This is a genomic window from Lichenihabitans sp. Uapishka_5 (assembly GCF_033947565.1).
Taxonomy (GTDB): Bacteria; Pseudomonadota; Alphaproteobacteria; order Rhizobiales; family Beijerinckiaceae; genus Lichenihabitans.
In genome coordinates, this window is the sequence record NZ_JARPVX010000017.1 from 1 (window position 1) to 57,671 (window position 57,671).

At 67.2% G+C, this 57,671-nt stretch carries 51 protein-coding genes and 2 pseudogenes (1 of these 53 running past the window's edge); 18 read left to right on the plus strand and 35 right to left on the minus strand.

Features of this window, described 5'->3' with window-relative positions; all coding sequences use genetic code 11:
- Positions 1-170 precede the first annotated feature (170 nt).
- A complete protein-coding gene (locus P7D22_RS09135; protein ID WP_319933917.1) occupies positions 171-554 on the minus strand; it encodes a helix-turn-helix domain-containing protein in 384 nt (127 codons plus the stop codon).
- A gap of 10 nt (positions 555-564) precedes the next feature.
- Positions 565-1,233 (minus strand): SOS response-associated peptidase, encoded by a 669-nt coding sequence (locus P7D22_RS09140; protein ID WP_319933918.1) that lies wholly within the window; start codon positions 1,231-1,233, stop codon positions 565-567.
- Between the two features lie 92 nt (positions 1,234-1,325).
- On the opposite strand from P7D22_RS09140, the gene P7D22_RS09145 reads away from it, so the two are divergent.
- A complete protein-coding gene (locus P7D22_RS09145; protein ID WP_319933919.1) occupies positions 1,326-2,252 on the plus strand; it encodes an ATP-dependent DNA ligase in 927 nt (308 codons plus the stop codon).
- Between the two features lie 393 nt (positions 2,253-2,645).
- On the opposite strand, the gene P7D22_RS09150 is transcribed toward P7D22_RS09145, so the two are convergent.
- From P7D22_RS09150 to P7D22_RS09160, 3 genes and pseudogenes are all read right to left on the minus strand, one after another.
- Positions 2,646-4,940, minus strand: a complete 2,295-nt coding sequence (locus P7D22_RS09150; protein WP_319933920.1) for a hypothetical protein — start codon at positions 4,938-4,940, stop codon at positions 2,646-2,648.
- Positions 4,930-6,066, minus strand: a complete 1,137-nt coding sequence (locus P7D22_RS09155; protein WP_319933921.1) for a hypothetical protein — start codon at positions 6,064-6,066, stop codon at positions 4,930-4,932. The genes P7D22_RS09150 and P7D22_RS09155 overlap by 11 nt, the downstream gene beginning before the upstream one ends.
- Positions 6,067-6,205: 139 nt before the next feature.
- Positions 6,206-7,318, minus strand: a pseudogene (locus P7D22_RS09160) (S-(hydroxymethyl)glutathione dehydrogenase/class III alcohol dehydrogenase).
- 97 nt (positions 7,319-7,415) lie between these two features.
- Between P7D22_RS09160 and P7D22_RS09165 the strand changes: the two are divergent.
- On the plus strand, positions 7,416-7,673 hold the full coding sequence (locus P7D22_RS09165; RefSeq protein ID WP_319933922.1) for a hypothetical protein: 258 nt from the start codon (positions 7,416-7,418) through the stop codon (positions 7,671-7,673).
- Positions 7,674-8,154: 481 nt separating this feature from the next.
- On the opposite strand, the gene P7D22_RS09170 is transcribed toward P7D22_RS09165, so the two are convergent.
- The 4 genes from P7D22_RS09170 to P7D22_RS09185 form a co-directional block, all read right to left on the minus strand.
- Complete coding sequence (locus P7D22_RS09170; protein WP_319933923.1) at positions 8,155-8,325, minus strand: hypothetical protein; 171 nt, start codon at positions 8,323-8,325, stop codon at positions 8,155-8,157.
- Between the two features lie 33 nt (positions 8,326-8,358).
- On the minus strand, positions 8,359-8,991 hold the full coding sequence (locus P7D22_RS09175; protein WP_319933924.1) for an ABC transporter permease subunit: 633 nt from the start codon (positions 8,989-8,991) through the stop codon (positions 8,359-8,361).
- Positions 8,988-9,872, minus strand: coding sequence for a carbohydrate ABC transporter permease (locus tag P7D22_RS09180; protein ID WP_319933925.1), 885 nt, complete (start codon positions 9,870-9,872; stop codon positions 8,988-8,990). Before P7D22_RS09180 ends, P7D22_RS09175 begins: the two co-directional genes overlap by 4 nt.
- Positions 9,873-10,003: 131 nt before the next feature.
- Positions 10,004-11,326 carry an extracellular solute-binding protein gene (locus P7D22_RS09185; RefSeq protein WP_319933967.1) on the minus strand — a complete coding sequence of 441 codons (1,323 nt, stop codon included), beginning with the start codon at positions 11,324-11,326 and terminating at the stop codon, positions 10,004-10,006.
- Positions 11,327-11,412: 86 nt separating this feature from the next.
- Between P7D22_RS09185 and P7D22_RS09190 the strand changes: the two genes are divergently transcribed.
- From P7D22_RS09190 to nagA, 11 genes are all read left to right on the plus strand, one after another.
- A complete protein-coding gene (locus tag P7D22_RS09190; RefSeq protein WP_319933926.1) occupies positions 11,413-12,612 on the plus strand; it encodes a GNAT family N-acetyltransferase in 1,200 nt (399 codons plus the stop codon).
- A 27-nt stretch (positions 12,613-12,639) separates the two neighbouring features.
- Positions 12,640-13,467, plus strand: a complete 828-nt coding sequence (locus P7D22_RS09195; protein ID WP_319933927.1) for a MurR/RpiR family transcriptional regulator — start codon at positions 12,640-12,642, stop codon at positions 13,465-13,467.
- Positions 13,451-14,335 carry an N-acetylmannosamine kinase gene (locus P7D22_RS09200; protein WP_319933928.1) on the plus strand — a complete coding sequence of 295 codons (885 nt, stop codon included), beginning with the start codon at positions 13,451-13,453 and terminating at the stop codon, positions 14,333-14,335. The genes P7D22_RS09195 and P7D22_RS09200 overlap by 17 nt, the downstream gene beginning before the upstream one ends.
- Before the next feature lie 101 nt (positions 14,336-14,436).
- Positions 14,437-15,144 carry an N-acetylmannosamine-6-phosphate 2-epimerase gene (locus P7D22_RS09205; protein ID WP_319933929.1) on the plus strand — a complete coding sequence of 236 codons (708 nt, stop codon included), beginning with the start codon at positions 14,437-14,439 and terminating at the stop codon, positions 15,142-15,144.
- The gene (locus tag P7D22_RS09210; RefSeq protein ID WP_319933930.1) at positions 15,141-16,154 is read left to right on the plus strand and encodes a Gfo/Idh/MocA family protein; all 1,014 of its coding nucleotides are present in this window, start codon (positions 15,141-15,143) and stop codon (positions 16,152-16,154) included. Before P7D22_RS09205 ends, P7D22_RS09210 begins: the two co-directional genes overlap by 4 nt.
- Before the next feature lie 111 nt (positions 16,155-16,265).
- Positions 16,266-17,498, plus strand: a complete 1,233-nt coding sequence (locus tag P7D22_RS09215; RefSeq protein WP_442916068.1) for an ABC transporter substrate-binding protein — start codon at positions 16,266-16,268, stop codon at positions 17,496-17,498.
- A 64-nt stretch (positions 17,499-17,562) separates the two neighbouring features.
- Positions 17,563-18,435: a carbohydrate ABC transporter permease gene (locus tag P7D22_RS09220; RefSeq protein ID WP_319933931.1), complete on the plus strand. Its 873-nt coding sequence runs from the start codon at positions 17,563-17,565 to the stop codon at positions 18,433-18,435.
- A complete protein-coding gene (locus P7D22_RS09225; RefSeq protein ID WP_319933932.1) occupies positions 18,435-19,247 on the plus strand; it encodes a carbohydrate ABC transporter permease in 813 nt (270 codons plus the stop codon). Before P7D22_RS09220 ends, P7D22_RS09225 begins: the two co-directional genes overlap by 1 nt.
- 10 nt (positions 19,248-19,257) lie before the next feature.
- Positions 19,258-20,343, plus strand: a complete 1,086-nt coding sequence (locus tag P7D22_RS09230) for an ABC transporter ATP-binding protein (RefSeq protein WP_319933933.1) — start codon at positions 19,258-19,260, stop codon at positions 20,341-20,343.
- A 171-nt stretch (positions 20,344-20,514) separates the two neighbouring features.
- Positions 20,515-21,540 carry an SIS domain-containing protein gene (locus P7D22_RS09235; protein WP_319933934.1) on the plus strand — a complete coding sequence of 342 codons (1,026 nt, stop codon included), beginning with the start codon at positions 20,515-20,517 and terminating at the stop codon, positions 21,538-21,540.
- Positions 21,540-22,679 carry an N-acetylglucosamine-6-phosphate deacetylase gene (nagA, locus tag P7D22_RS09240; protein WP_319933935.1) on the plus strand — a complete coding sequence of 380 codons (1,140 nt, stop codon included), beginning with the start codon at positions 21,540-21,542 and terminating at the stop codon, positions 22,677-22,679. Before P7D22_RS09235 ends, nagA begins: the two co-directional genes overlap by 1 nt.
- Before the next feature lie 533 nt (positions 22,680-23,212).
- Here nagA and P7D22_RS09245 read toward each other — a convergent pair.
- Entirely contained in the window at positions 23,213-25,159 is a 1,947-nt protein-coding gene (locus P7D22_RS09245; RefSeq protein WP_319933936.1) for an AI-2E family transporter, read from the minus strand.
- 22 nt (positions 25,160-25,181) lie between these two features.
- On the minus strand, positions 25,182-25,526 hold the full coding sequence (locus tag P7D22_RS09250; protein WP_319933937.1) for a CsbD family protein: 345 nt from the start codon (positions 25,524-25,526) through the stop codon (positions 25,182-25,184).
- Between the two features lie 151 nt (positions 25,527-25,677).
- On the opposite strand from P7D22_RS09250, the gene P7D22_RS09255 reads away from it, so the two are divergent.
- The gene (locus P7D22_RS09255) at positions 25,678-27,813 is read left to right on the plus strand and encodes an ATP-binding protein (RefSeq protein ID WP_319933938.1); all 2,136 of its coding nucleotides are present in this window, start codon (positions 25,678-25,680) and stop codon (positions 27,811-27,813) included.
- Here the strand turns inward: P7D22_RS09255 and P7D22_RS23400 are convergent.
- Both P7D22_RS23400 and P7D22_RS09260 read right to left on the minus strand, forming a co-directional pair.
- A complete protein-coding gene (locus tag P7D22_RS23400; RefSeq protein WP_336624810.1) occupies positions 27,810-28,040 on the minus strand; it encodes an ATP-binding protein in 231 nt (76 codons plus the stop codon). The two genes, P7D22_RS09255 and P7D22_RS23400, sit on opposite strands and share 4 nt — an antisense overlap.
- A complete protein-coding gene (locus P7D22_RS09260) occupies positions 28,034-29,353 on the minus strand; it encodes a sensor histidine kinase (protein ID WP_319933939.1) in 1,320 nt (439 codons plus the stop codon). Before P7D22_RS09260 ends, P7D22_RS23400 begins: the two co-directional genes overlap by 7 nt.
- 17 nt (positions 29,354-29,370) lie before the next feature.
- On the opposite strand from P7D22_RS09260, the gene P7D22_RS09265 reads away from it, so the two are divergent.
- On the plus strand, positions 29,371-31,482 hold the full coding sequence (locus tag P7D22_RS09265) for a PAS domain S-box protein (RefSeq protein WP_319933940.1): 2,112 nt from the start codon (positions 29,371-29,373) through the stop codon (positions 31,480-31,482).
- A gap of 9 nt (positions 31,483-31,491) precedes the next feature.
- Here the strand turns inward: P7D22_RS09265 and P7D22_RS09270 are convergent, their stop codons facing one another.
- The 12 genes from P7D22_RS09270 to P7D22_RS09325 form a co-directional block, all read right to left on the minus strand.
- Positions 31,492-32,169 (minus strand): DUF1345 domain-containing protein, encoded by a 678-nt coding sequence (locus tag P7D22_RS09270; RefSeq protein ID WP_319933941.1) that lies wholly within the window; start codon positions 32,167-32,169, stop codon positions 31,492-31,494.
- An 87-nt stretch (positions 32,170-32,256) separates the two neighbouring features.
- Positions 32,257-32,922 (minus strand): HAD family hydrolase, encoded by a 666-nt coding sequence (locus P7D22_RS09275; RefSeq protein WP_319933942.1) that lies wholly within the window; start codon positions 32,920-32,922, stop codon positions 32,257-32,259.
- A 66-nt stretch (positions 32,923-32,988) separates the two neighbouring features.
- Positions 32,989-33,486, minus strand: coding sequence for a DUF1003 domain-containing protein (locus P7D22_RS09280; protein WP_319933943.1), 498 nt, complete (start codon positions 33,484-33,486; stop codon positions 32,989-32,991).
- Positions 33,487-33,577: 91 nt separating this feature from the next.
- A complete protein-coding gene (locus P7D22_RS09285; RefSeq protein ID WP_319933944.1) occupies positions 33,578-33,829 on the minus strand; it encodes a hypothetical protein in 252 nt (83 codons plus the stop codon).
- A gap of 32 nt (positions 33,830-33,861) precedes the next feature.
- Positions 33,862-34,437: a PDZ domain-containing protein gene (locus tag P7D22_RS09290; protein ID WP_319933945.1), complete on the minus strand. Its 576-nt coding sequence runs from the start codon at positions 34,435-34,437 to the stop codon at positions 33,862-33,864.
- Positions 34,438-34,477: 40 nt separating this feature from the next.
- Entirely contained in the window at positions 34,478-34,897 is a 420-nt protein-coding gene (locus P7D22_RS09295) for a YidB family protein (RefSeq protein WP_319933946.1), read from the minus strand.
- Complete coding sequence (locus P7D22_RS09300; RefSeq protein ID WP_319933947.1) at positions 34,884-35,405, minus strand: YsnF/AvaK domain-containing protein; 522 nt, start codon at positions 35,403-35,405, stop codon at positions 34,884-34,886. The genes P7D22_RS09295 and P7D22_RS09300 overlap by 14 nt, the downstream gene beginning before the upstream one ends.
- 51 nt (positions 35,406-35,456) lie before the next feature.
- On the minus strand, positions 35,457-36,365 hold the full coding sequence (locus P7D22_RS09305; protein ID WP_319933948.1) for a PhnA-like protein: 909 nt from the start codon (positions 36,363-36,365) through the stop codon (positions 35,457-35,459).
- 28 nt (positions 36,366-36,393) lie between these two features.
- On the minus strand, positions 36,394-37,566 hold the full coding sequence (locus P7D22_RS09310; RefSeq protein WP_319933949.1) for a DUF2171 domain-containing protein: 1,173 nt from the start codon (positions 37,564-37,566) through the stop codon (positions 36,394-36,396).
- A 393-nt stretch (positions 37,567-37,959) separates the two neighbouring features.
- Positions 37,960-38,331, minus strand: a complete 372-nt coding sequence (locus tag P7D22_RS09315; RefSeq protein ID WP_319933950.1) for a response regulator — start codon at positions 38,329-38,331, stop codon at positions 37,960-37,962.
- 8 nt (positions 38,332-38,339) lie between these two features.
- Complete coding sequence (locus P7D22_RS09320) at positions 38,340-40,580, minus strand: GAF domain-containing sensor histidine kinase (protein WP_319933951.1); 2,241 nt, start codon at positions 40,578-40,580, stop codon at positions 38,340-38,342.
- A gap of 152 nt (positions 40,581-40,732) precedes the next feature.
- The gene (locus P7D22_RS09325) at positions 40,733-42,625 is read right to left on the minus strand and encodes an ATP-binding response regulator (RefSeq protein ID WP_319933952.1); all 1,893 of its coding nucleotides are present in this window, start codon (positions 42,623-42,625) and stop codon (positions 40,733-40,735) included.
- A 288-nt stretch (positions 42,626-42,913) separates the two neighbouring features.
- On the opposite strand from P7D22_RS09325, the gene P7D22_RS09330 reads away from it, so the two are divergent.
- On the plus strand, positions 42,914-43,234 hold the full coding sequence (locus P7D22_RS09330; protein WP_319933953.1) for a hypothetical protein: 321 nt from the start codon (positions 42,914-42,916) through the stop codon (positions 43,232-43,234).
- Here the strand turns inward: P7D22_RS09330 and P7D22_RS09335 are convergent.
- The gene (locus P7D22_RS09335) at positions 43,219-44,133 is read right to left on the minus strand and encodes a LysR family transcriptional regulator (RefSeq protein ID WP_319933954.1); all 915 of its coding nucleotides are present in this window, start codon (positions 44,131-44,133) and stop codon (positions 43,219-43,221) included. The genes P7D22_RS09330 and P7D22_RS09335 overlap by 16 nt on opposite strands.
- 109 nt (positions 44,134-44,242) lie before the next feature.
- Between P7D22_RS09335 and P7D22_RS09340 the strand changes: the two genes are divergently transcribed.
- Complete coding sequence (locus P7D22_RS09340; protein ID WP_319933955.1) at positions 44,243-44,551, plus strand: DUF1127 domain-containing protein; 309 nt, start codon at positions 44,243-44,245, stop codon at positions 44,549-44,551.
- A 433-nt stretch (positions 44,552-44,984) separates the two neighbouring features.
- Here P7D22_RS09340 and P7D22_RS09345 read toward each other — a convergent pair.
- The 9 genes and pseudogenes from P7D22_RS09345 to P7D22_RS09385 all read right to left on the minus strand — a co-directional run.
- Positions 44,985-45,680: pseudogene (locus P7D22_RS09345) on the minus strand (ISL3 family transposase); the annotation flags it as partial.
- Between the two features lie 440 nt (positions 45,681-46,120).
- The gene (locus P7D22_RS09350; RefSeq protein ID WP_319933956.1) at positions 46,121-47,647 is read right to left on the minus strand and encodes an amino acid permease; all 1,527 of its coding nucleotides are present in this window, start codon (positions 47,645-47,647) and stop codon (positions 46,121-46,123) included.
- A 255-nt stretch (positions 47,648-47,902) separates the two neighbouring features.
- Complete coding sequence (locus tag P7D22_RS09355) at positions 47,903-48,262, minus strand: DUF1937 family protein (protein WP_319933957.1); 360 nt, start codon at positions 48,260-48,262, stop codon at positions 47,903-47,905.
- Between the two features lie 44 nt (positions 48,263-48,306).
- Entirely contained in the window at positions 48,307-49,701 is a 1,395-nt protein-coding gene (locus tag P7D22_RS09360; protein WP_319933958.1) for an FGGY family carbohydrate kinase, read from the minus strand.
- Positions 49,702-49,726: 25 nt separating this feature from the next.
- A complete protein-coding gene (locus P7D22_RS09365; protein ID WP_319933959.1) occupies positions 49,727-51,247 on the minus strand; it encodes a M81 family metallopeptidase in 1,521 nt (506 codons plus the stop codon).
- A complete protein-coding gene (locus P7D22_RS09370) occupies positions 51,244-52,749 on the minus strand; it encodes a xylulokinase (RefSeq protein ID WP_319933960.1) in 1,506 nt (501 codons plus the stop codon). Before P7D22_RS09370 ends, P7D22_RS09365 begins: the two co-directional genes overlap by 4 nt.
- A gap of 386 nt (positions 52,750-53,135) precedes the next feature.
- The gene (locus P7D22_RS09375; protein WP_319933961.1) at positions 53,136-54,017 is read right to left on the minus strand and encodes an ABC transporter permease; all 882 of its coding nucleotides are present in this window, start codon (positions 54,015-54,017) and stop codon (positions 53,136-53,138) included.
- Positions 54,018-54,136: 119 nt separating this feature from the next.
- Positions 54,137-55,663: a sugar ABC transporter ATP-binding protein gene (locus P7D22_RS09380; protein ID WP_319933962.1), complete on the minus strand. Its 1,527-nt coding sequence runs from the start codon at positions 55,661-55,663 to the stop codon at positions 54,137-54,139.
- A 5-nt stretch (positions 55,664-55,668) separates the two neighbouring features.
- Positions 55,669-56,646: a sugar ABC transporter substrate-binding protein gene (locus P7D22_RS09385; RefSeq protein WP_319933963.1), complete on the minus strand. Its 978-nt coding sequence runs from the start codon at positions 56,644-56,646 to the stop codon at positions 55,669-55,671.
- Between the two features lie 874 nt (positions 56,647-57,520).
- On the opposite strand from P7D22_RS09385, the gene P7D22_RS09390 reads away from it, so the two are divergent.
- Positions 57,521-57,671: the 5' portion of an NAD(P)/FAD-dependent oxidoreductase gene (locus P7D22_RS09390; RefSeq protein ID WP_319933964.1), read on the plus strand. Its footprint extends 1,217 nt past the window's final position; only the first 151 of its 1,368 coding nucleotides appear in the window; its start codon is at positions 57,521-57,523; its stop codon lies off the right edge, out of view.

Genomic DNA, 57,671 nt, shown 5'->3' on the forward strand with positions numbered 1-57,671 from the left:
GCATTGGCCGCGAAATTACCCCCTCAGGGGGTCACTATTGCGAGCGATTTTACAGTATGATGGTTGGGATCGTGCCCCGCGGATGAGGCTCGGGAACGTGGCGACCGGAACCGCCTCGGCCATCGACGAACCGACCACGGTCAAGTTTTGGCAGGTTCAATCATGGCCGATTAGCGCTCCCGATCTCCGTCGACCCTGGCGCGGCCGAGGGCATCCATGACGGCCGCCACCGTCTTGGCGTGCGGGCTGGTGCGACCGCTCTCCATCCGACTGACGGCCTCATGTGAGACCGCCGCGCGGGCGGCCAACTCGGTGATGCTGAGCCCCAGGGCCTCACGTGCCGCGCGGACGTCGGCGCCCCTGACGCGCAGGGCACCGAGCGCCGTCGGCTTGAGGCGCAAGCGCTCGGCGCCTTCGCGTGGGCGCACCACGAACCCGTGTCCGGCTAAGTGCTCGATGAACGCGCCGGCCATCGCGTCACCGGACACCCCGCCGCCCTCGCGCAAGCCTTCGAGGAAGCTGAGCGCGTGCGCGACGGCCTCTGGCGCATCCACCCGCGCGCGCCTAGGCCGCCTCGACCATCGTCGGGTCATCATCCCCTTGGCCCGTCCGGTTCACCCGGTCGGACACGACCCATTCCCGCAAGGCGCCCTCGGCGGCCGGCCGCAGCACCTCGGGTCCCGTCTCGCCCTTCAGCCAGGCGTCGAACAACTCCGGCACGAGCAGCACCGGCATGCGGTCGTGGTACGGGGTCATCCAGTCGCTCGCGCCCGACACGATGATGGTGGCGGACAGGACCTCATCGCCGGTCGCGTTGTCGCGCCAGCGGTCCCACAGGCCAGCGAAGGCCAGCACGGGGCTGCCGTCCGCGGCCGAGAACAGATGCGGCACCTTCGAGCCCTTCTCGCCCGTCCATTCGTAGAACCCCGAGGCAGGGATGATGCAGCGGCGCTGCTTGAAGGCGCTGCGGAACATCGGCTTCTCGGCCACGGTCTCGGCCCTTGCGTTGAAGGTGGCCGGCACCTCCTTGAGGCCCTTCGACCACCAGCCCGGCACGAGGCCCCATCGCATGCGGACGAGCTCGCGCCGGCCTTCGCCATCGAGCCGAACCACGTGGATCTCCGTCGTGGGCGCGATGTTGTAGCGGGGCCGTAGGTTCAGCGGCGCGCCGAGGACCGACAGGAACTCGTTGACCTGCTGCCAAGTGTAATGCTGGGTGAAGCGTCCGCACATGTCGCCACGCTATGCGGCTCCTCATCCTTCTTCAACCGATCTCGGCCAGGGTCACGGACCTTCGCTGGATCTGTCGCCCCATGCCTCGCCCCTTGCCGCCGGTCGGCTTCGTCGATCCGATGCTGCCGACCCTGGTCGATGAGGCGCCCAGGGGTGGCGAGTGGATTCACGAGATCAAGTTCGACGGCTACCGAACCGTGCTCACGATCCGCGGCAAGGACGTGCACGCCTACACGCGCAACGGCTTCGACTGGATAGGGAGGTACGCGCCGGTGATCGCGGCGGCTCGCGGGCTGCGCTGCCGCTCGGCGATCCTCGATGGCGAGATGTGCGTGCAGAACGCGTCGGGAATCACGGACTTCCCAGCCCTACGTGGTGCGATCAAGTCGGCACCGGAGCGCCTCGTCCTGTTCGCCTTCGACCTGATTGCGCTCGACGGGCGGGATCTCCGCGGCGAGGCCCTGCGGGAGCGCAGGAGGCGGTTGCGGGATCTCGTCGGCGGAGACGCCGCCTCTCGAGTTCAGCTCAGCCACGAGCATGTCGGTGACGGCCCCGCGTTCTTTCGGGCGGCGGACCAGCATGGCCTGGAGGGCATCGTCTCCAAGCGGGCCGACAGCCTTTACACGAGCGGCCGGACCAAGGCCTGGGTGAAGGTGAAGAGCTACACGGTCGCGGATTACGCCGTGCTCGGCGTCGAGCGTAGCCGCACCGGGCTGCCGGTGGCGCTGCTCGCCCGGCTCGGTCGGTCTCCGGCTTATGTCGGCGATGCGGTCGTTACCCTGAAGGCCAGGGAGCGCGAGCGGTTCTGGGCGACGGTCGAAGAGCTCGGGGCGCCGCGCGCCCGGCTGGCGGGCACGATCGCGAAGCGCAAGGCGGCCTGGATGAGGGAAGGCATGGTGGCGCGCGTTCGCCACCTTCGCGGTGAGGACAAGCTGCGCCACGCGTCGATACAAGCCATCGGCGCGGAGGGTGAGCTCCCCGGAGACGTCGACGACGCGCGTCATCCTGACGACGCATAGGCGCCCTCGACCATTCGTCACCTGCGACGTCCGTACTACCGTGTAGCGGTGTGCGCATGACCCGCGTACGACCTCATGAACCGGGACGGCGGCTTGGCCGGGCTCCTCGACGCCTGCGTCGAAGCCGCCAAGTGGAGATCGCGCGAGCTCGGACAGGCCTGACCCACGGGGGAACGCGACTTCCGAGGGCGCGCCATCCATCGAACGCCCGCCCGCTTCGCGCGCCCGATTGGTTTCCGTTGGTTGGGGTTCGAACCTCGAGGAGGGTAACCCTGGGCGAGATGCGCGAGTGTCGCCTTGAGGAACCCCGAGCATCTTCCCGTGTCCTACTGACGACCATGCTCACCGTGCATCCGGACCTTGGGCATGACGTCCGGCTGCCCGCCCCGCCCATCAATCCTCCTCCTCGGGGTCGATCACGTGGAGTTCGTAGGCGACCGCGTCGGCCCACTCGAAGTGTTGCGCGAACTTCACGAGGAGCTTGCCGGTCTCGTCGTCGACGGCCTCGTATCGGAGGGACAGGAGGTCGGCGGAGGCGTCGATGGTGGCGTAGCGAACGCCCCCCAATGCCCGGCCCGAGAACAGCCACGCGACACCGACCGGGAATTGGGCTGCGTGCACGTCCACGCCGTTGACGGTAACGACGTAGGTTCCCGCCTTTCCAAGGTTCTCGATCCTGAGGGCGGGATCCTCACCACCTTGCAGGCGCATCATGCGACGCAGGGTGCGCGCCTCGGCCTGACGGGATACGACCAGGATCGGATCCGATCCCAGAATTCCGATCAGGCCGGCGATGGCGTTCCAGAAGTCCGCCGTCTCGACGGTGGCAACGACATCCATCTTGACGTGAGATCGCGCGACGAAGGCATGCCAGACCTGCCATCCGGCATGGTCCTGCACGCTCGACGCGACCACCTCGTCGAAGTTCGACGATCTCGGCTGCATCGGCGGTTCGACGAAGGAGGCCTTGGCGATGTTGGTTAAGGTAATCGTGTGAGGCTCCGCAGCTTCTCCCTCGGCGGCCCCACGAACCTGAACGTCGGAGAAGAACGGAACATGCTCCGCTCCATCGAGCAGCGCGGCCTGCAGGGACGCCCGCAGCCGCTCGAGCTTGCCGGCGTCCAATGGCAGGGCACGAAGGCGACGGCTTCGCTCCGCCTCGATGGTCACGATGGCGGCTCCTGCCAGCGCTTCCAGCTTGGATAGTGCGTCCGCCGCGTCCACGTCTGGTTCGATGATCCTGATCACCTCGTGCGTCCGCACCGTGGCATGCCCGCATGCGTTCTGGATCGCACGCAGCTCGTGGAGGATGCTTCGCAGCGTCTGGTCGACGTCCGGCAGGAGGTCGACCCGGGAGGCGAGGTCCGCGACCATACGTTCAACCTCTGCGGCGTCGGCTCCCGGAGCCGCAGCCGCCAGGATGGCGATGCTCGCGGGGAGGAGGTCGTCCCTGCCGTGGGACGTCGAGGGCGTGAAGACGCGGCCGGGAACGATGTCCCGTTCGGTCATGCCGTCGAGCCTCTGAACGAGGGCGTCCAAGTCTCCCGGGTAGGAGGCGTCGGAAAGGCGCTCGCCTGCGAGATGCAGGCGGAGGTGAGAGAGCAGACGGGAGGTGAAGCTCCGATCGACGTCGACATGACCGTACGCCTCGTGTTCCCCGCCCTCCATGAGGAGCAGGGATCGCGCGGTGGAGGCGCCGATCGTGGAAGCCTGCTTGCGCTCGGTCGTCCATAGTGAGAGGAGCGCCGCGGTCACGTACAGCACGTCGCGATGCACGGCGGCCGCGACGAGCGAGAACACACGTTCCGGATTAGCGGCAGGTGCCCGGTCGTAGGACAGCGCGGCGACTCGCTGCCTTGCCTCGGGCCAGCCCATTCGCATGAGGTCGGGCAGGAGGAGGTGCGGACGACGGATGTCGAGCGAAGCCTCCCGGCCTCGGTCGACTTCACTCGACCAGCGGACGAACGCCTCCCGGAACAAGTCAGTCCCGGCTTGGTCGTCATTCCATGCCGCGGCTGCGAGTCGATTCGCCGTGTTGATGAGGTGGCGCCACACGGCTGGCCAAGCCGCCGCGAGCGCCTCCCACCGCATCTCCTCGGGGACGGAACGGCTTGGCAGCCTCTGCCCCGACGGCGTGAGGTGAACCAGCGTTCCCTCCCAGGCACCCACCGGCTCCGGCAGCACCGCCTTGTAGGCCCGCGCGTCCGAGCCACCGAGCGCATGCCGGTCGCCACCGGACAATACCGCACCGTCGGATGAACGCTTGGTGACCCATGTCTCGAGCCGATGGATCAACATGGACCCGAGGTCGAGGATCGATGCCACGACTGCGGGGGGCAGTTCGGGATCATCCGGTCCGGACAGGAGCCGTCTTGGCGCGTAGGCCATGACGCGGAGGAAGCGGTCATCGTCCGGCAAGCGCTCGATCGCCCGCTTGAATAGCCTGTCGTAGACCCGCGTCCAGACTTGGTGCGGTGCCGTCCAGCTGTATCCGGCAACCTCTGCATAGCTGAATGGCGATCCCGCGTCCGTCCGCGACGCATTCGCGTGGAGGAGGAAGCGGTGATAGCGGGTCATCTCCTTCCATGCCGAATCGAACGAGACCGTCGCGAGCCGATCGATCTGCGAGACCGCACGGTCCGCGAGCTCCTCGAGGATCTCCTCTGGCGTGGGCAGGTCATCGTTCACGGGAGACCTTCCTGAAGCGGAATGCCAGTCGCAGGATCACACGCTCCAGCGGGAGCAGCGGGACGCCACCTCGACGCATGCACCATGGCGTGTCACCCCGGAGCGGCACTTCGGGCATCGGGGTGAACCAGATCGCCGGCCTGGCGGCGAAGACGTCGCCGTCCCGTGCTGCCCCGCGCACATCCGCGACGCAGCGCTGATGCCACCTGCGGACGACGAAGGCCACCCAAGTCAGGCGCACGTCGCGCAGCGTCACCGGCACGTCGAAGCTGGACCTGACCTCGATCGCGGCGGGATCGCCGAAATCGGCGCCGAAGGTCAACCGCCCGCCCGAAGCGAGCCCAAGGTGATCTGAGATGACGGGGCCGGCCGAGCCATAGATCTGCTCCATCAACCGCGGCATCATCGTGCGCGGATGGACGACGTTCGCGGTGTATCGCCTCCTCAGTGCCTCGCGCCGCGACTGCTGCACGAAGCCGAAGGTTGTGACCGTGAAATGGGCCAGGCCTCCGAGGTTGGCCGACAGCCAGGCCAGGTGGACGCAGAGAAGGAAAAGCTTGAAGACCTGGGAGGCCGTTCCAAACCCCATCACGTGCAGCAGGAACTGCGAGGGCCATATCAATTGCACGCACAGGATCGCGATCAGGGCGACGCAACTCGCGACCAGTTCGAATGCGAGCGACTCGTGGTAGTAGATCCTCACGTCGGTCGACGCGTCGTCGCGTTGCGCGATGAGGGTGACGAGGGCGAGGGCGAGCGATATGACGCTCAGCGCCCCGACCTGGGCTCCAATGAGGTAACTCCCGACGTTCAGGAGGATGGCCTTGACGTCGGGAGGGGGCGGACCGGAGGTCGCGGCCTCCGCGGGGAAGGTCCACCTGGGCAGAGCGTCCGGAGCGATCACGCTCACCATTGCCTCTGTGACGAGCATCGCGAGGTCGACGCAGGCGTAGGCGGCCATGAAGCGTCCGAAGGTCCCTATGGAGAGGAACCGGCGCAGGATTCGATTAAGGGGGCGCCGACGCAGTCCGCGCAGGGTGTCGTTCTCACGCAACTGGTCGGCGACCAGTCGGCGTGCCCAGACCTGGATGCTCCCGAACCATCCACCCCGGTGCCAGTCGGCCATTCACGATCGCGCCCTTCGTCGGATTCCGTCGACACGGTAACGCATATGGACGTTTGGCGCGCTCCCAATGGGGGCCACCGTCGGCATGTTCCCAGAGGAATTCCTAGTGGATACCCGTGACGGAGCCGTTCGAACCCGGTCAGTAAACCACCACCGAGCGGATCGACTCGCCCGCGTGCATCAGGTCGAAGCCCTTGTTGATGTCGTCGAGCGGCATGGTGTGGGTGATCAGGTCGTCGATGTTAATTTTGCCCTCCATGTACCAGTCGACGATCTTCGGCACGTCGCTGCGTCCGCGCGCGCCGCCGAAGGCCGAGCCGCGCCAGTTGCGGCCGGTGACGAGCTGGAACGGCCGCGTCGCGATCTCGGCACCCGATGGCGCCACGCCGATCACGATCGAGGTGCCCCAGCCGCGATGGCAGCATTCGAGCGCCTGGCGCAAGGTGTGGACGTTGCCGATGCACTCGAAGGAGAAGTCGGCGTCGCCGCCCGTCAGGTCGACGATGGCCTGCACGACCTTGTCGCGGCCGACCCCGTCCGGGTTGACGTAGTCGGTCATGCCGAACTTGCGGGCAATGTCGGCCTTGGCGGGGTTGAGGTCGACGCCGATGATCTTGTTGGCCCCAACCATGCGGGTGCCCTGGATGACGTGAGGCCAATGCCGCCGAGGCCGAACACCACCACGTTGGCGCCCGGCCACACCTTGCCGGTGTAGACCACCGCGCCGATGCCGGTCGTCACGCCGCAGCCGATGTAGCAGATCTTGTCGAAGGGCGCGTCCTCGCGCACCTTGGCCACCGCGATCTCGGGCAGCACGGTGAAGTTCGAAAAGGTCGAGGTGCCCATATAGTGAAACACCTCGCCGCCGTCGCAGCTGAACCGGGTGGTGCCGTCGGGCATCACGCCCTGCCCTTGCGTCGACCGGATCGCGGTGCAGAGGTTGGTGCGCTGGCTGAGGCAGCTTTTGCACTGCCGGCACTCGGGCGTGTAGAGCGGGATCACGTGGTTGCCGACCTTCACCGACGTGACGCCCGCGCCGACCTCGCGCACGATGCCGGCAACCCTCGTGGCCCAGGATGGCCGGGAACTTGCCCTCAGGCTCGATGCCCAAAAGGGTGTAGGCGTCCGTGTGGCAGAGGCCGGTGGCCATGTTCTCGACCAGCACCTCGCCGGCCCGTGGTCCGCCTATCTCGATCGTCTCGATCGTCAGCGGCTTGTTGGCCTCCCAGACGATAGCGGCACGGCTCTTCATGGTTTCCTCTCGGTCGGTTTGCGGCGGCCGACGCGTGGCCGCCGGCGGGAACGAGGCCCCGGACTGATGACCCCGTCGATCCGCGGATCCTTTCGGCGTGACGACCGACCACCTGAATGGCGGCGAGGCGGCGCTGCTCGACGCCATCCTGGGACGCCTGACGATGTCGGGTGTCACCGCGCGGGCCGCCATCGCCGAGACTTGGGGGGCGGCGCACGCCCTCGGCCGCTTTGAGGCGAAGCCCGCCTTAGTCGCCCCCGCAGGACACGGAAGCGCGGTCCTGCTTTCGTTGCCTCTCGAGGCCCTGCGCCCGCCGGCGACGGTGGCGATAGGATGCGAAGCCTCGGCTTCGTGACGGTCGGCGACCTGCTGGCCCAGTCGCGGGCCCCGCTGACCCTAAGCTTCGAACCGCACCTCGGCCGACAATCGACCAGGCGCTCGGGGAGGTACCCCACGCTGATCCACTGACTAACGACGGGATCGCCGGGCCCACGCGGTGTGCCGGAATTCCGGCGCCGCCCTCGTGACCAAGACGTTGCTTGGAGAGGGAATCGTGGATTTCCCAGATCGTGATCAACCCATTCGACAATGGAAACGTCCACAACGGCGTGGCCCGTGCCGGCCGAGCGAGGTAACGGCTGAGGACTTGTTGGCTGCCGGTCGTTATGCGATCCGTCGCCTCAGCCATGCGTTAGCGCGTTCCTTCAGTCGTGCGAGCTACGCTGCCAAACCCCTGAGGCTTTCGGAGCGCGCTTGGATGGTCCGTCTCCGCCGTTATCGACGACCCGGATGGCAGCTGAAGCCGGCCGGCCGAAGCTTGGTTCAGCCCGCGCGCTTCAGCCCTTCACGGCGCCAGCCGTGAGGGCCCGCCCGATGAAGCGGTAGGCGAAGAGGCTGAGCGCGAGCGGCGGCAGGACGCTCACCACCATGACGGCCGCCGCGACGCCCCAGCGGATCCCGCCGCCGCTGGCCGAGAAGAAGAACGAGGCGCCCACAGTGATCGGCACGGCGCGCTCCGTCGTCAGCATCAGGCCGAAAAGCTACTCGTTCCAGCTGTAGATGAAGGAGAGCACCAGCGCGGAGGCGATGGCCGGCGCCGTGAGGGGCAGCACGACATGCAGCATCATCCCCGCCGTGCTAGCCCCGTCCATCCGCGCCGCCTCCTCGACCGCGAGCGGCAGGTCGACGAGCGCGTTGACGAGGAGCACCAGCACGAGCGGCAGGTTGACGAGGCACAGGATGAGCGCGAGGCCGATCCGGGTGTCGAGCAGGTGAACGCCCTGGTAGACGAGATAGATCGGGATCGCGAAGATGATGAGGGGGACCGCCCGCAGATTGGTGACGATCGGCAGCAGCCATCGCGCGCCGACGCCCGACCGTGCCACCGCGTAGGCGGCCGGGAAGGCGAGGATCAGGGCGAGGAGCGCCCCGAGGCCGGCCGATACGATGCTGTTGAACAGGTAGTGCAGGATGTCGAAGCGATCCGACGCCGCGTGCACCTGGGCATAGTTGTCGAGGGTGGGCGCGGCGATGCTCAGGGTGGGGTTCTCGTTGATCTCGGCCTCACCTTTCAGCGAGGTCACGACGGTCGCGATGAGGGGGAAGTTGAACGTGAAGGCGGCGAGCGCGAAGACCGCGACCCGCAGGGCCATCCATCCGTGACGCACCCTCATCGCCGACCTCCCGCGAGACGCATCAGGCCCGTCAGCACCGCGAACGAAAGGGCGAGCAGGATCAGCGAGGCCGCCACCGCGACGCCGATGTCGTTGTGGCGGAAGAAGGCCTCGTAGATGAAGATGCTGATCGTCGTGGTGCTTCCGCCCGCGCCCGTCCCGGTCAGCACGTAGACGTTGTCGAAAACGCGGAAGCCGTCGATGAAGCGGAAGAAGAACGTGATGGCCAGCGTCGGCGCCATCCAGGGCAGGTCGATCAGGACGAGGCGCCGCAGCGGCCCTGCGCCGTCGAGGGCCGCCGCCTCGCGGATCTCGCCCGGGATCGCCGCGTAGGCCGAGTAGAGGATCAGCAGCGCGAAGGGCGTCCATTGCAGGATCTCGATGGTCGAGAGCGTCCAGAAGGCCGTGCCCGGGCTGAGGAAGGCCGGGCTGTCGCCGAACCAGGCGGCCCAGGTGTTCGGCACGATGCCGACGAACTCCTGCAGCAGCAGCCGGTACATTAGGCCGACGAGCGCCGGCGCCATCATCATCGGCAGCATCAGGATGGCCATCAGGGACGGGATGAGCGCGAACAGCGGTGCCAGGAAGATGGCGAGGCCGAGGCCGATGACGAGCTGCGCCGTCGCGGTCAGGAGCGCGAAGCGGAGCGAGAACCACATGGCCTGCCAGAAGGCGGGGTCGCGGAGCACGGTCGCGAAGTTGCCGAGACCCTCGAATTGGGGATGTCGGATGTTCTCGAAGGTGACGTGCGACAGCGCGTAGACGATGTCGATGGCGAACGGCAGCCCCAGCATGGCGAGCAGGAACAGCGTCAGCGGGGCGATCAGCACGAGGCCGTCGCGGCGCGGCAGGATGCCGTGAGCGGCTATGATGGATGCCATGGGCGCTGCCGATCAGGCCGTCGGCACCGCGGTCGTCGCGGCGGTGCGTGTGCGGCGGCGGCGACCGGGGTCACCGCGGGGGTGCCCGGCGCGCGGCCGGGCGCGATTTCGTGTCGCTCGGACCCTGGCCCTCAGGGCTTCAGCAGCTTCGTCATCGCCTCGTCGGCCTGCTTCAGGGCGCCGTCGAGCGTGTCGGTGCCACCCCAGAAGCCCGTGAAGGCTTTCGCCTGCGCCTCGTAGACCTGCAGCGCGTTGGCGGAGGTGCCGCCATCCATGACGAAGCCGTACTGGCCCGCGAAGCGGCCGAGCTTCACGAGGTCCGGGCGGTTCGGGACCTTGGCCACCACCGCGTCCGACAGGGCGGGCGAGCCGCCGGCCTGCGCGTAATCCGTCATCGCCTCCGGGGTGGCGAGCCAGGTCAGGAACTTGAGCGCCGCCTCCTTGTGGGTCGAGGCCTTGTTGAGCCCGAGCCCCAGGCTGTGGATGTGGGTGAACCGACCGGCGGGACCGGCGGGCGGGGCGACGGTCTCGACCTTGCCCGCGAGCGTCGGCGCCTTGTCCTTGTTGTCGAGGTCGGCGGCCGCGGCGTTCCACTGCAGCATGGTCGCGACCTGACCCGATCCGAAGGCGGCGTTCGTCTCGGGGAACTCGTAGGAGAGCGAGTCCTTCGGCGTGGCGCCGGCGTCGTAGAGCTTCTTGTAGAGCTCGAGCGCGATGCGATAGGCGGCGGAGTCGATCGTGACCTTGCCCGACCCGTCCATCCAGTTGCCGCCGTAGGATCGCGGCACCGACCCGAACACCATCATGTTGAACAAAAGGTTTTTCATCTGCAGAACCGTGCCGTAGCGCACCGGGCTCTTCGGGTTCACGGCCTTGGTGAAGAACAGGGCCGTAGCGGCGTAGTCGTCCCAGTTCCAGTCGTCAGGCGCCTTGGGCGCGAGCGCCTTGCCGAGGTGCTTCTCCGCGATCTCGCCGTAGGTCTTCTTCCACGCGTCGTCGGACAGGAGCTTGTCCATGAGGTCCTTGCGAACATACATGAAGTGCATGGATAGGTCGGTCGGCACGCCGAACTGCTTGCCGTCGTACTGCATGGTCTTCAGCACAGTGGGCGAGAAGGTGTCGGCCGCGGAGGCCGGCAGGGTCAGAGGATCCATGAAGGGTGCGTACTTGCCGAGCGAGTAGGTGGCGACGAGGTTGACGTCGAAGGTGGTCGAACCAGCCGCGAGGTCCGCCTGGAGCTTGTCGAAGAAGCCCTCTCGATTGAAGAACAGCAGCTTGACCTTGTCCTCGTCCGTGCGTCCAGGCGCGTCGTTATAGATCTCGGCCGCTTTGCGAAGCGCGATCTCCTCAGGACCACCTGGCCAGCCCGCCACTGTGACCTCGGCTTGTGCCGGGATGGATGCGGCGAGGAGCAGGGCCGTGCCCGCCATAGCGTCACGCAGGGTTCGCAGCATCGGCATTCCTCCGTCCTCCTCGACAACACCACCGTGACCTCGGCGCCTGTCCAGGGATCCAGTCTCGGATCCTTGACGGCGGGTCCATGTTCATGGAGTATTCCTTCGACAAATCCTTCGCAATGAAAAAATATGTCATGACGGATCTCAGCATGGCACCGGCGGAAGCCGCGGACGCCTCCGACGTCGCTGCGCTGCTCGGGATGGCGTTCGGCTTCACGCCGACGCGCTCGGCGGAGTATCTCGAGCACGTGGGCATTGACGCGTTCTTCGTGGCGAGGGTGGCGGGCCGGCCCGCGGCCTGCGCCGCGCTCCTCGACGCGCGGCATCGGTTCGGCGGCGGCTGGGTCCCGGCGGCCAACGTCGCGCACGTCGCGATCGCGCCCGAAGCGCGAGGACGCGGGCTGGCGAGGCCGCTGGTCGACGCGCTCTGCGCCGCGGCGTCGTCGCGGGGAGCCGCCATGGTGACGCTCTTCGCCTCGGCGCGGCCCGTCTACCGGAAGTGCGGGTTCGAGCTCGCCGGAAGCGAGATGATCTACGAGGCCGACACGTTGGCGCTCCCCGCCTGGGCCGACCTTCAGTTCCGTGAGGTGGAAGCGGGCGATCCCGCCATCCGGCGCGCCTACGACCGCAAGACGTCCCAGGAGGCCGGCCTCCTCGACCGCACGGACCGGCACTGGAGGGAGCTCCTTCGTGCCCCGTCGCATGCGCTGCGGGCCTACGCGGCGGCAGGCGACCTGGCTGTTGCCTACGCGATCATCGACGCGAGCGACACCGACTGCCTGACCATCCGTGACTGGCATGCCGCGGACCTCGACGCTGCGACGGGCCTGCTCGCGCTCTTCGGCCGCTTCCGCTCCGTCTACCCGCGCGTCAGATGGCACGGCGGCCCGCACGACGACCTCGTGGCCGCGATGCCGGACAAGGGCTGGCGCATCGCGCACCAGGAGGAATGGCTCGCTCGGATCGCGGACCCGAAGGTCGCGCTCGAGCGGCGCGGCTACGTGCTGCGTGACGGCCACCTTGGCCTCTGCATCATCGCCGCGGACGGGACGCGGTCGGATATCGCGCTCGAGCTCTCCGCCGGCGTCCCGCACGTCCGCGAGCGATCCGCCGGCGCGCCGGGGCTGACGCTCCATGCACACACCTTCGCCACGCTGTTCACGGGCTTCCGCAGCGCGTCCCGTCTCCGGCGCCTCGGTCTCGTCCAGGGCGACGACGACGCGGTCAGGCTGGCCGACCTCGCATTCGGCGGCCCTGCACCCTGGCTCGCCGAACACGTATAAGCCGCCCGTGCAGGCACGGAGACGACGATGGCGCAGGCTTTGATCGCAACCTTGAGGTCGCTGGCGAGCGACATGACGCCCGCCCTCGCGCGCGTCGCCGAGACCGTGCTCGCCCACCCCGAGGCCGCACTCTACCAGAGCATCACCGAGCTCGCCGAAGTCTCGGGCTCCTCGGAGGCGAGCGTCATGCGCTTCTGCCGCGACCAGGGCTTCACCGGGTTCCAGGACTTCAAGCTCACCCTGGCGAAGGAGCTCGCGACCGATCAGCGGAGCGCCGACGCCGGCACGCCGGCCGACGACATCCAGCGTCTCGTGGAGACGGCCGTCGTGGCCCTGCGCGAGACCGAGCAGCTGATCGTCCGGTCCGACGTCGAGGCGGCGGCGCGGCACCTCTCGTCGGCGACCTTCATCGAATGCTTCGGGGTGGCGGCCTCGGCCATCACGGCGCAGTACCTCGCCTACAAGATGTCGCGCATTGGACGACCCTGCCGCGCGTCCAGCGACGCGCACCTAGCCGTGATGGCGGCCGGGACGTCGAAGCCCGGCTCGACCCACGTCGTGATCTCGAGCTCGGGCTCCACGATCGACGCCGTTCGGGTGGCCGAGGTCGCGAAGGGGAACGGCGGCTTCGTGATCGGGGTCAGCAACCGGGCGAAGAGCCCCCTGGTGGCGGTCTGCGACATCGCCCTCATCGCATCGTGGCCGGAGACGCCCCTCACGGGCGGCGCCTTCCAATCGAAGATCAGCCAGCTGCTCATCGTCGACGCCCTCATCGGGGAGATGGGGCGGCAGGATCCCTCCTGCATCGAGATGGCGGCGCAGACAGCGGGAGTCGTGAGTGACCGGAGTTTCTGAGGAGGCGGTCCTGGCGATCGACATGGGCGGCACCAAGGTCGCCGTCGCGAGCGTCGGGGGCGAGGTCATCCGGGACCGTCGTCAGATCGCCACGCCGCGGACCGGCAAAGGCGCAGACCTGGTTCAGGCCATCGTGCGCGAGATCGGGCCCGTCCCGGCGACGCGCCGGATCGCCGTCGCCACGACCGGGGTGGTGCGCGAGGGGTGCCTGACGGCCCTCAACCCCTCGACCCTCCCCATCGAGGACGACTTCCCACTCGCGGCTGCGATCAAGGAGGCCACCGGCGTCGAGCCGCTGGTGATCAACGACGCGCAGGCGGCGGCCTGGGCCGAGTACCGGTACGGGGCGGGCCGCGGATGCCGGACCTTCGCCTTCGTGACGATCTCGACCGGCATCGGGGCCGGCATCGTCACCGAGGGCCGCCTCCTGATCGGCCAGGCCGGGCTAGCCGGACACGTCGGGCACGTGGTCGCCGTTCGCAGCGGACCCCCTTGCGGATGCGGGCGTCGCGGTTGCCTCGAGACGCTGGCCTCGGGCACCGCCATCGGTCGTCGGGGCTCGGAGGTGCTGGGCCGGCCCGTCACGGCCCCGGAGGTCTTCGCGGAGGCCACGGGTGGGAACGCCGAGGCGTCGGCCCTGCTGGATGACGCCGCCGGCCATCTGGCCAACGCCTTCGCCGACCTGACGGCCGTGTGCGATCTCGACGTCATCGCGATCGGCGGCGGCGTCGGGCTCGCGCCGGGGTTCCTCGATCGCGTCCGTCGCGCCATGCTGGACCTGCCACCCACCTTCCGCCGGCCGTTGACCCTGGCGCAGGCCGGCGCGGACGCGGGACTGCTAGGCGCAGCCGCCCTCGTCAGCGCCTGAAGTAATATTTCTTCTTAACATGTTTGTTGACGGAATTTTTCATAGCGACTAGCTTGCGGCAGTCGCAGCCGGTGGCTGCCAAACCACAGCGACGTGGCCCATTGACCTCCTCCGTCCTCGACACCTTGCGAGGGACGATCGTCGTGTCGTGCCAGGCCGATCCCGGCCTGCCGCTCGACGACCCCAAGCACATCGCCGCCCTCGCCCGGTCCGTCATCCTCGGCGGCGCGACCGGCGTCCGCATCCAGGGCCGCGACAACATCGCGGCCGTGCGTGCCGCGACGGACCTCCCCTTGATCGGCCTCATCAAGGCCGACCAACCGGGCAGTGACGTCTACATCACCCCGACCCTCTCGGACGTGGCCGCGGTCATCGCCGCGGGCGCCGACGTGGTCGCCTTCGACGCGACCTCGCGGCCCCGGCCCGAAAGCGTCGCTTCGCTCTGCGCGGCAACGCGCCAAGCCGGACGCCTGTCGATGGCCGATGTCAGCACCGCGTCGGAGGCCGTGGCCGCCATGGAGGCCGGTGCCGACGTCGTCAGCACCACCATGTCGGGTTACACGCCGTACTCGCGGCAGCAGCAGACGGCCGACTTCGAGTTGATGGCCGAGCTCGCGCGCCTCGGCGTCCCCTTCGCGGCCGAGGGCCGCATCTGGAGCGGCGCCGAGGCGCGGCGGTGCCTCGACCTCGGCGCCGCCTTCGTGGTCGTGGGTGGCGCGATCACGCGTCCCGACGCCATCACCCGCCGCTTCATCGAGGAAGCCGCGCCCACCCCCTCCCTGAAACTTGCAGGACGTCCATCCCGATGAGCCAACACCGCAGGGTCGCCGTCATCGGCGCCGGCTTCATGGGTTCCATGCACGCATCGATCTTCGCGCGCATCAGGGGCTGCGAGCTCGCCGCGATCGTGGACCCGAACACCACCCTGGCCAAGTCGGTCGCCGACCGGCTCGGCGGATGCGCGGTCTACGCCTCGCACGAGGACCTGCTCGAGAACGAGCGCCTCGACCTTCTCAGCATCTGCACGCCCGATAATCTCCACCTCGGGCCGGCACTAGCCGCGGCCGCGAAGGGCGTGAACCTGTTCATCGAGAAGCCGATCGCATCGTCCCTTGACGAGGCGCATGCCATCGTTGCGGCCTGCGAGAAGGCGGGCACCAAGCTCGGCATCGGCTACCTGCTGCGCTTCGACCCGCGCTACGCCCACGCCAAGGAGCTGATCGCCTCGGGACGGACGGGCTTGCCCATCCACCTCTACGCCCGTCGCAACAGCGCCCGCACCGAGGGTCCGAAGCGCTACGCCGGTAAGCTGCCGCTCGCGCTCCACGTCACGGTCCATGACGTAGACATGGCGCTGTGGCTGCTCGAGGGCCAGCGCCCGGTCACGGTCTACGCGCAGCAGACCGACCGGCTGCTCGGCTCAATCGGCACCCAGGACAGCATCGCCGCCATCGTGCGCTTCTCCGACGGCACGGTCGTAAACTTCGAGAGCTCCTGGGCCCTGCCTTCCGGGGCGCGGCACATGATCGACGCCCGTCTCGAGTACATCGGCACGGACGCGTCCTTCGAGGTGCAGTGCGGCGACAGTGGCCTCTACCTCGCCGACGCCGACCGTTCGCAGGAGGTCGACACCCAGCACTGGCCGACCATCGGCGGCCACGTCGAGGGTGACCTCAAGCGCGAGCTCGAGGGTGTCCTGGATTGGCTGGACGGCGGCGCGGCCCCCGTGGCCAGCGGCCGGGAGGCGATCGCCTCGCTCGAGCTGACCCTCGCCATGATCCGCTCGGCGGAGAGCGGCGAGGTCGTGCGCCTCGCCTGAGGGCGTCCCTTCAATCCGCGGCGGGTGCCGCATTCTAAGGAGTGGAAGATGATTAGCAGACGCCACCTTCTTGCGGCGACCACCGCGGCCGGACTCCTCTGTACGGTCGCCATGCCGGCCCGGGCTGAGACCAAGCCGTTCGACGGCGTCCAGCTCTCGGTCCTCATGGAGGGGCACCCGACGACTGACGCCATCCAGAAGATGCTGCCCGAGTTCAAGGCCGCCACCGGCATCGACGTCGCGCTCGAGGTCGTCCCCGAGCAGGACATCACCGCCAAGATCCTGCTCGAGTTCTCGTCGAAGTCCGGCCGCTACGACGTGGTTCAGAACAACATCATCTACATCCCCGGCCTGCTCGCGTCGAAGTCCATCGTGCCGCTCGACGAGACCCTCGCCAAGCACACGAACTACTTCGACAAGGCCGACTTCGTCCCCGGCTACTTCAACACGAACGTCGTCGACGGGAAGACCTACGGCCTGCCGGTCTACGGCGAAAGCACCTTCGTGATGTACCGCAAGGACCTGTTCCAGCAGTACGAAATCGGCGAGCCGAAGTCCTTCGACGACATCGCGGCCGCGGCGAAGACCATCTCCGAGAAGACGGACAAGAAGGTCGCCGGGATCACCATGCGCGGCCAGCAGGGCATCCAGGGCGTCTACGTCTGGGCCGCCTACCTGTGGGGCTACGGCGGCTCGTTCCTCGACAAGCAGGGCAAGTCGGCGCTCGCGACGCCGCAGGGCGTCGCCGGGCTTGAGGCCTTCACCAAGGTCCTGAAGGACTACGGCCCGGTCGGCGTCGCGAACTTCGGCTGGGAGGAGAACCGCCTCCTGTTCACCCAGGGCAAGGCGGCCATCACCCTCGATGCGACGGTGAACGGAGCCTACAACGAGGACCCGGCGGCTTCCTCCGTGGTCGGCAAGGTCGGCTACGTCCCCGTGCCGATGCAGTCCACGGCGCCGAAGGGCGGCTCGTCCTCGCTCGCGGTCCACAGCCTCTACGTCTCGGCCGACTCCCAGCACCAGGAGGCCGCCACGGTGTTCGCCGCCTGGGCGACCGCGAAGGAGCAGCAGCTGAAGTCGATGGAGACCGACCCGAACTCCGGCGTGACGTCCCTCTCGGCGCTTAATGGCACGGTGTTCACGAAAAAGTACGGGGCCTTCAAGGACGCGATGGTAGCCGCGATCAACCACGGCAACCCGCAGTACCTGCCGACGATCCCGCAGGCGAACGAGACCATCAACAACACGGGCATCGCCGTCTCCAAGGCGCTCGCCGGCTCGTCGAGCGCCGCCGACGCCCTGAAGGAGGCCGACAAGGCCAACGACGCCGCCCTGGCGCGCTGACCCACCTTCGGACCGGCGCGGGCACCCACCCGCGACCGGTCCGGTCCCCGACCGGAGCCAACCCTTGACGACGCTCGACGATCCGACGCGCTTCTTCCACCGGCCGATCGTCACCGCGCTGGCCGCGACGTCGGCGGTGCTCACCGCTTACGTGGTTTGGCTCACGACGCGGGACGTGTCGCTGCTCCGCTCCGGACGCGACGTGTTCGTGGGCGCCGACAACTACACCCGCATCTTCACGGATCCGCGCGCGGTCGCGGCCCTGTGGCGGACGGTGCTCTTCACGGTCCTCGCGACCGTCATCGAGGTCGTCCTCGGCCTCGCGGTCGTGCTCTTCCTCGATCGCGACTTCGTGGCGAAGCGCCTCGTGCGCACGCTCCTCCTCGTGCCGATCATCATGACGCCGGTCGTCGTCGGCCTGACGTGGCGCTTCATCTTCGACCCCGCGACCGGCATGGCGAACTACCTGCTGTCCGTGCTCCACCTCGGACCCGTCGACTGGCTCGGCAGCACGCACGTCGCCTTCTTCTCGGTGCTGATCGCCGACGTGTGGCAGTGGACGCCCTTCGTCATCCTGCTCGTGATGGCGGCGCTCGAGTCGGCGCCCACCGACCCGCTCGACGCGGCCCGCGTCGACGGGGCCCGCGAGTGGCAGGTGACCTGGTACGTCCTGCTGCCGATGCTGCGGCGGGCGCTCGCCGTCGTGGCCCTCATCCGCGCCATCGACTCGATCAAGGCCTTCGACCTCTTCTACATCATGACGCGCGGCGGGCCGGCGCTCTCGACGGAGACGCTGAACTACTACGGCTACGTGGCCGCCTTCACGAACTTCGACATCTCCTACGCCCTGACCATCGCGCTCGTCCTCACGGTGTTCACCAACGTGGCGCTGCTGGCGATGTACGGCGTCCTCTTCCCCAAGGCCGGAGACCGCTGATGGAGCGGCGCATCCTCTTCTACGCCGCCCTCGTCGTGCTGATGGTCGCGGTGCTGTTCCCGCTCTACTGGATCGTCGCGACGTCGCTGAAGGCGCCGCGGGACACCTTCACCATCCCTCCGGTGTGGCTCTTCGAGCCGACGCTCGACAACTACCGCAAGATCCTCGCGAACCAGACGTTCCTCAACGCCTTCGCGAACAGCTTCCTGACCTCCATCACGTCGAGCGCCATCGCGGTCGCCGTCGGGTGCCTGGCGGCCTACGGCCTCGTGGCCCAGGAGCCGGCGCACCTGCGATCGCAGGAGAAGTTCATCCTGTCGCTGCGGATCGCGCCGCCCCTGCTGTTCGTGATCCCGGTCTACTTCCTCGCGTCGCGGATCGGCGCCCTGAACCAGCATTGGCTGCTGATCGCCGTCTACGCCTTCGTCAACGTGCCCTTCGCGATCTCGCTGCTCATCACCTTCTTCAATGACATCCCGCGGGAGCTGCGGGATGCCGCGCGCGTGGACGGCGCGCGCGAGTTCACGGTGTTCCGCAAGGTGTTCCTCCCGGCCGCCCGGGGCGGCATCGTGGCGACGATGATCCTATGCGTCCTGTTCACCTGGAACGAGTTCTTCGTGGCCCTGATGCTGACGGGCCGCAACACGCAGACCCTGCCGGTCAGCATCACCTCGTTCCTCACCTTCCAAGGCATCCAGTGGGGTATGCTGACCGCCGCCGGCAGCCTCATCATGCTTCCGATGATCGTGCTCGGCCTCCTGGTCCAGGGTCAGATCGTGCGTGGCCTGACCCTCGGCAGCGTCAAGGGATGAAGACCGATCCATGGCAAGACTAGGCATCCAATCCGTCTCCAAGGCCTATGGGGAGACCAAGGTCCTGAACGACGTCTCGATCGAGGTCGAGGAGGGCGCCTTCGTGGTGCTGCTCGGCCCCTCGGGCTGCGGGAAGTCGACGCTGCTGCACGCCATCGCCGGGCTCCACCCAATCGACTCCGGCCGGATCGTCATCGGCGAGCGCGACGTGACCACCCTGCCGGCGCGCGAGCGGGACGTGGCGATGGTGTTCCAGTCCTACGCGCTCTACCCGACGATGAGCGTCGCGGAGAACATCGCCTTCCCACTGCGCATGCGGAAGCTGGGCAAGGCGGAGGCGCAGCGGCAGGTCGACGAGGTCGCGCGCCTCCTTCAGATCGAGCCGTTGCTCGGCCGCCGCCCGCGCGAGCTCTCGGGCGGCCAGCGCCAGCGCGTCGCCATCGGTCGGGCCCTCGTCCGCGACCCCAAGCTGTTCCTCTTCGACGAGCCCCTGTCGAACCTCGACGCGGCCCTGCGCACGGACCTGCGGACGGAGATCAAGCGGCTGCACCAGAAGATCCGCCGCACGATGGTCTACGTCACCCACGACCAGATCGAGGCGATGACGCTCGCGACCAAGATCGTGATCATGAGCAAGGGCGTCGTCCAGCAGGTCGGGACGCCCTCGGACATCTACCACGATCCCGTCAACCTCTTCGTCGCCCGGTTCATCGGCTCGCCCGCGATGTCGCTCCTCAAGGGACGCATCGACCCGGCGGGCTCGGGCCACCGGCTTGCGTTCGGCCGGACCGCGGCGGGTGCGGTGGACCTTCCCGCCGTCAAGCGGCTTCCGGCCAACGGCGCCACGGACGTGCTGCTCGGCATCCGGCCGGAGAACATCCGGATCACCGACGCGGAGAATGCCCGCCTGACGGCCGGCGTCGATCTCGTCGAGCCGACGGGTCCGGAGGACATCGTCACGCTGAAGCTCGACGACCAGGCCATGATCGTGCGTCGCCCGGCCGGGGAGCTGACGCAGGGCAGCCGGGTGGGCGTCGACCTTCCTCGGGACAAGCTGATGATGTTCGAACCGACATCCGGCGAGCGCCTCCTCTAGGGCTTCCCGGCATGGGGGTGCCAGGCAAACCCTGCACCCCGTGCCAAGCCTAGCGATCAAATTGGTTGTTTCGGTGTGATGGGGGTCGTCCCAGGCGCAAGCGCCGAAGGACCAGGTGGGGCACCGGCATGGCCGGCCTCCGCTACCGAGACCTTTGCGGGAGAAACTGGCATGCCAACGAACAGTCTGATGCGGCAGGAGGTGCTCGAGACGCCGGCAGCCGTGGAGCGCCTGCTTAAGGGATCGAGGTCCGATCTGCGCGCCGCGGGCGACATGCTGCGCGAGCTCGACCCCAAGGTCGTGGCCACGATCGCCCGCGGATCGTCGGACCATGCCGCGACCTTCTTCAAGTACGCCGTCGAGATGCGCTGCGGCATCCCCGTGGCCTCGCTCGGCCCGTCGTTGGCGTCGGTGTATGGGGCGCGTCTACGCCTGGCGGGGGCCGCGGCGGTTGCCATCTCCCAGTCGGGACGAAGTCCTGACATCGTCGCGCTCCTGAAGGCAGCGCGGGATGGCGGGGCCGAGACGATCGCCCTCGTCAACGCCCCGGGATCGCCCCTGGGCGCGGCGAGCGCCCGCGAGCTCTCGCTGCAGGCCGGCCCGGAGCGGAGCGTCGCCGCGACCAAGAGCTTCGTCTGCTCCATCGTCGCGGCCCTCGCACTATTGGGTCATTGGAGCGGGGACGAGGCGCTCCTGGCCGCCTTGCAGGCCCTTCCGTCGCGGCTCGACGAGGCCGCGAGGGCGGATTGGTCCGCCGCGATCGAGCCCTGCGCCAAGGCCTCGTCCCTCTACACGGTCGGCCGGGGCCCGGGGTTCGCCATCGCCGCCGAAGCGGCGCTCAAGTTCAAGGAAGTCGCGATCCTGCACGCGGAATGTTTCTCGGGAGCCGAGATCGTGCATGGACCCGTGTCGCTGGTCGAGCCCGGCTTCCCGGTCCTCGCCTTCCTCCCCGACGATGCCGCCCGACCTGGCCTGCAGGACATCTGCCGGCGCCTTCACGACTCGGGGGCCACACTCCTCGCTGTCGGTGGAAGCCCGGTCGGAACCATCCTGCCACATGCCTCGACCGGGCACCCGTTGACCGAGCCCCTCTCCATGATCCTGTCGTTCTACGCCTTCGTGGAGGGCCTTGCCCAGGCGAAGGACCTCGACCCGGATACGCCGCGCGGCCTCAAGAAGGTGACCGAGACCGTCTGATGTCGACCTTCGCCCTGACCGGCGCCGCGGTGTTCGACGGCGAGACGGTGCGCGAAGGCGTCGCCGTGGTGGTCTCCGACGGTCTCGTCGAGGCCGTCTGCCGCCGCGACGGCCTGCCGAGGGACGTGGAGCGTCGGCACCTCGACGGCGGCCTCATCGCGCCGGGCTTCGTCGACATCCAGGTGAACGGCGGCGGCGGGGTGCTGCTCAACGACATGCCCACGGTCGAGGGCGTGCGCCGCATCTGCGAGGCGCATCGCCGGTTCGGCTCGACCGCCCTCCTGCCGACCGTGATCACCGACCGGCCCGAGGTCACCTACGCGGCGATCGACGCGGTCGGCGAGGCGATGCGGCTGGGCGTCCCCGGGTGCGTCGGCATCCACGTCGAGGGTCCGTTCATCGCGAAGGCGCGCAAGGGCGCGCACGACCCGGCCCTGATCCGGCCCATGACCGAGGCCGAACTGAAGCGCCTACTCGCCACGACCGTTCGCCCGCTCCTCCTGACGGTCGCGCCCGAGAGCGTTTCCGACGATCAGATCCGGCGGCTCGCGGCTGCCGGCATCATTGTCTCCCTCGGCCATAGCGACGCCGACTTCGCCACGGCGGCCTCCGCCTTCCACGCCGGCGCGCGCTGCGGGACGCACCTCTTCAATGCCATGAGCCCGCTCGGCCACCGCGAGCCGGGACTCGTCGGCGCGATCCTGGACGACCCAGAAGTCTGGTGCGGCATCATCGCGGACGGCCACCACGTCCACCCCACTTCCATCGCGACGGCGCTGCGGGCCAAGCGGGGCTCTGGCAAGGTTCTCGCCATCACGGATGCCATGTCGACCGTGGGCGTCGAGGAGGACGTGTTCGAGCTCAACGGCCGACGGGTGACGCGACGGGCCGGTCGGCTGACCCTGGATGACGGAACCCTCGCCGGTTCGGACCTGACGATGATCGACGCGGTGCGCTACCTCCGCGACGTCGTCGGTCTGCCAATGGCCGAGGTCCTCTGCATGGCGTCTCTATACCCCGCCCAATTCCTTGACGACGCGTCCCGCGGTCGCCTCGTACCCGGCGCGCGGGCGGACCTCGTGTGGATTGACGCAGGTGGCCGGCTCGGCAGGGTGTGGCTCGGTGGCGGACTTCGGTAGCTCTACGTTGATCTTCCTCAGGCCTCTCCCTTGACCGAAGGCGGCCTTGGTGTCCGTTCCATCAATACCGGAACACGGCAGGAGCCGGAGGTTCGCCCTCCGGCGCGTTGTTCGGGTGAACGTCGAATTCCGCAGAGATGGCGAAGCGTATTGTCGCTGATCATGTTCGCTCGATAGGCCTCGGCAGCCAACACGTGAAACCTTCCGTGGAGAGCGCCATGTCGGTCTACGGTATGCATACCCGTGGTCTCGGCCTCGACGCCATCATAGCGTGAAGGAATGGGTCTGGGCCTGGCGCCACGACGATCCGTTCTCCCCCAACGAGATCTGAATCCGGGCGCAAGTTGGGCTCACTTGGAACAACGTGATCACCCAGCACGGCGCTGCCTCGCCCCTGCACCCGGCGCGCGGTTTTGCGAGCAAGGAAGGGATTTACAGCAGGCCCATGCGCCATCGCGTGGCGGCGCCGGTCAAGATTGAACCGTTTTCCCGTGAGGACGTCGGCAATCGGGTATCATCGCGCGCGGCCGACGCTACTCGGCGGCGGCCAAGGGCCGCGTCGGCTCGGCGTGGTCGTGGGCGACGCTCACGCACATTTCGACCACTTCGCGCAGCGAAGTGGTATAGTAGTCGGCGCCGATCACCGCGTGCATGCGCTCGTCCTTGAGGACGGCGTCGCCGACCGGCCAGAGCCCGACGATGATCGGCACGTCCGGCATGCGCTGTTTGAGGCGGCGGACCAGGTAGTGGAGCGCCGCGGGGTTTCCGCTGATGTCCAGGTAGCTGATGCACACCATGGCGACGCCCTGGATGTCGAGCTTGGCGATGCCGGCGCGCGACGCGGACTCGTGCTCGGCCATGCGACCACCCAGCCCGTGCTTTCCGAGAAGCTGCACAAGGATGCTGGAGGCCGCCTCGTCGAGCGGACCCTTGCCGGCGAGGCAGAGTACCGGAGAGGCCGACTGCCAGTGCGGCGCCAGCACCTCGGGAACCGGTGCCTCGGCGGTGGAAGCGGCTGGCTTCGGCACGTCCTTCTCGGCCTGGGACGCGACCGCCTGGGCGGCCTCCTTCTCCTCCGGCGCGGGGTCCCGGTCGTCGTGGCCCGCGAGGTCGTCGACAATCGACTGCACGCTTTCCTTGATGCGGTCCATGCGATCGCCGTCGATGACGCCCCGCTGGGCGTCGTTGGCCGCGAGTTGCAGGCCCTTGAGCACGACCTCGTCGTAGTAGGTCGTCAGCGAGCGTTCCTTGAGCAGCAGTTCCGCCTGCTGGAGCGCCTCGTCGGGATCCTCGGCCAGCATGCGCTGGTAGAAGTTCTCGACGGGCGTCAGGGCGGGCCGGTCGCCGAGCAGCACCTCCAGGAACTCAAGGCGCTCGACGTAGCGGCCGAGGACGACGAGGCAGAGGGTGAGCGGCGTCGACAGGATCAGGCCGATCGGCCCCCAGATCCAGGACCAGAAGATCGCCGCGATGACAACGGCGACGGGCGACAGGCCGGTCGAGTGCCCATAGACCATCGGCTCGATCACCTGCCCGGTGACGAGTTCAGAGACGACGAAGAGGCCCGCCGTCCAGAACAGCATCGTCCAGTCTGGACTGACTGCGGCCGCTAGCGCCATGGGAAGCGCCGCGGCCAGGACGGCGCCGACGTAGGGCACGAAGCGGAGGAGCGCGCCGAGGACGCCCCACAGCACGGGGGACGGCACCCCGATGAAGTAGAGGCCGACGCCGACCACGATGCCGAAGGCGGCGTTGATGCCGAGCTGGGCCAGGAAATACTTGCTGAGCCGGTGCGCCGCGTCGTCCATCGCGGTCGTGGTGCGGTGGAGGTCGTTCGACCCGAAAAGCCGGATGAGCCGGTCGCGCAGGTCTTCCTTCTGAAGCAGGATGAACACCGCCACGATGAAGATGATGAGGGCGCTCTCGAAGGGCTTCAGGATCGGTTCGAGCACGCTCTTGGCGAGGTCGAGCGGGCCCATGGCCGGCTGGCGGACCTCGACCGGCATCGGCTTCGGTTCGCCCGGCGCCGCCGTCGAGCCCGGCTCGGCCGTTCCTGTCGTCTTGGCGACCTGCTGGGTTACCGTCTTGGTGACGCTGTCGAGGCGTCCTAGCGTGGCCCCGCGCAGGCTGCCGATTTTGGTCTCGATGGTGCTCGCATATCGCGGGATGTCGGTCGCGAGGCTCGCGACCTGGAGGCCGATCAGCCCGCCGATGACGCCGAGCACGCCCAGCCCGAGCACGACCGCGAGCAGCACGGACGGCACGTTAGGCACGTGGATGCGCCGCAGCACCGTGACGAGCGGAGCCAGCACGAAGGACAGCAGGATCGCGAGCGTGATCGGGATGAGCACCTCGCGGGCGAGATAGAGGCCGGCCACGGTGACCACCATGGCCACCAGCGTGACGAGGCTTCCCAGGCCCGGCAGAGGCGGCGCCGCTACCTTCGCGGGTTGTCGGGCGACGAGCTTGAGGTCGGCCATGATCGTCGCCTTCCGTTCGCGCTCAGCGCTGCCCATGGATGAGGTAGGACAACACGTAGCCCACGGCGCCCGCGATCAGCACCGCGACGAGGGGATTGGCCTCGACTTGTCGCCGGGCGACGTCGCTGCGCTGACGGGCGTAGGAGGCCGGGTCTCCGTAGAGGTCCCGTGCCGCATCGGCAACCTGTCCGACGCCCTGCCGGACGGCGTCCTTGGCTTGGCCGTATAGCTGCTCGACCTGACCTTCCGCCTCGCGGAAGCGTCCCTCGACGGAGTTGCCGGGCGAGCCAACCGCGTCGCCCAGGCCTCCCTGCGCCGCTCCACCCAGTTCCTTGACCTTGCCGACCACGCGATCTGAATCAACCATGACGTCCTCCCGTGCCGGCTGAAGCGCTGGCCAAGGGACTACTAGTAGGACACTTCCCCTGGATTGACACGCTCCTGTCCCAACCCCATCGGTTACGGTCGACATGGTGGCATCGCTACCGATGACGGCCTGGACGACGAGGCGACGAGGCATGACGGTCACGACGATCTCGGAGGCGAACTCCGAGCTGACGCTGCGGCTGCGACAGCAGGAACTGGCCGCCGAGTTCGCCACATTCAGCCTCCAGCACGACGAGGTGCAGCCCGTGCTCGACGAGGCGTGCCGCGTCGCCGCCAAGGGCATGGAATGCACGCTGTCCAAGGTGTTGGAGTTCCTGCCTAGCGACGGCGAGTTCGTCATGCGTGCCGGGCTCGGGTGGCACCCCGGTTCTGTGGGCCACGTGCGCCTCGGCGCCGACCTCGCGAGTCCGGCCGGGTTTGCGTTTCAGACCGGGCAGCCTGTCCTGTCCAACCACCTGGCGAACGAGACCCGCTTCCGGACGCCCAAGCTCCTGGTCGAACACGGCGTCCACCGTGCCTTCAACGTGCTGGTGGAGACGCCCGACTGGCGCTACGGCGTGCTGGAGGTCGACAGCCCGGACGAACGGGACTTCTCCATCTCGGACACCGCGTTCCTTCAGACGTTGGCCGCGACGCTCGCGCTCGCCATCGCCAAGGCGAACCGCCGGCGCGACCTCAGCGAGAGCGAGGCGCGGTACCGGGCGCTTAGCGAGACCCTGGAGATGCAGGTCGTGGAGCGGACCCGCGAGCGTGATCGGCTATGGGAGTTGAGCGAGGACCTGCTCGTGGTCGCCGACTATGACGGGCGACTGCTTCGGATCAACCCTGCCTGGGGCCGCCTGCTAGGCAAGGCGGATGCCGACATCGTGAGGGACGGCTACCCCGCCCTGATCCATCCCGACGACCTGGCACGGGTCGAGGCGACGTTGCTAGAGATGCGGTCTGAGGGCGCAAGCGCGCGCTACACTAACCGCATCGAGGCTCAGGATGGCCACTGGATCTGGATCAGCTGGACGCTGTCGCCGGAACCGGGCGGCGAGCGGCTGACCGGCGTGGGGCGGGACGTCACCGCCGAGCGCGAGGAAGCCGCCCTGCGCGAACGGTTGGAGGACCAGCTCCGGCAGTCGCAGAAGATGGAGGCTGTGGGGCAACTGACGGGCGGGCTGGCCCACGACTTCAACAACCTGCTCACCGGCATCGTGGGCAGCCTGGAGATGATGAACACCCGCATCGCGCAAGGTCGCATCAAGGACCTGGAACGCTACATCGGGGCCGCCCAGGGCGCGGCGACCCGTGCGGCCGCGCTGACGCACCGACTGCTCGCCTTCTCGCGCCGCCAGACGCTCGACCCCAAGCCCGTCCGCTTCGACGCGTTGGTCGAAGGCATCTCGGACCTGGTGCGCCGGACGGTCGGCCCCGGCATCGAGGTGTCGACGCTGGCCGAGCCCGGGTTGTGGAACGCGCTGTGCGACCCCAACCAGTTGGAGAACGCGCTCCTCAACCTTGCCATCAACGCCCGCGACGCCATGCCGGATGGTGGCCGGCTGACGATCAAGTCGGAGAACGTGGTGATCGACTGGCAGCATGCGGGCTTCCGCGACATGCCGGCCGGGCAGTTCGTGGCGGTCTCGGTGACCGACACCGGGTCGGGCATGCCGGCCGAGGTCGTGGCCCGGGCGTTCGACCCATTCTTCACCACGAAGCCGCTCGGGGTCGGCACGGGTCTCGGCCTGTCCATGGTCTACGGGTTCTGCAAGCAGTCGGGCGGCCAAGTGCGGATCCACAGCCTCGTCGGCGAGGGTACGACCGTCACGATCTACCTGCCCCGGGACGCGAGCGGGTTCGAGGCCGAGACGGAGGACAAGGTCCACCCGACGGTTCCGAACGCGCTCGCCGGCCAGACCGTGCTCGTGGTGGACGACGAGCCGACCGTGCGCCTTCTCGTCACCGACGTGTTGCAGGACCTCGGCTACGCGGCCATCGAGGCCGCCGACGGCGCCTCGGGCCTTAAGGTGCTGCAATCGGACGTCCGCATCGACCTGTTGGTGTCCGACGTGGGCCTGCCGGGCGGCATGAACGGCCGGCAGATGGCGGATGCGGCGCGCGTACGCCGTCCCGACCTGAAGGTGCTGTTCATCACCGGCTACGCGGAAGGTGCGGCCGTGCGGGATGCCGCGCTCGACACCGGCATGCACGTGATGACCAAGCCCTTCGCCATGGATGCCCTGGCGGCCAGGATCGGCGCCATCATCAAGGTTGGCGACTAGGCCGGCACGTCGGCGAGGATGGTCTTCGGTAGCCGCACCGTGAAGGTCGTTCCGCCGCCATGCCCCGAGGCCATGGCCAGCGTGCCGCCGAGCTGCTTCGCAAAGGCGTCGATGAAGCGAGATCCGAGGCCCGACGAGGCTTGCCCGCTCGCCGCCGAAAGGCCGATCCCGTCGTTGCTGACGGTCAGGGCGACGTCACCGTCACGGCGACCGAACCCGATCAGGATGCGTCCGCGCCCGACGGGAAGGCATACTTGACCGCATTGGTCGCAAGCTCGTTGACGATCAGCCCGAAGCTGACGGCGTGGTCGGCGCCGATGGACAGCGGCTCCGCCTCCACGTCGACTCGGATGCGTGAGGCCTCGCCCAGGAGACTCGACCGCAGGCTTCCCGCGATGCCCTGCAGGTAGGGCTCGACCGGCACCGGACCGAGCGTCGCCGAGCGGGAGATGACGTCGTAGAGCTGGGCCACGGCCCCGATCCGGGCCTGCATGGCGCGGTAGCCCGCGAGGCACGGCTCCGCGGCGCGGCGAAGCTCGAAGGACACGAAGAAGGTGATGACGGTCAGGCTGTTTTTGATGCGATGCGCCAGCTCGGCCCCGAGCAGGTCGCGATGCCGCTCCAGGAGGCGCGCCTCCGTCACGTCCTCGAACACCACGAGCAGGCGCGTCACGTGGTTGCCGGGCCGGAACACCTTGCGGGCGTTGAGCCTGAAGATGCGGCGCCCGAGGCCCGGGAACTCGTCCTCGACCTCGTAGCCGTCGAAGGCCGTCTCGTCCGGCACCACCCGGGCCAGGAGGTCCTGGAGCCGACCCACCTGCCACTGACCCTGCGCCAGCGCTTGGAGCGGGCGTCCCTCGACGGCGTCGAGCGTCACGTCGAACATGCGCAGGAAGGCGCGGCTGGCCGTCACGACCGTCATGTCGCCTTCTAGGATGACGAGCGGGTCGCGGATCGAGTCGACGATGTTCTGCGCCAAGCGCCGGCTCCGCTCGGCCTCGCGCTGGGCGAGCCGGGCCTCCGTGACGTCGTCGATGGCCAGGAGCAGGAAGGGCACGTGGTTGCCTTCGCGAAACACCTTCCGAGCGTTCAGCCGCATGATCTTGTGGCCGATGCCGGGGAACTCGTGTTCGACCTCGAAGCCCTCGACGACGCTGTCGCGCAGCACGACTTCGGTCAGCAGGCTCCGCAACGCGGGAATGTCCCACTGGCCCGACCCCAGGTCGTAGACGAGCCGGCCCATGGTTTCCTCGGGCGTGACCTGGAACGTGCGCAGGAAGGCCCTGTTGGCCGTCTCGACCCGGAGACTCTCACTCAGGACGAGGAGGCCGGTCGGAATGGTATCGACGATGTCGTGAGCCTTGATCGCCTCCAGCGACGAAGGCGCCCGTCGCTCGTCGCTCGTCGACCCGGTCCGGCATGGTGGCTGCCCCTCGAATGATCTGTTAGCTCTTCCGCATCGCTGAACTTCCACAGACGCCTTGATCTGTGAAGGGAGTTTCGTGCGATGGACGGGACGCTTGGACCGTCTCTGCCTCATGCCGCGTGTCGACCTGCATGCCGAAGTCCGATTGGAAGCCGCCCTTGGCCGATACCTTGCCCGGAGGGGAGCGCAATGCAGACGTTCCGAATGGGGCCAGGGCGCACACCTCGTTGCCGGACGGAGGAGCCGAGTTCCTGAACGCACTCGGCGAGGGCGTCTACGGCGTCGACGTCGACGGGCGGTGCACGTTCGCCAACCGGGCGGCCTTGGCGGCCCTCGGGTACGATGACGTGGGTGAACTGCTCGGCCGGGACATGCACGACGCCATCCATCACACTCGTCCGGACGGCACCCATTATTCCGCGTCCGAATGTCCCATCCTATCGACCCTGCGGACCGGCCAGCCCGTCCGGCTTGAGAACGAGCTGCTCTGGCGAAGGGACGGCACCTCTTTCTTCGCCGAGTACTCCTCCTTCGCCGTCAAAGTCGACGGCGCGGTGACCGGAAGCGTCGTCACGATCGACGACCTTTCCATGCGCCGTGACAGCAGCAAACGACATGCGCTCCAGCAGGCCGTCAACCAGGTGATGCAGGAGGCCGATGACGTGGAGGCGTCGTCGCGGCACCTGGTCGCGACGATCGGTTCGGGCTTCGGGTGGGACGCCGGCGCGCTCTGGGTCGTCCATGCAGAGTCCGACGCTTGCCTGCGATGCGAGGGGGTCTGGCACGCAGCGGGGGCGACACGTCGCGTCCCAGAGGCAGGCGATGCGGGCGTCCTGGGCCCCGGCCAAGGCCTGCCCGGACAGGCCTGGACCGAGTATCGCACTGTCGTCTCGAGCGGCACGACAACGGATGGGCACGGAGTGCCGCACGCCATACCCGGGGCGGAGATCGCGGTTCCGCTGCATGCCGACGGAAAGGTGGTCGGCGTACTGGAGTTCCTGGGCCGGCGGCCCGTCACGCTCGATGGGCAGTCCATGACGGATCTGCAGACCTTGGGACGGCAGGTCGGACAGTTCGTCTCGCGTCGCCAGGCTGAAGACAAGCTGCGCGACAGCGACGCGCTGAAGACCGCCATCATGGATGCGGCGCTCGACTGCGTGGTCGTGGTCGATGCGGAGACGCGCATCCGCGAATTCAACCCGGCGGCCGAGCGCGTCTTCGGCCAGGCCAGGGCGGAGGCCATGGGGCAGGAACTCGGCGCCCTGATCCTGCCGGCCGACTTCCTGGTCGGCCACCTCAAGAAGTTCGCCCACTTCCTGGATGACGGGGAGATCTCGGCGGTCAACAAGCACGTCGAGGTCGAGGCTGAGCGGGCCAGCGGCGAGCGCTTCCCGGCCGAACTCTCCGTCACGCCCCTGAAGGTCGGCGGGGAGCCGCTGTTCGCGGCCTACCTGCGCGACATCACCGAACGCAAGCGCGCGGAGCGGGACGTCGAGGCCGCCAGGGACGCGGCCGAGGAGGCGAACCGGGCCAAGAGCGACTTCATCGCCAACATGAGCCACGAACTGAGGACGCCGCTGTCGGCCATCATCGGCTACGGCGAGATGATGCGCGAGGAGATGGAGGACGGCGTCGACTCGGCCGAACTCGCGCCCGACATGCAGAAGATCGAGAACAATGCCCGGCACCTGCTCGGCTTGATCAACGACGTGCTCGATCTGTCCAAGATCGAGAGCGGGAAGATGGAGACGTTCCTCGAAACCTTCGACGTCGAGCCCATGGTGCGGGACGTCGCCGCGACCGTCACCTCGCTGATCGAGAAGAAGCACAACGTCCTCTCGATCGACCTCGGCCCCGACCTGGGCCACATGCGCTCCGACCTGACGAAGTTGAAGCAGATGCTGCTGAACCTCCTCAGCAATGCGGCCAAGTTCACAGAGGGCGGGACCATCGCGTTGTCGGCGCATCGCTCGACCGCGTCAGGGTTGGACCGTCTCGCGTTCAGCGTCCGTGACAGCGGCATGGGAATGACCGCCGAGCAGAGCGCCAAGCTTTTCCAGCGCTACGCTCAGGCCGAGGCCTCCACGGCCAGCAAGTTCGGCGGTACCGGCCTGGGCCTGTCGATCAGCCGGGCCTTCGCGACGATGCTGGGCGGGGGCATCGAGGTCGCGAGCGCCTACGGCCACGGCAGCACGTTCACCATCGACCTGCCCGCCACGGCTCCGGAGAAGCCGGTGGCCTGAACCTCGTTCTCAGAACAGGCCCGACAGCAGGTTGATGGTGAGGGCCAGCACCGCCGTGTTGAACGTGAAGGCGATCAGCCCGTGCACGGTGCCGATGCGGCGCAGGCGCTTGTTGGTGAATTGCACGTCGGCCGTCTGCGCCGCCGCCCCGATCACCACCGCGAAGTGGAGGAAGTCCCAGTAGTCCGGCGCCGGGTCGTTCGGGAATTGCAGACCACCGACGACGTCGGTCTCATCGGGTGTCGTTTCGTCGGGCGCGTAGTATTCGTGGGCGTAGTGCAGCGCGAACACAAGCTGCGTGGTGAACCAGGACACGACCACGGTGGCCAGCGCCAAGCCCACCCGGAAGCCTTTCAGGGCCCCGTGCGCGTCCTTGGCGAGGGACAGCTCCACGGCGACCGCCGCGAGGCTCGCGGCCGCCGCGATCAGCACCAGGGCCAGGATCATCCCCTTGCCCTCGTCCTGGGCCGCCACGTGGGCCTGGATGTCGGCCTGTTTCTGCCCGCGCATGTGCTGCAACGTCAGCGTCACGAACCATAGGCAGGTCACGTCCCAACACACGATGGCACGGGTGCTGCGCTCCAAACCGGTCGACCCCAGGCCGGACAGGAGGAACAGGAGCACGCCCACGGCGATGCCGCTGGCGAGCCTCGGCCTGGACGCGAAGGGGCCAAGAAGCTTTCGCAAGCCGAAGCGAGACGTGGACATCGAGGCGAATGGCGTCACGGTTTGCTGCTCTTCGTCGGAGACATCAAGCCCCAGAATGAAGTCGGCTCAATCGCCGGACAGGGGTGATGCGGCGTAGCGATCGAGCAGGTCGGCCGGGTCGCGGAACACCGCGATGCAGCCAGCCTCCAGGAGGTCTGCCTCCGACCAGCCCCCGCAGAGCAGGCCCACCGTCCTGACGCCTGCCTTCGTGGCCGCTTCCGCGTCGTAGGGCGTGTCGCCGACGACGATGGCGTCGGCGGGCGCGACCCCCAGCTTCTTGAGCGCCGCCTGGAAGATGTCCGGATGGGGCTTGCTCCTTTCGGCATCGTCCGAAGAGGTCTCGGCCTGGAGCAGGTCGTCGATGTCGGCCAGCTTCTTGTAGTGGGAGAGTTCCTCCTGTTTGGCCGATGACGCGAGTGCAATGACCTTGCCGTCGTCGAGCAGGCGCTGGAGCAGCGCACGGACGCTCGGAAAGGCGACGATCTGGTCGAGGTACCTGGACTTCAGGATCTTGCCGCGATGTTCTTCGAGCCGCTCGCCGTCCTTCTCGATGTCTTCCGCCGACATGAACACCGGCAGGAGCTGGTCGCCGCCCTTGCCGATCTGATCGTGCAAGGCTTGCAGGTCGTGATCGCGACCGAAGTCGCGGAAAGCGTCCTGCCACGCCATGGCGTGGAGCTTGACGCTGTCGACCAGCGTTCCGTCGACGTCGAAGATGATGGCCTTTGGCATTATGGATCCAATCTCGTCGTGAGCAGCGCAGCCGAGCTAGCTTGCTCGGCCGTCATGGAGTTGCATTCAGCCGGTTCCGGCGCTCAGGTCGTCGTGCGAGTCCTGAATGGCATCGAGCACCGCCTGTGGATCGGCCGGTGAGGACATCGACACGGCTTCGTAATCCAGGCGATCCCGCACAGATGGCATGTCCCGACGGAGTTCCTCCAACAGCTCGATGATCTTGGCCGACTTCCGGTCGGCCAGGATGGCCAGTTCCAGCGTGAGTTGATCGCGGTGGCTGGCGAGCTGATCGTCGCGACGCTGCGTCGTGAGGATCATGACCGTGACGTACAGGGCCAGCAGGCTGGCGACGAGTTCGAGCCACGCGAAGGGCGCCTCGTCGAAGGGCGCATGCCCGGACCAGGACAGCACGAGGTTCAGGCCAACCCAGCCAACCACCGCCACGGACAGCCATCCGATGAAGCTGGGGCGGCCCACCCGCCCTGTGGTCGCCTCGATGAGGGTCTGGAAAGTTGTCGCCCGCTTGCGGTGCTCGGCATGGAGGCGCGCGATGGCCTCCACCGTCCCTTCGATGTGGGCCGGAAGGATCGCGGTTCTGTCGTCTTCAGCCATCCGATGTAAATCTACCGATCGGTGAAGACATGTCGAGGGTTCACTGGATCCCCCGGCGATGCAAACCGGCAATGAACACGGGCCGGCATCCCGGCGTCAGCCGCTTCTCGTTGGTCTTCATGCAGGCCAGCACCGCATCCTGGTCCGGATACGCACTGCCGCACAGCCTGATCGCGTCATCCTGGCAGGCGGCCCGTTCGGCGTCGGTCACCTGATACTTGTCCTGCGCCCAAGCGCCAGTCGACGACGCGAGGACCGCCAGGGCAAGACAAGCCGATCCGATTTTCACCATGGGCCAGCTCCTTCCGCGCATCGCGCACCAGGTCAGTTCGAAGCGGGCGCCCGCCGGTGGGAGAAGCAGCCGAGCTTGTAGCAGCCGAACAGGGCCGCCGCGCCGACCCCGATGGCAATCTTGGTGCCTGTCGAGAGGCCGCCCGACTGGGTCTGAGAGGGCTTGGATGTCGTGGCTGACGTGCCCCCGAGCGTGACGTCGACCCGCTGCGCGTCCTTTGGACCGCCGTTCGGCGGCATGTAGTCGACCGAGATCCGGTCGTCCGGCCGCTTGGAGCCGACATATCCCGCGAAGGCGGCCGCGTTCGGGAACACCTTGCCGTCCACCGCGATGATCTGGTCACCGACCCGGAAGCCGGCCTTGTTGCCAGGCGACCCGGACGTCACCCCGTTGACGCGTAGCAGCGCGAAGGTCATGCCGCCGCTGCTGATCTGCTGTGCCCGGCCGACGTTGAGGCCGAGCTTGCCGCCGCCCTTCGGCAGCGCGCTGGCCTGGTCGACCGTGAGGGTCTGATAGCCCATCTGGTTTTCGGCCCACGCGGCACCGGGCAGGACCTGAAGGCCAAGGAAGGACGCTGCCACGAAGGCGGCGACGACACGGTTCACCATGGGAAGCTCCATCGAGGAAGGATCGGGACAGTCGGGAAGATCAGACCGAGACAGACCCTTCGTCGGGCAGCTGCCCGTTGGGGGTCATGCCGTTCACGGCCGCGGGCAGGTGCTGGCTCAATTGGGACAGGAAGTCGCCGGGCTGCATGCCGGCCTGGTTCGCCATGTCGTTGACGCGGTCCTGGCCGAAGACGTTCTGCAGCTGATCGGGCGACACGGGATGGTTCGGGCCGTTACCGACCCAGGAGTCGGCCACGTGGCCCAGCCCGGCGTTCTGGAACTGCGACAGCAGCCCGCCCAAGCCACCGCCGCCGAGCGCGCCGCCCAGGCCTGAGGACGCCGTCCCGCCCTGTTGGACGCCACCGCCGAGGATGCTGGACAGCACGGAGCCCATCGGGGACGACGTGGCGTTTGAGCCGCCGCCCAGGAGGTTGCCGAGAACGGATTCAAGAATGCCCATGCGACTCTCCTCGGTTGGTGCCCTGATCGGGGCTTTCGGGATTCGATTCGGAAACTATAGTGACATGCCCCAGCGGGTCGACCCGCTCCACGACCGCCACCTGCCGCCTCAGTTCGACGGGAACGCTGGCGGTCTCTCGCTCGACATGGTGGCGAATGTGGATCTCCTCCAGCAGGAAGAGCTGCTTGACGATCACGAAGCGCTCTTGCACGACCGGCACGATGGTCGTGTCCTCCACGGTCCGCACCGCAGGCGCAACGTCGACCACCCTGCCGACCGGCACTCGGGTCACGTCGACCACGTTGCGGTCGAGGACGACCTCGGCGACATCCTGACGTGTCTCGGTGTGCGTCGAGACCCGGACGGTGCCGGTGACCACCGCCTGTTTGGAGACCTCCGCGGTCTCCTCAAGCAGCAGAAGCTTGTTGGCCTTCGCCGAAGTCGACGTGGAACCCGTCCGCAAGGCCTCGTCCCCGTCGATCGCGGATCGTGACGTTCGGTCTTTCATGGTGCGTCCTCCGAATGAGAAGGGACGTGCAGTGCATGTCCCTTCCTGGCTTCAGATCCGCGTGGTGCGGACTTCGGTCCCCGTGAACGTCGGCTTCACCTCGCCGCTGCGGCCGCCGAACCAGCCCGCCAAGGCGCCTAGGACAAGTGCCAGGAAGCCGAACAGGGCGCCGCGGGACACCACCGTGGCGGCCGTGTCGGCGGCCTGGATGGCCTTCTGCTTGGCCTGATCGACCGTCTGCCGGTACTGCTGCTGGTACTGGCCAACCCTCGCACGGGCTTCATCGACGGGGATGTTCTGCGCCTTCGCCAGAGCCTGAGCCGCGCCTTCGCGCGCCTGGTCGGCCTGGGCCTGATCGCCGGCGACGGCCGCCTTCACGGCCGCGATGGCCGAGGTCTTGGGCGTCGCCGCATCGTTGTTGCCGATCTGGTTCTCGATGGCCGAGAACGGGTCGGCGCCGGCCGAGGTGCTGACGCCCGCCACCGTGGCCGCTGTGTGACCGAGGCCACCGGCCGCGCCCGTGACGGCACTGAAGGCACCGCCCATCAGGCCGCCCACCGCCGTGGTCAGGAGGTACAGCACGAACAGGGTGGTGACGGCCCAGGACACCACGCCGTGCCAGGCCGCCGTGGACGCTTTGGCGCGGCCCGAGAGCCGGGCCGCTGCATGGCCGCCCAGGAAGGCGGCGATGAGGCTGGCGACGACGTACCAGAGGCCGGCCCCGATCGACAGCGTCGCGGCCGCCGGGTTGTCGCCCGCCGATGGAGTGACGCTCGACATGCCGAGGCCGAGGCCCAGCAGGTTGAGGAGCAACAGCGTGACGAGGGCGACGGCCACGCCTGCGAAAATGGCGCTCCACGACAGGTTGTTGATGAGGACGGTGCGCGCCTCCTCGGCCGGCGTTGTGGGCGTGAGGTGCGGCAGGTCGGACCTGCCGTGGGCGGGATTGAGAGCGGTCATGCCAGGCTTTCGTTCGAAGGGGCGAGGATCAGACAGCCGTCCAGCGGCTCATGGCGACGGCGGCGGTGACTTTTAGCGTCACGGTGCTGTCGACCGACTGCACCCACTCGGTCGGGATCAGGTGGTGGGAGCCGCCCGAGACCGGGTCGGTGCGTTTCAGCTTGATGGTCGTGCCGTCGACATGGTCGACGACGCCGACATGCTGCCCGTCCGAGCCGATGACCTTCATGTCCTTGGCCCGTTCCATCGCCGGAGCGTCGGCGAAGAACGCAACCCTCTGGCCCGCGACGTGGCCGGCGGTGCGACCATCCTCGATGTCGACCTTGGTGCTGCGCAACGTGTCAGTGACGGTCTCGGCGCGATCGCTCACGTCCTTGCGGATGCCGATCTCCTCGACGACCCGCACGGTCTTGGCCACCACGGCCTCCTCGTCGACCTCGTCCATCTCGATGGTGCGCTCGCGGAACGGATCGGCGCCGAGATCGACGACCCCGAGCGCGCGATCCACCGGGCGTCGCTCGACGCTGACCGTCTCGTCGCGCAGGTTCACCTGCTGCATGAACGGCGTCTCGACCACATGGCTGTGGATGCGCACCTTGCCCCGGTTCACGGCCCGCTTGCCGACGGCAATCGACTCCTCGGCCACCTGGATGACGTCTTCGCGCAGCGAAGGCTTCTCCGCCTTGCCGCCTACTGGGACCTGCTCGGTCCTGTAGGCCTGCTGTGCCGAAGGAGTCGTCAGCACGCCGTCGGATGCCAGCTTCGTTTCTGTCGACGCGACCGGCGCCATGGACCGCAACGGGCCCGCGCCCTCGTTGGCGACCCCGCCGCCCGTCACGGCCGACGCGCCGGTCCAGCCCTCGCCGCGCCACGCGGTCTCGCGCTCTTCGAGGTCGACGGAGCCGTGCCGCTCCAGGATGTCGATGGCCTCGTCCATCCGGGCGTCCTCGACCCGGGCCACGACCAGGGTGCCGCCCCGGCGCACGCCCTCGGCGTATGTGTGATGGTCGTCGCTGCCGCCAAACATGTCCTCGAGCGAGGCCCAGAAGCCCTTGGCGCGCGGCTCCACGCCATCGGCGGTGCCCGTTTCCGGCGACACGGACACGTCCGCGTCGGGGATGCCGGCCTGCCGCAACATGAGGACGGCGTTGTTGGCGTATTCGCGCGTGTCGTAGATCGCGGTGATGGCGTGCTTGGACATGGGATGATCCTTTTGGGTGCGAAGGACCGAGGCGACGAGGCGTGGGCGAACCCGAACGCAGTCAGAGGCAGACAGCCCCTATCGAGGTTGCCTGCTTGCTCGGTTATCGTTGATGTCGCTGTGATGAGGCGACGAAGGCCGGGGGACAGGTGTCACCTGCAACGCGCCGCCGGCCGGACGCGGTGAGGTCTCGAAACACCGCGTTCACTCCGCATGCGGAGCTGGACTGCTTCCGCCCCAACGCTTGGTCGCGTCAGGCCGGTCCTCCCAAAGGGGTCTTCACGATTGAAGAACCAGGAGCAAGAATCTTGGTTCCATGATCGGCAGCAATTACGCCGTCGTCCACTCGCGTCGCCGTCGGCCGAGGATCGAAGCTTGGAACGATGCGCTGCGCTACGGAGGCGACGCTGCCGTCAGGGCATCGATCTGCGCCAGTAGGCGGGTGAAGCCGACCGGCTTGGAATGGTAGTCGGTGCAGCCGGCCTCCAACGCCTTCTCCTTGTCGCCCGACATGGCGTGGGCCGTGAGTGCGATGATGGGGACCGATGCGGTCCTCGCCTCGGCCCTGAGCATGGAGGCCACCGTCCACCCGTCCAGGCTCGGCAGGTTCATGTCGAGCAGGATGATGTCGTGCGGGCCGGCAAGCGCCGCGTCGAGCCCCTCCCTGCCGTCCACGGCGACGGCGACCTCGAACCCGCGGCGGCGGAGGCGCCGGGACAGGAAGTCCCAGATCTCCTCATGGTCTTCGACGAGAAGGATTTTCAATCAGGACCTCAGTCGGCATGCGATGCGTCTCCGTCGTGGACAGAGGCGATCTCGTTCGGCAGCGATTGATGTGGAGTCGGCATCTCCGCAGGCAACATGAGCGTGAACGCGCTGCCTTGACCGACACGGCTTTCCACGGCCACGTCGCCGCCGAGCATCGTGCTGAACGCCTTGGTGAGCGCCAGGCCGAGGCCCGTGCCACCGAACTTGCGCGTCGTCGAGGCGTCGGCCTGGGTGAAGCGCAGGAACAGCCTCTCCAGGTGCGCCTCGCTCATGCCGATGCCGGTGTCCTCCACTCGGAGTACCAGCCAGGCGTCGGAACCGGTCCCGACGATGCGGGTCGCCGACAGCGTCACCGTCCCGCCTTCCGTGAACTTTGCGGCGTTGCTGAGAAGGTTCAACAGCATCTGCCGCACTTTGGCGACGTCCGAGCGCATCGAGCCCAGCCCCTTCTGCAGGCGCAGCGTGAGCGCGTTCCCCTTCTTGGCGATCAGGCCATCGACCGTGGCGGCCACGTCGCGGATCATCAGGGCCACGTCGAAGGTCTCGGCGAACACCTCCATCCTGCCGCTCTCGACCTTCGACAGGTCGAGCACGTCGTTGATGAGGCCGAGCAGGTGGCGCGCGTTGTTCGCGATCTTGCGCATGTCCGGCTCGAGGTCGGCCGCGGGCACTCCCTCGGCCATCTCCTCTTGCAGCATCTCGCTGTATCCGATGATGGCCGACAGTGGCGTGCGCAGCTCGTGGCTCATGTTCGCCATGAAATCACTCTTCGCGCGATTGGCCTCCTCGGCCGCTTCCTTGGCGGTCCATGCTTCCTGCTCGGCCGTCTTCCGCTCGGTGATGTCCAGGGCCGTGCCGATCAGGCGCCGGTGACCCCATCGATCGGTCACGTAGTCGGCCCGGCGGGTCAGCCAGCGCACCTGTCCCGTGTCGGCGCGGCGGATGCGGTATTCGATCGAGGTGGCATCGAGCCCGGCACGACGCCGTTCCTCGCTGGTCGTGAGATGCCGGTCGTCCTCATGCACTAGGGCTTCCAGCAGCGCGGTCGGCGTCTCGCTGCGTGGTTCCAAGCCGAACAATCGCCAGAATTGGTCAGATCCCTTGGTCACGCTGCGGCCCACGTCGGTCTCGAAGGTGCCGACGCGGCCGGCCTCTTGGGCGAGGCGGAGCGTTTCCTCGCTGGCCCGCAGGCTCTGGATCACCGCTGCTTCCGCGACGTTGCCGAGGCCGGCCGCGACCACGCCCGCCAGGAGCTGGACGATGGTCTCATCCGCCTCTGTGAAGGCGTCCGGCTTCGACGATTGCAGCTTCAGCACACCGACGATGCTCCCATGCCGGGCGATCGGCGCGATGGTCATCGAGCGGATGCCCAGGCGTCTGGCCAGTTCGGGACTGACCCGGGGATCGTTCTCCGCATCGCCCGTGTTGAGCGCGCAGGCCTCGCGGACGCAGCGTCCCGAGAGTGTGCCTTCCATGCTCAGCCTCAGGCCAAGGAACGGCGACAGGTCGCCCGCGACCGCCCGGTAGACGAGGTCCTGGCCTTCCCGCAGCTCGACCACGACTCCATCGGCGTTGCCGACGACGTTCATGGCGCCGGTCACGATGGCGTCGAGCATGGTCTCCAGGTTGTCGCCAGCCGAGCCGATGCCGTGCTGCATCCCGATCATGGCTCGGTGCCGCTCGGCGTCGCGGCGCACCACGTTCTCGGCTCGGGCGCGGTCGACCATCGCGGCATCGCGTTGGTGGATAATGCGGCGCAGCTCCATCTGTGCCATGACCTGTCGGGCGAGGGCCCTCAAGCCGTCCGCCTGTTCGACTGTCAGGCCCTGGGGACGGGAGCGCGTGTCGATGACGCAGAGGGTGCCGAGTTTCGCGCCCTCCTGGGTCTGCAGGAGCGCGCCGGCGTAGAAGCGCAGGTGCGGCGCGCCCGTGACCAGCGTGTTCTCTCGCGTCCGCGCGTCGACGCTCAGGTCCGGGATGATCAGGATGTCGTCCTGGCGAAGCGCGTGGGCGCATACCGATTGCGAAAGCGGCGTCTCGGACGGGTCGAAGCCGACCCGGGCCTTGAACCACTGGCGGTTCCTATCGACGAGGCTCACCAGGGACACGGGCGTGTGGCAGAGCGCCTTCGCGACCAGAACGATGTCATCGAAGCCCGCCTCTGCCGACGTGTCGAGGATGCCGTAGGCGTCGAGTGCCTGGAGGCGCTCGACTTCCGTCAAAGGCAGAGTCGATTGTTCGGACATCGGTGCGACCTTCGCAAGCCTGGGATCTCCATGCAACCGTGCGATCCACATCGGCAAGCGGCTTCGCCCGTCGAACCGGCGGCTGGTCAGCTCGTCGATTGACGATGGCGTGACCCGCGTCGCCGTGTCGGGGCGGGTGGCAGTCCAACAAGTTAGTCTCCCGACATCGGGCCGATCTCCGAGGGGGGCATGGTGGCCGTGAGGCCATGCAGGCGCTCGGCCAGGTCGCGCATGCTGACGTCGCCCTTGTGCAGGATCTGGCTGGCGCCCCGCAGGCGGCGGCGGTCCTCCCAGGTAAGGTCGAGCGCGGTCAGCACGACGACCGGAACGGCGGCGCAGTCAGGCCGGGTCCGCATGGCCTCCAGGAACGTGAAGCCGTCCATCACCGGCATCGTCAGGTCGAGCAACACGACGCCCGGACGTGCCGCATCGAGCCTGTCGAGGCCCTCCTGGCCATTCTCGGCTTCCCGCACGGCCCAACCGTCGCGCTCCAGCGCCTTGCGCAGGCGGGCGCGGCTGTCGGGATCGTCGTCGATGACGAGAGCGTCGCCTTCGGGCGGTCGGAAACGGTCCATGACGTTCTTGAAGCGGTCCCAGCGCACCGGCTTCATCACGTAGTCGGCGGCTCCCAGCGAGGCCGCGAGCGCGCGCTGCTCAACGAAGGTCACCATCACGACTGGGATGTCCGCGAGGCCGGGGTCGCCCTTGAGCGCGCTCAACACCGACCAGCCGTCGACGCCCGGCATCATGACGTCGAGCAGGATGGCGCGCGGCCTCAGTCCCCGCGCGAGCGCGAGGCCCGTGTCGCCGTCGGCCGCCGTGCGGACCTTGAAGCCCTCGCGATGCAGGAACTTGGTCATCAGCGCACGCTGGTCGGCGTCGTCGTCGATGACGAGCACAAGATCGCCGCCGCTCGCCCCCACGTCCTCGGCTTCCGGAGCGGGCTGAGCCTCGCCGGTTCGGTGGCTGGCGGGAAGCCTTACCGTGAAGGTCGACCCCGCGCCTTCCCGGCTCTCGACGCCGACCGAGCCGTCGAGGATCTCGCCCAGCGCCTTGGTGAGCGACAGGCCGAGCCCCGTCCCGCCGTATTTGCGTGTGGTGGACACGTCCGCCTGGACGAAGCGCTGGAACAGCTTGTCGAGCTGCTCCGGCGTCATGCCGATGCCCGTGTCGGCGACCTGGAACACGACGTGGTCGCGCTCCTCGAACAGCTCGCGCCCGACCGACAGGGTCACGGTGCCGTTCTCGGTGAACTTGGCGGCGTTGGACAGCAGGTTGAGCAGGATCTGCCGCACCTTCGTCAGGTCGGAGAACATGCGGCCGATCCCGGGGGCGACGCGCACGTCGAGGCGGTTCCCCTTGCGGTCGACGAGCGTCTGCGCCGTGGCCGCGACGTCGTGGATCACGGGCTCCAGGTCGAAGGCTTCCGCATACACGTCCATCTTGCCGCTCTCGACCTTGCTGAGGTCGAGCACGTCGTTGATGAGGCCGAGGAGGTGGCGGGCGTTGCCCTCGATCTTGCGCACGTCCGGTTCGAGGTCGGCCACGGCCGCCCCGTCCGCCATCTCCTCCTGGAGCATCTCGCTGTAGCCGATGATGGCCGACAGGGGCGTCCTGAGTTCGTGGCTCATGTTGGCGATGAAGGCGCTCTTGGCCGTGTTGGCCTGTTCGGCGGCTTCCCTCGCCGTCTCCGCCGCCTCATTGGCCTGCGTGAGCGCAGCCTGGTTCTCGACCAGCACGCCGTTCGCCGCGTTCAACCTGTCGAGCGTGACTTCGTTCTGGACGATCGCGCGGCGGAGGGCATGGCAGATCCAGACCAACACGCCGCCGACCGCCACGTACTGGCAGAGCAGGAACACCTCGGCGCCGCTGAGCGTGCCATCGGCGTCGTAGAACCAGGCGGCTATGGCGGTGGAGAGCGCCAGGCTCAACACGCCCGGCCCCCATCCCACGGCGAGGCTCGCCACCAGGAGCACGGGGATGAACAGCAGGAAAGGCGCGATGTACAGCGGCGCCAGGGCGCGGACGAAGGTCACGACGGCCACGAGGAGTATCGTGGCTCCGTAGCGCACCATCGCCGAAGGACGTCGGCGCGCGAGGGTTCCGATTAGTCGATGCAAGCCGCTCATGTGCCAGGGTTGTCACGCCCGGCGATGAATGTGAAGCGCGTGGCCGCAATCATCGCCCCGAGGGCTCTGGTGACGAGGACGGATCGTCTGATCGACGCCATCGGCGCTTGTTGCGGGTTCGACCCCGACGCGGTCGCATGCGCCCTGACGTTCCTCACCTAAGATCCGGCGGCAAAGGGCGCGTTCGGCAAGGGGCTCTGGTCCATGCCGCTCGTTCCCGTCGCGAAAGGTGAGGTGACCCTCTGCCTGGCCGTCCTTCAAGCCGGCAGCCTCATGCGCCGCGTCGGGGGGTGGATCTCCCGCTTCGGTGCCGACGAAGTTCTGGCTGGCTCTCGCGTGGGTAGGCGCTACGAGGCATGGGCGAGGGACAAGCTCGCATCGGCCATAGCGTCGAACCCCTTCATCCCCGGGTGGCGGTGCACCGCCCTGCCCCTCAAGCCTGGAGACCGCAAGGTCGGCGACGTCGATCTCCTGTTCAGCCTCGGTGAACTCCTCGTGGCGGGCGAGGTTCAGGCCACGAGATAGGCTGGCGTGTCGTCATTTTGTCGTGTCACAGCACGCTGGGACACTGGGGCGCCGCCGATGGTCGCCCTGATCACCTCGGCCATGGCTCGCGCCTCCTTCGGGTGGCTCGGCGCGCCGAGGATGAGCCCGACCCGGACGTTGGGAAGGGCGGGGAGACCGGCGGCTGCGGCAACGATGCGATGTCCCGTCGCGCTCGCCACCGTGCCCGGGAGGACCGTCAGGGCCAGCCCCGCCTGCACGATCGGCGCCAGCGCCGCATAGTTCGACGACATGAGGAACACGCGTGAGGCGATGCCCGCACGTTGCAGGGCTGTTAGCGCCTCGTTGCGCCACGTGCAGGAGGGCGTCGATAGGGCGAGCGGCAGCGGGCGCTCTTCCTCGACCGCGCCGGCCCGGACGCCGGCGACCCAGCACAACGGTTCCTCGCGGAGGATCTCGACGCCCTTGATGCGGTCGCATCCCGTCACGACCGCCAAGTCGACCTCGCCCGTCGCGACGCACTCGGCGAGCCTGACGCTCGGGTGGCAGACGATCGACAGTTCCACGAGCGGATGCAGACGGGAGAACTGCCCCACGATGTCGGGCAGGAAGGGTTCGGCGTAGTCGTCCGGAATGCCGAGGACGACGCGCCCCGACAGGCCCTGGGCCTTCAGATCGTAGAGGGCGGCCGCCTCGACCTGCAGCATCCGTCGCGCGTGCTCGACCAGCCGTTCCCCATCGGCAGACAGGCGCGTCCCCCGTCCCTGCTTGATGAACAGGTCGCATTCGAGCCGCTCCTCGAGCCGGCGGACGTGCATCGACACGGCGCTTTGCGTCTTACCGACCCGATCGGCGGCGCGGGTGAAGCTACCCGTGTCGACGATCGCGAGGAAGGAGCGGAGCTGGTCGGTATCGAGCATGATCCATTCTCATGTCCGATCGAAGGCATGTCAAACATTCGTTGGACCGATGAGACGCTCACGCCGATGTTCACCGCGACGGCTCTCTGCAGCCGAAACGGAGGGTTTGATGAGCATCATCGTTCGAACCGGCGTCGAGGCCGTTGGATCACCTTTAGCGGGCACCGCGCTGCTCCTACGGGCCCTGAGGATGGCGAGGGCCATCCTCGCCTGGCCCGCCCGCGTGCACGCGAACCGCAAGCTCCTCCACCTGATGGCCGGGATGAGCGCACATGAGTTGGCCGACATCGGCCTGACGCCGTCCGACCTGAGGGACACCGGCGCCCTTTCTCTGAATAGCGACGTGGGGCACTTCCTCTCGGCGCGGTCCGACTCGCGCCGCCGCGCTCCGATCGTCCGTCGATCATCTCGCAGGTGACGGAGGGCGCCCATTCCACATCGTCCGGCAGCCCGCCCCGCGGACGCCCTCGCAGCGTGCTCGGAGGCCGGCGTCGGATACAGTCGACTCCCGCATCGGGTCTCGCCGGGATGTCGATCCGTCGTGGACCAGACGACCTCCGCCCACAGGCAAGTGCCGTAAGACGGTTGACTCCGGACTTGTCGAAGAACAGACAGTGAACATAATGTCTGAAGTCGAGTGAAGTGCGGGAGTGGTCACCCTGGATGTGGAAACGCTCGCAACATCGACCCCACGCTATGCCGGCCTACCCAACTGTTAAAGCTTGGCTTTCCGCATTTGATGGGGGTCACACGTCGCGCGAAGAACGACACCTTGTCAATCGCGAATACCTTTGCATTTCCAATCATCTATAGGGTACTTAGCCGGGGTCAGTGTTGACCGCGTTTTCACAGTCGGCAACCTGGACAGCCTGTGGAAGCGCTCGTCTGGCGGCCTCACCGTAGCCTCCGCCGCGGTCGCGCGCGATGATGCCGATCTCGGGCCGCTGCCTCAGCCAGGCCTCGACGGTGCTGTTGTCACGGTCCGGCAGAAGCGTGACGACCTGCCGGTGCTCCAGATCGCACACGAGCGTACCGTACCGCTGCCCGCGTTTGTAGGCCCAGTCGTCGATCCCGATCACCGTGGGAACTTCGGCGGGACGAGCAGCCCGGCGCCGGATGGTCCGCAGCAGAGTGTCGTTGCTGACCGGCAGCATGAGGCGACGGGCGAAGTTTGCGGCGGGGCGACCACCCAGAGCCAAGCCAAGGTGGTGGACGATGCATTCCAGCCGCGCTTTGCGCCGCGCGTAAACGGCCGCGACATCAGGGTGAAGCCGCTCGGCAAAGATCCGCATGCAGCAGGAGTCGACGGTGCAGCGGAAGCGGCGCACGATCAGGCGAACCACGACACCCCGACCGGCAGAAGGCAGATCCGCCAGGCGCCGTGTGTAGCGGCTGTGGAGGCGGCCGGAGACCTGGCCGCATGAAGGACATGGCGCTGATGTGCTCGGCGGTCGTACCGTGATGGTCACGGCCCCGTCCACAACCTCGACGTCCTCTACGATCAGGCCGCGCGGAACCAAGGTGGCTGAGTGAAGAACGCGGCCCATGAAGGATCTCCGGCAAAAGCCGACATCGTCAGGCCCACATGCATCGCGATTGAGTCAGAGCCTATTCCACGCCTATCCACACAAAGTCAGGTCGCCCCGGATCGCCTCCTACGCCACCCTGGCCTTGAACTCGCCCGTGTACCGCTTCCGTGTCGTCTTCATTTCCGTCCATTTCTCACGTTCGGGATAGCTTGGCCTTCTGTCCAGAAAACCGACGCCACCTCAGACAAAGCGGCTGTCCCCGCAGCGGTCGTCGCGGTTTGGTTCAATGGGCAGATCGAAGGCCAAGTCACCAAGCTCAAGCTGGTCAAACGCCAGATGTACGGACGCGCCAAGGTCGACCTCCTGCGGGCACGCCTAGTGGAGGCAGGATGATGCCTGAACCTGCACGCAAAGTACGCCAGACCCATTTGACGGCCAGCGGGCTCCGGGCCGGGTCCTCAGGCCTCCTGGCCGACCGCGTGTTCGGCCTGAACGATCCCAGCCTGGCGCTGGGCGATTTCGCGGCCGACCGGCGGGCCCTTGAAGCGGCGGCGCTCCAGGCCGAACCAGAGCGCGAGCAGCAGCACGACGAGGCCGATCGCATAATTGATCAGGATGTCGAAGGGTGGCTGGATGCCGGCAACCATCAGCACCAGCACGCCGAGGATGACGATCACCGCGAACGGCTTCGACAAGGCCCCGAGCCGGAACGGCCCGAACTCGGTCCAGGTCTTGCCCTCGGCCAGCAGCCCGGCCGCCACTGGCATGGCGTAGGACACGTATAGGAACAGCGCGCAACCGGCCGCCAGCGCCGCGAAGGCGGGCGAATACAGCGTCGCGGCGATCGACAGCACCGCCGCGAGCCAGATGGCCGGCACGGGCGTGCGCCAAGTCGGGCTGACGGTCTTCCATAAGCCGGACGCCGGCAGGCCGCCGTCGCGCGCGAAGGCGAAGATCATGCGCGAGGTCGAGGTCAGCGCCGCGAGGCCGCAGATGTAGTTGGCCACCACAATGCCGATCGCCAGTACGCTCTTCAGCACCGTCGGGGCCGGCAGACCGTTGAACAGGTTGAACCAGGCGTTGGCGCCATCCTTGGCGGTCGCGGCGAGGTCGGGACTCGCCAGGATGAACGACGCCGCCATCACGAACCCGAACACGACGGACCAGAGCACGGCGTGGAGCATGCCGCGCGGCACAGCCACGCGGGCGTTGACGGTCTCCTCCGCCGTGTGGGCCGAGGCGTCGAAGCCGGTGATGGTGTAGAGGGGGTAGAGCAGGCCCACCAGGAAGGCGATGAAGGCAGGCCGCGACTCGGGCACGTAGCCGCCGCCGGGCGCGCCGGTGGTGTTGACGAAGGCCGTGAGCCGGCCGAGGTCGAAGCTCGCGCCCCAGAACAGGAAGGTGAGCGTCAGCGCGATCGCCACCACCAGGATCATGTAGCCGGAGAAGTCGGTCAGCATCGTGGTCAGCTTGATGCCGAGGTGGTTGCAGAGCGCCTGGGTGACGGTGATGAGCACGACCGCGATCGTTTGCTCCCTGAAGCCCCAGTCGGCCGCACCGGCGATGTGCAGGATCGGCCCGGCCACGAGGCCCTGGAAGAGCGAGAAGACGCCGACGTTGACCGAGGCGACCACGAAAACGAGTCCGAGCAGGTTGATCCAGGCCGTCGCCCATCCCCAGCCGCGGCCGCCCAGGATAGACGACCAGTGGTAAAGCCCGCCGGCCGTCGGATATGCCGAGCCGATCTGCCCGAGGGACGCCGCCACCACCAGCGCGAAGACGCCGCCGATCACCCAGCCGACGCAGGCCTCGAAGCCGCTGCCTGTCGCCATGGCGAGCGGGAACGAGGTGATGCCGCCCGCCAGGATGCAGATGATCGAGAACGAGATGGCGAAATTCGAGAACCCGCTCATGCGGCGGGATAATTCCTGGGCATAGCCCATGGAGTGGAGTGTCTTGACGTCGTCGTCGTGCAATTCGGCCATCTGCCTTGTCCCTCCAGTGTCGTGTGCCGGTCGCGCTGCGGACGGCGCCCTCGGCCACAGATGTCTTGCAAGTGCCGGGCCAGCCTGGCAAAAGGCGTGCCGACCAGTCAATAAAAATGACCGTTCAGTCGGGCCGATAAGCATCTTTCGAGCATTCGGTCAGCGTATGCGGATTCCCGACAACAATCATCGTGCCCCGCTCGAATTAGCGTGCGACGGGAACCTTCCCGGCCGAGGGAACGCCCCCAGGATGGCTCAGCCGGCAAATTCCGCCTCGACATCGCTCCAGAGGCTCACGCGCCGCCCGCGGTCCTCGAAGAAACGAATCTCCCGGGCGACACCCGAGCTGTCCTTCCAGCCCGGGGCGTCAATCACGATCAGTTCCTCCATGGACTGCATGAAGCTTTGGTCGATGGGTGCCCAGAGTGCGCTTATGCCGGCTTTGTCGAGATCGCCGAGGTGCCGGTTGATCGGGTGCGACATCGATACTTGACTGAACACCACGCCCCCGGCGCGGGCGATCTTGGCCGCGACCGCGTTCGAGAGCTCGAAGCGCTCCTCGACCACGGCACCGTCAGGGTGCCCGTATGGGCAGGCCAGGAATACTTTCCTCATGAACGCATCTCCTAAACTGGAGGATCGAGAACAGGGTTAGGCGCTCACGCGCGCCAGCCTCGGCTGCGCGAAACCGCTTCGGCGAAGCGTCGATGGTCCGCATCCGAGACGCCACCGGCCGGGGCGAAACGTTTGGCCGCCCCCGCGGCGCGCGTCGTGTCCACGCCGCAGAGCTCGGCCAGCCCGAGGGCCGTAAGCTCGTGCATGGCCGGGACCGTGATGGTGCGGCCACTGGCGCAGGCGAGGAACTGGGCAAAATACCCGCTCTGCGACAGGCCGCCGTCGATGGAGATCGCCGGACCCAGGAAGCCCTGTCCGGCCGCCGCCTCGATCAGGCACACGGTCAGCATGGCGATGCCCTCCAGCACGGCCCGCGCCAGGTCGCGCCGGCTCGTCGCGTGGTTCATGCCGATGAAGAGGGGCGCGGCCTGCCGATCCCAGTAGGGCGCCGCGAGTCCCGAAAGCGCCGGCACGAAGGCGATCCCGCGGCTGAGCGCCGAAGGGCCTTCGAAGGCGGCCAGCTCCTCCATGGCCGAGAAAAGGCCGATCCCGCGGGCCCACTCGACCGCGGCCCCGGCGTCGTAGACGCCACCCTCGACGGCGAGCACGGGCGTCTCCCCGCGCCTGTGCCACGCGACGGTCGGCAGAAGGCCGCCCTCCCGGGGTGCGGAGGCACCCGTCACCGAGAGGAGGAAGGCGCCGGTCCCGAAGGTGATCTTGCAATCGCCGGGGGCCCGGCACCGATGACCGTAGAGGGCGGCCTGCTGGTCCACGATGGAGGCGCGGATCGGGATGCCGTTCCACCGCCCGAAGCCGGCGTCGACCTCGGTGATCTCGGGCAGGCATGCGATCGGGACGCCGTGCAACCCGCACATCTCGGCGCTCCAACAGCGGCCGTCGAGGTCCAGCAGCCCGGTCCGCGACGCGGTGGCGAGGTCGGTGCGGAAGACGCCGCCGAGCCGGTTCAGGAAGAACGTGTCCGTGGTGCCAAGCCGCAGCCGGCCGTTGGCGAGGGCCTCCACGACGGCGGGGACCTCGCGAACGAGCCAAGCGAGCTTGCTGGCCGAGAAGTACGGGTCGAGCGGCAGGCCGCTCACGGCCTTGGAGCGTTCCGCGGCGACCGCGTCGAGGCGGCCGAGCTCGGCCGTCGTTCGGGCGTCCTGCCACACGATCACGGGCGACAAGGGCGCACCGGTGCGGGCGTCCCAGGCGAGGCAGCTTTCTCCCTGGTTGGCGATCGCGATGGCATCGAAGGGTCCCGCGCCCCTCAGCAGCGCTTCAACGTTGCGAAGCAGCTCCTCGGGATCATGCTCCACCCAACCGGGCTGCGGATGGAACTGCGCGTGACGTCGCGTGCCCGCGGCCTCCGCCACGTCCCCGTCCTGGAGAATGAAGCAGCGGGTGGATGTGGTTCCCTGGTCGATGGCGGCTACGCGCATGGGTTCGCTCTCCTTCCTGGTTGCTTCAGGTGAAGTCCCGCGTCCGCCGGATCACGTCCGCGACCGGCTCGAAGCTCGCGTCGTCGGTCCAGGGGAACAGCGTCTTCGGCACCTTGCGGAACGGCAGGGTGGCGATGTCGGGGGCCGCGGCTCCGGGGGTGTCGGCCTCGATGATCTCGCCCGCGAAGGGAGCGTAACCCACCCGGAAGGACGTGTTGGCCTTGACGGCGACGAGGTCGTACAGCCGGGGTTCGATCCCGAAGGCACGGAAAAGCTGGGGATCGCCGGGTGCCACGATCGTGTGGCACGCGAGGACGTCGAGCTGCCCGAAGCGCAGCACGGCGGAACGCCCGAGGCGCGAAACCTTGCCGCCGTGCCCGACGAACTCCTGGCGGTACTCGCCGTCGTGGAGCGACCTCACGTAGCCTTCGGCACGGATCGTGACGGCGCGCGGGTCGGCGGCCCCTCCGATCGCGAACTCGGCCGTCCCGCCCACGCCCACCTCGAAGGCCCGCCGCACGGCCGAGGGGTCGCTGACCACGACCGCGGCCCGCAGCGTCGAGCGCCGGTCGAGCAACCGCCGGGCGACCGCCATGTTGTCGCCGGTCGCGCCCGCGTTCGGCGAATCGGCCGAGTCGACCAGGATCACCGGTTTGACGGAGGCCGGGTCCTCGGCGCGGTCGATGACGGCGTCCACGCTCGACAGCCGCGGCGCGAAGGCGTGCCGCAGGCCGTACAGGCGCGCCGCGAGGTCGCGGGCGCCACGCGCGGCCGCCTCTGCGTCGAGCGCGATGGCGATGACGGCGGAGTTCGGGTCCGAGACATCGAGCCACGGCTGCATCTGGAAGAGCGAGAAGTCGAGGAGCGCGCCCGTATCGACGAGCTGCCGACCATGCCCGATCAGGTCGCGAAACGGGCCGCCCATCGTGTTGTAGGCCGAGGCCGAGACGATCATGGGCACGGGGGCCCATGCCATGACGGGTGGTTCGGCTCCCGCGATGGTCGCCAAGCCCAGACGGGCCGTCCGTCGGCCCGTCTCGGCGAAGTCGACGTGGGGATAGGTGTGGTATCCGCAGATCACGTCGAGCGAGGCCGCGAGGCCGCGCGGCACGAAGCCGTGCATGTCGAGCGAGGCGGCGAGCACGCAGCCTGGCGGGACCACGGCGCGGACGCGCCGCACGACCTCGCCCTCGACGTCGTCGAACTCCGTGCTCTGCAGGGCGCCGTGGAAGGAGAAGAACACGGCGTCGAGCGGCAGGTTCGCCTCGATCGCGGGCAGCAGGCGCGACAGGAAGGCTTCGAGCACCTCGGGTTCGGCCGGTCCGCCGCTCTGGGAGCAGAAGGCCGGGCCGAAGACGATCTCGGGGCGCCTCTCCGAACGCTCGAGCACCTCGATCATGCCGCCCACGGCGCACTCGACCGTCCTGAGCGTCGCGTGAACCTCGTCCGGCTCGAGCAGCCAGCCGCTCCGCCAGTACGCCAGCCCCGAGCGCGCCGCGCTGAAGGAATTGCTTTCCTGCCGGAGCTCGGTGACGAGGACCTTCATGTCCGTTCGCCTTGCGTGATGGAGGGGCCGTTCAACGCGTCGAACAGGTCCACGAGCGCGGGCTGGATCTTGGCGTAGGCCGCGAACATGCGGTCGTAGGTCGACCTGTGGTCCGGGTTTGGGGTGAAGCGCCTCCCTTGGGTCGGCGCATCGACGGGTGCCGGAGCGACCCTGCGCTCCCCGGCGCATCTGGACGCCCCGATCGCACCCACGAACCGCGGCGCGGCCGGAACCACGATGGGACGGCTGAGGACGTCCGCGAGCATCTGCATCCAGACCGGGCTCGACGCCCCCCCACCCACGGCCCGGATCTCGTCGACATGACAGCCCGCCTGGGCTTCGTAACGCTCCACCGAGAGCCGATGCGAGTAGCAGATGGATTCGAGCATGGCGCGAACCATGTGGCGCCGATCGTGGATCGTGGTCAGGTTCAGGTACACGCCCTTGGCGTTCTTCGCGAACGGCGGCAGTTCCCCGATCAGCCAATGGGTCGCGAGCAGGGTCTCGGAGCCCGGCGGGACGGCTGATATCTCGTCGTCCATGAACGCGAAGAAGCGGTCGCCCTTCTCGGCCCTGTCGGACCGATACAAAAGGTCAACCACCCAATCATAGGCGAGGCAACCCGCCTGGAGGCAGTAGAGGGCCCCGTCGTGATGGGCATCGATCGCGAAGCGCAAGGGGGGGTCGAGTTCGGATCCGGCCTCCAGCACGGCGGCGAACCAGGACGAGGTGCCGAGGTAGATGTGGACCGCACCGGGCTCGAGCGGGCCCGCTCCGAGCGTGATGGCCGGCAGATCCCCGAACCCGCAGCGTACCGGCGTCCCCACCAGGAAGCCGAGGTGGCCGGCTGCCTCCGGCGTGAGGGCGCCGACGACATCGCCCGAGCCAATCGCCGGCGGGAACTTGTCGAGGTCCTGGCTAAGACCGGCCGCGGCGAGGATGCGATCGAAGCGCGCCTGGGTCGCGGGCCGCGTGGAGCGGACGAAGTCGTCGGACGGCTCCGTGACGACGGCGCCGGTGGCCATCCAACGCAGGTAGGTGCCCACCCCCATGATCCAGCGGCTGCCCGCCCACGTCCGGGGTTCGTGCTGCTTCAGCCACATCAGGCGCGGCCAGTATTCCTGCCCCGTGCCCGCGAAGACGCCCAAGGCCGCGTTGAGCCGTCCGGCTTCGGGGGCCGCGCGGGCATCCATCCAGATCAAGGCGTCGCGCAACACCGCGCCATCCTGCGAGACCGGGATGATGCCCTTCCAGGGCGCCACGAACACGATCGAACGCACCGCCTCCGGGCCGGCGCGGGCGAGCCGCATGGCCTCCCGTCCCGCGAGCGCCCCTGCTTCCCAGAGCAGCCGCGGGTCCTGCTCGGCCCAGCCGACCCTCGGCTGCGCGACCGCGTACGTCGCGCTGGCACTGGCGACGATGCCACCCTGGCGGTCGACAAGCGCCGCCTTGAGCGAGGTCGTTCCATAGTCGAAGGTCATCGTGAGATCGGGCGGACGCATGGATCCCCTCCTCCTCGGTTTTCGCCCGATCCTGAGTTCCAGGTTGCGGACGATTGACTAAACTGGCGCCTATCGAAACTAGAAATGACCGTTCGGTCACCGAAGTCGTCTATCGTTCGCATAAGTCAGGCAAAGGCGACCGGCAAGCCCACAAATGCCGGCAGTGCGGCGCAACCCCGACCGGCTCCGCCGATCATGCTCACGCTAGCAACCGAACCGACCCTGATAACATTCAACCCGGATCACCCGATTGGGGCAGACCAAAGCCTGATGTAATCGTCTCGCGGATTAACATGACGCAATTGGCCAGACCTGCGGCGCTGACCAGATACGCACACGGCGCCCGGAACTTTCTCTCCCTACGTCGCTGATTGAGGCAGCCTGTATCAAGCACTCAGCTTCAGACGGGCTCGCAAAGCTTCCAAAACCGCGGCACAGACGAGAACGCCGCCGGTTATGATCCCACTGACCTCCGTTCCGACGTTCAGGAGGATCAATCCGTTTCTCAGGATGCTCATGAGCCAGACGCCCACCATCACTCTCCAAATGCTGCCGCGCCCACCGGTGAATGGCACGCCGCCGAGGAGAACCGCCGTTAGCACCGTGACCTCGAAGCCTGTGCCAAGCGTGCCGGACGGTGCGCTGTTCAGACGTGCGATCAAGAGCAGACCGGCCACACCGACAGCCACGCCGGTCAAGGTGTACAAGCCAAAGACGATCGCCGTCACGCGAACCCCGACGAGATATGCGGCACGCGGGTTCACGCCGATCGCAATCACCCGCTTCCCAATCGGAAGGCATTCGGATGTAACCGCTACGACGGTACAGATAATTCCAGCTATTAGCGCTAGGTTCGGGATTCCGGCGATCGAACCGGATCCGAAGTCCACGAACGGGTCGGGAAACCCATAAACCGATCCCTGGCCAAGGTACTGTGCCATGCCGCGTTCGGCAGCCAGACCGCCCAACGTTACAACGATCGGCGACATCCGGAGGATGCCGACCAGTGCGCCATTCAAGGCGCCCAGGCCGGTCCCCACCGCGATGCCGACGAAGATGCCCGCGGTCATGCCCCAGTTGATGATCGTAATCCCGGATATGACACCAACCAGAGCCATCATCGACCCGACCGAAAGGTCCACGTAGCCAGCCATGAGAAGCAACGCGAACACCGAAGTCACGATCAACGTCGGAGCATTCTGCGCAACCACGGCGAGTAAGTTGTCCAAAGTGAAGAAAACGGGACTCATCTCCGAGAAAAACAGCATCAATAATATTGTTGAAATAGGAAGGAGCCACTTGGTAAGAAAGCCCGCGACAGCCTGAGCGGAGGCACGCTCCCGCGTGCTGGTCTGACCCGGAACGTCTATGGTTTCGGATGCATTAGTCACGTGTGGACGTCCTTGCTTGTCTGTTGAGGTACATGTCCGTGTGCGATGGAGATGACCTCCTCTTCGCCGACCGAGGCATCGACGATCATGGCGACGTTGCCGTCGACGAGGATGACGATGCGATCTGCGAGTGCTATGGCTTCCTCGGGATCGCTGGTGGCGAAGACGATGGCCCGGCCATCCTGCGCAACGAATTCCCGCAGCAGATCGTATAATTCGCGACGAGAACCGATGTCGACCCCCTGCGTCGGCTCGTCCAGCAGGAGAACCTTGGTATTCCCAAGCTCGGACGCCCACCGTCCGATCACCAGTTTCTGGGCGTTTCCGCCTGAGAAGTTTGCGGCGTCGCGGCTGGGATCGTTCGGGATCAGGTTTATGGCGGTTGCGATACGCTTGAAGACCTGTCTTTCGAAGACCGGTCGCCTGAAGGGCGTCGACAGATTTCCGTAGTGCGGCATCAATAGGTTGTCCAACGCGCTCATCTCGCCGAAAAGGGATTGAACCTTCCTGTCCGAGCCGACGAGCGCGATGCCTGCCTTTCTCGCCGTCCGCGGGTTGGCGAGGGCGACGGGAACGCCAGCCAACTCGACGACTCCTCGATGGGGCCGCGCGCCGGCCAGGGCTTCCAACATGTCCGTCCGGCCCGAGCCGAGCAGGCCGTAGATCCCGACGATCTCCCCAGACTTGACTGTGAGCTGCGTAGGGCCGGTCCAAGGAGTCTTGAAGGCGCGAAGGGCGATGAGATCGCCACCTTGGGTCGTGCGAGGCCGCCCTGTCGATTCTATCGAATCAGGTGAGATGGCGGCGATAATATCTTGCAGGGACAACAAGGATCGTTCCCTGCTCCAGAGTATGGACCCGTCTCGGACGATTGTGACCGTGTCGGCGACAATCATCACTTCCCTGAGAAGGTGGGTCACGTAGATCACAGTGAGGCCGTGATCGTCGGCGAGGCGCCGGACCAAGCCGAGTAGGATCGTGACCTCGCCCTCGCTCAAGGCCGCGGTCGGCTCGTCGAGCACCAGGACGGATGGTCGCCTGAGAAGCGCCCTGGCGATCTCGACGATCTGCTGCTCACCGACGCTGAGGCTTTCAACGAGAGCGTCCGGATCGATGACCACGCCGAGCGAGCGCAGTATTTCGGACGCCTTCGTTCTTTGTAGCGCGTAGTTGGTCGTCCCGACCGAGGTGCGCAACTCGCGACCCAGGAACATGTTGTCGCTGCAGGACAGCGAACCTATGACTTGGAAATGTTGGTAGATGATGCCGATCCCGGCGTTGAAGGATTGCGTCGGGGTCAGATGATCGTATTGGACTCCAGCGATCTCGATGGCGCCGCCGTCCGGCGTGACCGCCCCGCTCAGGCAGCCCAGCAACGTGGACTTCCCGGCCCCGTTCGGACCGAGAAGCGCGTGAACTCGACCGAGTTCCAAAGTCAGGTTGACGTCCTTCAGCACCGCTTGACTTCCGTACGACTTGCGGATGGAAGAAAAGCGAAGCCCCTGACCACGCGGCGCATCCATCGATCCTATTCCTTGTATTGGGCAATCAGGCGGTCGATCCCCGCCACGTCGCGACCTGTCGCCAGCACCGTGCCGACCTGATCGTTACTTCCCGACTCGCCAGTCGCAGCCGCTACGGAATTGTTAACGATCGCCTGAGCGAGCTTGCTGAGATCGATGGCCGCGGAGGCACGGTACGCCCCGCCCTTCTTAACGGCCGCCAATCCTTCCTCCGTGCCGTCCTGGCCTGCGATGTAGACGTCGTCAGGATTGATCTTCGCGTTCGTGAAAGCGCGCAGGGCGCCCATTGCGGCGTCGTCGTTGAATCCGATGAACACCCGCAGCGTCGGGTTCTGTCGCAGTGCGTCTTCCGCGATTCTCAGCCCACACTCGGTGTTGCCGCACTCCTGGGTGGAGACTACGGGCAGCTTTGCCTGCTTGAATAGGTCGATCGGCCCTTTGGATCGGCCAAGGAAAGCCGTTTCGGTGGGAAGCGTTGTGACAGCTGCAGAGGCGCCGCCGTTGGGATAGTGTTTCTTGACCCATTCAAGGGCATCCTGTCCGACCAGCTGACCACTTTCGATACTGTCGAACCCAACCGATCCATCGGCTCCATCCGTTGGTGCAGCGTAAGTGAGCCACTTGATGCCTTTCTTCTGAGCTTGCTTCTGCAAGCCCAGAAGGGCTTTGGCATCGACTGGCAGCACAACAATCGCATCGACCTTCTGTGTGACCCAACTCTCCAGCGCGGTTCTCTGCGTCTCGAGATTGTCTAACTGCGTGTTGTCGATGAGCATATTCACGCAGCCATGCTTCTTCGCATTCAGAATAACCTGTCTTCTCAGGGCGACGACGAAGGCAGCATCCCCATGCGGATGACTGAATCCGATAGTGAACGTGCGGGCGCAAACCGCTGAGCTTTGTGCGACCGCAATCTGCGGAGCAGAAATGGCGAGTAACGAGCTCATTCCGAGCGCAGCAACAATAGCGTGTTTGATTGACATCGTTTGCGAACCCTTTTCATAAACTGGAGATGCAGTCGTGGGTCGTCACCACGGCGAAATATACATCCTGGCGGCCTTCTATTTAGGTTGTAATACTCCCATCACTGTCGTTGATCATAGCCGCTATTCAAATCGGTATAACGACACGATGGAGACCGGCGCCCAAATAACCTTGATTTGGCACGTAACATGTAAGATCATAGGCGATTACCAAACTAAATGCCTTGACCAGTAAGGCCAATCTTTACGCACTGACGAGCTGTGCAATCACCGTACAAACTACGACAGCTCGGCAGTAATTCGAATTATAAAGATGACGATCCCTCTAGACGTCAATTTTTACCTATGACAGCGAGGCTCAGGCATCTTCAATACTCATTGCCGACTACCAATCGGACTCTGAGGCCGCAAGTATAACGACCGGAGTAGCACTGCCGGCATTCAAACTCGTCATCACGACATGGGAGGCCGCTGATCCCTGACATGGTGAAGTGTCGGCGCGCTAGCATCCTGCCTGACCGAAGTTCGTTTGTTCCCCCATGCCCGGCTTCCGAACTGTCGTCGATCTGTGCATTCTACCGCCCGTTCGGTCAATACTAAATTGTAGGCGGTCAACGCGTTAATTGTGTGCACACTGAGGATGCCGGGACAGTCTCATTGGCTAACCGATTCACCAATCGATCTCCGGTGATTCCGGTGCTGAAAGAAAGCGTTGAGATGTCGGTCTCTCGCTTGGGCCGTGCTTTTTGAGTCTCAGCAACCGTTCACGTGGCCCTCTGATTGACAAAACGGTCATTTTTTTAGTACTGAACAGTCAATCCGGCGCGACTTCGGCTGCGCGAGCCTTAGGGTGGATGACCGCGAAGGATGGCCCATGCGTGTGGTGGTGATCGGGGCCGGTGTCGTCGGATGCGCGGTCGTGCGGCGGCTTACGCTCGATGGCCACCAAGTCATGCTTCTTGAACGCGCCGCCGACATCCTGGCCGGGGCCAGCAAGGCCAACAGCGCCCTGCTGCACACCGGCT

Bases quoted from the DNA above. Each gene is read 5' to 3' on its own strand.
- P7D22_RS09225 (WP_319933932.1), top strand. From the start codon at position 18,435: ATGGAGCGGCGCATCCTCTTCTACGCCGCCCTCGTCGTGCTGATGGTC.
- P7D22_RS09190 (WP_319933926.1), top strand. From the start codon at position 11,413: ATGTTCATGGAGTATTCCTTCGACAAATCCTTCGCAATGAAAAAATAT.
- nagA (WP_319933935.1), top strand. From the start codon at position 21,540: ATGTCGACCTTCGCCCTGACCGGCGCCGCGGTGTTCGACGGCGAGACG.
- P7D22_RS09250 (WP_319933937.1), bottom strand. From the start codon at position 25,526: ATGGTTGATTCAGATCGCGTGGTCGGCAAGGTCAAGGAACTGGGTGGA.
- P7D22_RS09195 (WP_319933927.1), top strand. From the start codon at position 12,640: ATGGCGCAGGCTTTGATCGCAACCTTGAGGTCGCTGGCGAGCGACATG.
- P7D22_RS09255 (WP_319933938.1), top strand. From the start codon at position 25,678: ATGACGGTCACGACGATCTCGGAGGCGAACTCCGAGCTGACGCTGCGG.
- P7D22_RS09235 (WP_319933934.1), top strand. From the start codon at position 20,515: ATGCCAACGAACAGTCTGATGCGGCAGGAGGTGCTCGAGACGCCGGCA.
- P7D22_RS09155 (WP_319933921.1), bottom strand. From the start codon at position 6,066: ATGGCCGACTGGCACCGGGGTGGATGGTTCGGGAGCATCCAGGTCTGG.
- P7D22_RS09305 (WP_319933948.1), bottom strand. From the start codon at position 36,365: ATGACCGCTCTCAATCCCGCCCACGGCAGGTCCGACCTGCCGCACCTC.
- P7D22_RS09385 (WP_319933963.1), bottom strand. From the start codon at position 56,646: ATGTCAATCAAACACGCTATTGTTGCTGCGCTCGGAATGAGCTCGTTA.
- P7D22_RS09350 (WP_319933956.1), bottom strand. From the start codon at position 47,647: ATGGCCGAATTGCACGACGACGACGTCAAGACACTCCACTCCATGGGC.
- P7D22_RS09245 (WP_319933936.1), bottom strand. From the start codon at position 25,159: ATGGCCGACCTCAAGCTCGTCGCCCGACAACCCGCGAAGGTAGCGGCG.
- P7D22_RS09275 (WP_319933942.1), bottom strand. From the start codon at position 32,922: ATGCCAAAGGCCATCATCTTCGACGTCGACGGAACGCTGGTCGACAGC.
- P7D22_RS09340 (WP_319933955.1), top strand. From the start codon at position 44,243: ATGAGCATCATCGTTCGAACCGGCGTCGAGGCCGTTGGATCACCTTTA.
- P7D22_RS09215 (WP_442916068.1), top strand. From the start codon at position 16,266: ATGCCGGCCCGGGCTGAGACCAAGCCGTTCGACGGCGTCCAGCTCTCG.
- P7D22_RS09335 (WP_319933954.1), bottom strand. From the start codon at position 44,133: ATGCTCGATACCGACCAGCTCCGCTCCTTCCTCGCGATCGTCGACACG.
- P7D22_RS09355 (WP_319933957.1), bottom strand. From the start codon at position 48,262: ATGAGGAAAGTATTCCTGGCCTGCCCATACGGGCACCCTGACGGTGCC.
- P7D22_RS09300 (WP_319933947.1), bottom strand. From the start codon at position 35,405: ATGAAAGACCGAACGTCACGATCCGCGATCGACGGGGACGAGGCCTTG.
- P7D22_RS09140 (WP_319933918.1), bottom strand. From the start codon at position 1,233: ATGTGCGGACGCTTCACCCAGCATTACACTTGGCAGCAGGTCAACGAG.
- P7D22_RS09290 (WP_319933945.1), bottom strand. From the start codon at position 34,437: ATGGTGAACCGTGTCGTCGCCGCCTTCGTGGCAGCGTCCTTCCTTGGC.
- P7D22_RS09360 (WP_319933958.1), bottom strand. From the start codon at position 49,701: ATGCGCGTAGCCGCCATCGACCAGGGAACCACATCCACCCGCTGCTTC.
- P7D22_RS09330 (WP_319933953.1), top strand. From the start codon at position 42,914: ATGCCGCTCGTTCCCGTCGCGAAAGGTGAGGTGACCCTCTGCCTGGCC.
- P7D22_RS09260 (WP_319933939.1), bottom strand. From the start codon at position 29,353: ATGAGGCAGAGACGGTCCAAGCGTCCCGTCCATCGCACGAAACTCCCT.
- P7D22_RS09375 (WP_319933961.1), bottom strand. From the start codon at position 54,017: ATGCTGTTTTTCTCGGAGATGAGTCCCGTTTTCTTCACTTTGGACAAC.
- P7D22_RS09310 (WP_319933949.1), bottom strand. From the start codon at position 37,566: ATGTCCAAGCACGCCATCACCGCGATCTACGACACGCGCGAATACGCC.
- P7D22_RS09185 (WP_319933967.1), bottom strand. From the start codon at position 11,326: ATGCTGCGAACCCTGCGTGACGCTATGGCGGGCACGGCCCTGCTCCTC.
- P7D22_RS09265 (WP_319933940.1), top strand. From the start codon at position 29,371: ATGCCGAAGTCCGATTGGAAGCCGCCCTTGGCCGATACCTTGCCCGGA.
- P7D22_RS09365 (WP_319933959.1), bottom strand. From the start codon at position 51,247: ATGAAGGTCCTCGTCACCGAGCTCCGGCAGGAAAGCAATTCCTTCAGC.
- P7D22_RS09175 (WP_319933924.1), bottom strand. From the start codon at position 8,991: ATGAGGGTGCGTCACGGATGGATGGCCCTGCGGGTCGCGGTCTTCGCG.
- P7D22_RS09210 (WP_319933930.1), top strand. From the start codon at position 15,141: ATGAGCCAACACCGCAGGGTCGCCGTCATCGGCGCCGGCTTCATGGGT.
- P7D22_RS09230 (WP_319933933.1), top strand. From the start codon at position 19,258: ATGGCAAGACTAGGCATCCAATCCGTCTCCAAGGCCTATGGGGAGACC.
- P7D22_RS09370 (WP_319933960.1), bottom strand. From the start codon at position 52,749: ATGCGTCCGCCCGATCTCACGATGACCTTCGACTATGGAACGACCTCG.
- P7D22_RS09380 (WP_319933962.1), bottom strand. From the start codon at position 55,663: ATGGATGCGCCGCGTGGTCAGGGGCTTCGCTTTTCTTCCATCCGCAAG.
- P7D22_RS09180 (WP_319933925.1), bottom strand. From the start codon at position 9,872: ATGGCATCCATCATAGCCGCTCACGGCATCCTGCCGCGCCGCGACGGC.
- P7D22_RS09295 (WP_319933946.1), bottom strand. From the start codon at position 34,897: ATGGGCATTCTTGAATCCGTTCTCGGCAACCTCCTGGGCGGCGGCTCA.
- P7D22_RS09285 (WP_319933944.1), bottom strand. From the start codon at position 33,829: ATGGTGAAAATCGGATCGGCTTGTCTTGCCCTGGCGGTCCTCGCGTCG.
- P7D22_RS09320 (WP_319933951.1), bottom strand. From the start codon at position 40,580: ATGTCCGAACAATCGACTCTGCCTTTGACGGAAGTCGAGCGCCTCCAG.